General features: G+C 72.2%; 51 protein-coding genes and 1 tRNA gene (2 of these 52 cut by a window edge). 33 read left to right on the top strand and 19 right to left on the bottom strand.

The window, feature by feature from the left end; all coding sequences use genetic code 11:
- Positions 1-846, bottom strand: partial view of a LacI family DNA-binding transcriptional regulator gene (locus tag P8A18_RS12665; protein WP_306054242.1) — the 5' portion only. It extends 177 nt beyond the left edge of the window; the window shows 846 of its 1,023 coding nt (coding positions 1-846); it begins with the start codon at positions 844-846; its stop codon lies beyond the left edge, outside the window.
- A gap of 221 nt (positions 847-1,067) precedes the next feature.
- Between P8A18_RS12665 and P8A18_RS12660 the strand changes: the two genes are divergently transcribed.
- The 7 genes from P8A18_RS12660 (at position 1,068) to P8A18_RS12630 (ending at position 9,530) form a co-directional block, all read left to right on the top strand.
- Positions 1,068-2,795, top strand: a complete 1,728-nt coding sequence (locus P8A18_RS12660; RefSeq protein WP_306054240.1) for an ABC transporter substrate-binding protein — start codon at positions 1,068-1,070, stop codon at positions 2,793-2,795.
- A 202-nt stretch (positions 2,796-2,997) separates the two neighbouring features.
- Positions 2,998-3,993, top strand: a complete 996-nt coding sequence (locus P8A18_RS12655) for an ABC transporter permease (protein WP_306054238.1) — start codon at positions 2,998-3,000, stop codon at positions 3,991-3,993.
- Entirely contained in the window at positions 3,990-4,904 is a 915-nt protein-coding gene (locus P8A18_RS12650; protein WP_306054236.1) for an ABC transporter permease, read from the top strand. Before P8A18_RS12655 ends, P8A18_RS12650 begins: the two co-directional genes overlap by 4 nt.
- 38 nt (positions 4,905-4,942) lie before the next feature.
- Positions 4,943-5,884: an ABC transporter ATP-binding protein gene (locus tag P8A18_RS12645; RefSeq protein ID WP_306054234.1), complete on the top strand. Its 942-nt coding sequence runs from the start codon at positions 4,943-4,945 to the stop codon at positions 5,882-5,884.
- Positions 5,869-6,777, top strand: coding sequence for an ATP-binding cassette domain-containing protein (locus tag P8A18_RS12640; RefSeq protein ID WP_018553020.1), 909 nt, complete (start codon positions 5,869-5,871; stop codon positions 6,775-6,777). The genes P8A18_RS12645 and P8A18_RS12640 overlap by 16 nt, the downstream gene beginning before the upstream one ends.
- On the top strand, positions 6,774-9,185 hold the full coding sequence (locus P8A18_RS12635; RefSeq protein WP_306054232.1) for a beta-mannosidase: 2,412 nt from the start codon (positions 6,774-6,776) through the stop codon (positions 9,183-9,185). The genes P8A18_RS12640 and P8A18_RS12635 overlap by 4 nt, the downstream gene beginning before the upstream one ends.
- Before the next feature lie 259 nt (positions 9,186-9,444).
- Positions 9,445-9,530 (top strand) — tRNA-Leu (locus P8A18_RS12630).
- Between the two features lie 180 nt (positions 9,531-9,710).
- On the opposite strand, the gene P8A18_RS12625 is transcribed toward P8A18_RS12630, so the two are convergent.
- From P8A18_RS12625 to P8A18_RS12615, 3 genes are all read right to left on the bottom strand, one after another.
- Positions 9,711-10,112 (bottom strand): hypothetical protein, encoded by a 402-nt coding sequence (locus tag P8A18_RS12625; RefSeq protein ID WP_306054230.1) that lies wholly within the window; start codon positions 10,110-10,112, stop codon positions 9,711-9,713.
- Positions 10,113-10,126: 14 nt separating this feature from the next.
- Positions 10,127-11,005, bottom strand: coding sequence for a JmjC domain-containing protein (locus tag P8A18_RS12620; protein ID WP_306054228.1), 879 nt, complete (start codon positions 11,003-11,005; stop codon positions 10,127-10,129).
- Between the two features lie 93 nt (positions 11,006-11,098).
- Positions 11,099-11,353 (bottom strand): DUF397 domain-containing protein, encoded by a 255-nt coding sequence (locus P8A18_RS12615; RefSeq protein ID WP_306054226.1) that lies wholly within the window; start codon positions 11,351-11,353, stop codon positions 11,099-11,101.
- 469 nt (positions 11,354-11,822) lie between these two features.
- Here P8A18_RS12615 and P8A18_RS12610 point away from each other — a divergent pair, with 469 nt between their 5' ends.
- Entirely contained in the window at positions 11,823-13,151 is a 1,329-nt protein-coding gene (locus P8A18_RS12610) for an NsdA family TPR-like regulatory protein (RefSeq protein WP_306054224.1), read from the top strand.
- Here P8A18_RS12610 and P8A18_RS12605 read toward each other — a convergent pair.
- The 3 genes from P8A18_RS12605 to P8A18_RS12595 all read right to left on the bottom strand — a co-directional run bounded on the left by P8A18_RS12605 (position 13,148) and on the right by P8A18_RS12595 (position 15,576).
- A complete protein-coding gene (locus P8A18_RS12605) occupies positions 13,148-14,155 on the bottom strand; it encodes an NAD-dependent epimerase/dehydratase family protein (protein ID WP_306054222.1) in 1,008 nt (335 codons plus the stop codon). The genes P8A18_RS12610 and P8A18_RS12605 overlap by 4 nt on opposite strands.
- A 294-nt stretch (positions 14,156-14,449) precedes the next feature.
- Positions 14,450-14,878 carry a hypothetical protein gene (locus P8A18_RS12600; RefSeq protein WP_306054220.1) on the bottom strand — a complete coding sequence of 143 codons (429 nt, stop codon included), beginning with the start codon at positions 14,876-14,878 and terminating at the stop codon, positions 14,450-14,452.
- On the bottom strand, positions 14,875-15,576 hold the full coding sequence (locus P8A18_RS12595) for a helix-turn-helix transcriptional regulator (RefSeq protein WP_306054218.1): 702 nt from the start codon (positions 15,574-15,576) through the stop codon (positions 14,875-14,877). The genes P8A18_RS12600 and P8A18_RS12595 overlap by 4 nt, the downstream gene beginning before the upstream one ends.
- Before the next feature lie 118 nt (positions 15,577-15,694).
- On the opposite strand from P8A18_RS12595, the gene P8A18_RS12590 reads away from it, so the two are divergent.
- From P8A18_RS12590 to P8A18_RS12580, 3 genes are all read left to right on the top strand, one after another.
- Positions 15,695-16,435 carry a DUF2249 domain-containing protein gene (locus P8A18_RS12590; protein WP_306054216.1) on the top strand — a complete coding sequence of 247 codons (741 nt, stop codon included), beginning with the start codon at positions 15,695-15,697 and terminating at the stop codon, positions 16,433-16,435.
- A gap of 138 nt (positions 16,436-16,573) precedes the next feature.
- Positions 16,574-17,452, top strand: coding sequence for a Bax inhibitor-1/YccA family protein (locus tag P8A18_RS12585; protein ID WP_306054213.1), 879 nt, complete (start codon positions 16,574-16,576; stop codon positions 17,450-17,452).
- An 82-nt stretch (positions 17,453-17,534) separates the two neighbouring features.
- The gene (locus tag P8A18_RS12580; protein ID WP_306054212.1) at positions 17,535-17,852 is read left to right on the top strand and encodes a hypothetical protein; all 318 of its coding nucleotides are present in this window, start codon (positions 17,535-17,537) and stop codon (positions 17,850-17,852) included.
- A gap of 84 nt (positions 17,853-17,936) precedes the next feature.
- Here the strand turns inward: P8A18_RS12580 and P8A18_RS12575 are convergent, their stop codons facing one another.
- From P8A18_RS12575 to P8A18_RS12565, 3 genes are all read right to left on the bottom strand, one after another.
- Positions 17,937-18,776, bottom strand: a complete 840-nt coding sequence (locus P8A18_RS12575; RefSeq protein ID WP_306060863.1) for a hypothetical protein — start codon at positions 18,774-18,776, stop codon at positions 17,937-17,939.
- A 272-nt stretch (positions 18,777-19,048) separates the two neighbouring features.
- On the bottom strand, positions 19,049-20,269 hold the full coding sequence (locus tag P8A18_RS12570) for an acetyl-CoA C-acetyltransferase (protein WP_306054210.1): 1,221 nt from the start codon (positions 20,267-20,269) through the stop codon (positions 19,049-19,051).
- A gap of 132 nt (positions 20,270-20,401) precedes the next feature.
- Complete coding sequence (locus P8A18_RS12565; protein WP_306060861.1) at positions 20,402-21,445, bottom strand: SGNH/GDSL hydrolase family protein; 1,044 nt, start codon at positions 21,443-21,445, stop codon at positions 20,402-20,404.
- 164 nt (positions 21,446-21,609) lie between these two features.
- Here P8A18_RS12565 and P8A18_RS12560 point away from each other — a divergent pair, with 164 nt between their 5' ends.
- Positions 21,610-23,019, top strand: coding sequence for a cystathionine beta-synthase (locus tag P8A18_RS12560; protein WP_306054208.1), 1,410 nt, complete (start codon positions 21,610-21,612; stop codon positions 23,017-23,019).
- A gap of 317 nt (positions 23,020-23,336) precedes the next feature.
- Here the strand turns inward: P8A18_RS12560 and P8A18_RS12555 are convergent, their stop codons facing one another.
- Positions 23,337-23,762 carry a hypothetical protein gene (locus tag P8A18_RS12555; RefSeq protein WP_018553009.1) on the bottom strand — a complete coding sequence of 142 codons (426 nt, stop codon included), beginning with the start codon at positions 23,760-23,762 and terminating at the stop codon, positions 23,337-23,339.
- A gap of 308 nt (positions 23,763-24,070) precedes the next feature.
- On the opposite strand from P8A18_RS12555, the gene P8A18_RS12550 reads away from it, so the two are divergent.
- From P8A18_RS12550 to P8A18_RS12520, 7 genes are all read left to right on the top strand, one after another.
- A complete protein-coding gene (locus P8A18_RS12550) occupies positions 24,071-24,262 on the top strand; it encodes a plantaricin C family lantibiotic (protein ID WP_306054206.1) in 192 nt (63 codons plus the stop codon).
- 22 nt (positions 24,263-24,284) lie between these two features.
- The gene (locus P8A18_RS12545) at positions 24,285-24,455 is read left to right on the top strand and encodes a class II lanthipeptide, LchA2/BrtA2 family (protein WP_306054204.1); all 171 of its coding nucleotides are present in this window, start codon (positions 24,285-24,287) and stop codon (positions 24,453-24,455) included.
- 236 nt (positions 24,456-24,691) lie between these two features.
- Positions 24,692-27,823 carry a type 2 lanthipeptide synthetase LanM family protein gene (locus P8A18_RS12540; protein WP_306054202.1) on the top strand — a complete coding sequence of 1,044 codons (3,132 nt, stop codon included), beginning with the start codon at positions 24,692-24,694 and terminating at the stop codon, positions 27,821-27,823.
- Entirely contained in the window at positions 27,820-29,985 is a 2,166-nt protein-coding gene (locus P8A18_RS12535) for a peptidase domain-containing ABC transporter (RefSeq protein ID WP_306054200.1), read from the top strand. Before P8A18_RS12540 ends, P8A18_RS12535 begins: the two co-directional genes overlap by 4 nt.
- A complete protein-coding gene (locus P8A18_RS12530) occupies positions 29,982-32,777 on the top strand; it encodes a DUF4135 domain-containing protein (RefSeq protein WP_306054198.1) in 2,796 nt (931 codons plus the stop codon). The genes P8A18_RS12535 and P8A18_RS12530 overlap by 4 nt, the downstream gene beginning before the upstream one ends.
- Positions 32,774-32,947, top strand: a complete 174-nt coding sequence (locus P8A18_RS12525; RefSeq protein WP_306054196.1) for a hypothetical protein — start codon at positions 32,774-32,776, stop codon at positions 32,945-32,947. Before P8A18_RS12530 ends, P8A18_RS12525 begins: the two co-directional genes overlap by 4 nt.
- Positions 32,944-33,927 (top strand): LLM class flavin-dependent oxidoreductase, encoded by a 984-nt coding sequence (locus P8A18_RS12520; RefSeq protein ID WP_306054194.1) that lies wholly within the window; start codon positions 32,944-32,946, stop codon positions 33,925-33,927. Before P8A18_RS12525 ends, P8A18_RS12520 begins: the two co-directional genes overlap by 4 nt.
- Here P8A18_RS12520 and P8A18_RS12515 read toward each other — a convergent pair.
- Positions 33,904-34,818, bottom strand: a complete 915-nt coding sequence (locus tag P8A18_RS12515; protein WP_306054192.1) for an AfsR/SARP family transcriptional regulator — start codon at positions 34,816-34,818, stop codon at positions 33,904-33,906. The genes P8A18_RS12520 and P8A18_RS12515 overlap by 24 nt on opposite strands.
- A 558-nt stretch (positions 34,819-35,376) precedes the next feature.
- Between P8A18_RS12515 and P8A18_RS12510 the strand changes: the two genes are divergently transcribed.
- Positions 35,377-36,216, top strand: a complete 840-nt coding sequence (locus tag P8A18_RS12510; protein ID WP_037710337.1) for a MurR/RpiR family transcriptional regulator — start codon at positions 35,377-35,379, stop codon at positions 36,214-36,216.
- A 468-nt stretch (positions 36,217-36,684) separates the two neighbouring features.
- On the opposite strand, the gene P8A18_RS12505 is transcribed toward P8A18_RS12510, so the two are convergent.
- The 4 genes from P8A18_RS12505 to P8A18_RS12490 all read right to left on the bottom strand — a co-directional run bounded on the left by P8A18_RS12505 (position 36,685) and on the right by P8A18_RS12490 (position 38,810).
- Positions 36,685-37,059 carry a hypothetical protein gene (locus tag P8A18_RS12505; RefSeq protein WP_018553007.1) on the bottom strand — a complete coding sequence of 125 codons (375 nt, stop codon included), beginning with the start codon at positions 37,057-37,059 and terminating at the stop codon, positions 36,685-36,687.
- A gap of 61 nt (positions 37,060-37,120) precedes the next feature.
- On the bottom strand, positions 37,121-37,576 hold the full coding sequence (locus P8A18_RS12500; RefSeq protein WP_018553006.1) for a roadblock/LC7 domain-containing protein: 456 nt from the start codon (positions 37,574-37,576) through the stop codon (positions 37,121-37,123).
- A 38-nt stretch (positions 37,577-37,614) separates the two neighbouring features.
- On the bottom strand, positions 37,615-38,406 hold the full coding sequence (locus P8A18_RS12495) for a transcriptional regulator (protein WP_306054187.1): 792 nt from the start codon (positions 38,404-38,406) through the stop codon (positions 37,615-37,617).
- Positions 38,403-38,810: a hypothetical protein gene (locus tag P8A18_RS12490; RefSeq protein WP_306054185.1), complete on the bottom strand. Its 408-nt coding sequence runs from the start codon at positions 38,808-38,810 to the stop codon at positions 38,403-38,405. The genes P8A18_RS12495 and P8A18_RS12490 overlap by 4 nt, the downstream gene beginning before the upstream one ends.
- Before the next feature lie 245 nt (positions 38,811-39,055).
- Here P8A18_RS12490 and hutU point away from each other — a divergent pair, with 245 nt between their 5' ends.
- The 4 genes from hutU to hutI are packed head-to-tail and all read left to right on the top strand — an operon-like array spanning position 39,056 to position 44,587.
- Positions 39,056-40,717, top strand: coding sequence for a urocanate hydratase (hutU, locus tag P8A18_RS12485; RefSeq protein ID WP_306054183.1), 1,662 nt, complete (start codon positions 39,056-39,058; stop codon positions 40,715-40,717).
- A gap of 38 nt (positions 40,718-40,755) precedes the next feature.
- Positions 40,756-41,967 carry an allantoate amidohydrolase gene (locus P8A18_RS12480; protein WP_306060859.1) on the top strand — a complete coding sequence of 404 codons (1,212 nt, stop codon included), beginning with the start codon at positions 40,756-40,758 and terminating at the stop codon, positions 41,965-41,967.
- Complete coding sequence (locus P8A18_RS12475; protein ID WP_306054181.1) at positions 41,958-43,343, top strand: formimidoylglutamate deiminase; 1,386 nt, start codon at positions 41,958-41,960, stop codon at positions 43,341-43,343. Before P8A18_RS12480 ends, P8A18_RS12475 begins: the two co-directional genes overlap by 10 nt.
- Before the next feature lie 56 nt (positions 43,344-43,399).
- Positions 43,400-44,587, top strand: coding sequence for an imidazolonepropionase (gene hutI / locus P8A18_RS12470; RefSeq protein WP_306054179.1), 1,188 nt, complete (start codon positions 43,400-43,402; stop codon positions 44,585-44,587).
- Positions 44,588-44,689: 102 nt separating this feature from the next.
- Here hutI and P8A18_RS12465 read toward each other — a convergent pair whose 3' ends face one another.
- Positions 44,690-45,724: an RNA polymerase sigma factor SigF gene (locus P8A18_RS12465; protein ID WP_306060857.1), complete on the bottom strand. Its 1,035-nt coding sequence runs from the start codon at positions 45,722-45,724 to the stop codon at positions 44,690-44,692.
- Positions 45,725-46,006: 282 nt separating this feature from the next.
- On the opposite strand from P8A18_RS12465, the gene P8A18_RS12460 reads away from it, so the two are divergent.
- From P8A18_RS12460 to P8A18_RS12435, 6 genes are all read left to right on the top strand, one after another.
- Entirely contained in the window at positions 46,007-46,375 is a 369-nt protein-coding gene (locus tag P8A18_RS12460) for an STAS domain-containing protein (protein WP_018552998.1), read from the top strand.
- A 244-nt stretch (positions 46,376-46,619) separates the two neighbouring features.
- Positions 46,620-47,129, top strand: a complete 510-nt coding sequence (locus P8A18_RS12455; RefSeq protein ID WP_306054176.1) for an ATP-binding protein — start codon at positions 46,620-46,622, stop codon at positions 47,127-47,129.
- 167 nt (positions 47,130-47,296) lie between these two features.
- The gene (locus tag P8A18_RS12450) at positions 47,297-47,968 is read left to right on the top strand and encodes an LPXTG cell wall anchor domain-containing protein (protein ID WP_306054174.1); all 672 of its coding nucleotides are present in this window, start codon (positions 47,297-47,299) and stop codon (positions 47,966-47,968) included.
- 48 nt (positions 47,969-48,016) lie between these two features.
- Entirely contained in the window at positions 48,017-49,009 is a 993-nt protein-coding gene (locus P8A18_RS12445) for a COG1470 family protein (protein ID WP_306054172.1), read from the top strand.
- A complete protein-coding gene (locus tag P8A18_RS12440; protein WP_371933667.1) occupies positions 49,006-50,145 on the top strand; it encodes a hypothetical protein in 1,140 nt (379 codons plus the stop codon). Before P8A18_RS12445 ends, P8A18_RS12440 begins: the two co-directional genes overlap by 4 nt.
- Before the next feature lie 35 nt (positions 50,146-50,180).
- Positions 50,181-51,560 (top strand): hypothetical protein, encoded by a 1,380-nt coding sequence (locus P8A18_RS12435; protein WP_306060853.1) that lies wholly within the window; start codon positions 50,181-50,183, stop codon positions 51,558-51,560.
- Between the two features lie 97 nt (positions 51,561-51,657).
- Here P8A18_RS12435 and P8A18_RS12430 read toward each other — a convergent pair whose 3' ends face one another.
- The gene (locus P8A18_RS12430; RefSeq protein ID WP_306054170.1) at positions 51,658-53,154 is read right to left on the bottom strand and encodes a peptide MFS transporter; all 1,497 of its coding nucleotides are present in this window, start codon (positions 53,152-53,154) and stop codon (positions 51,658-51,660) included.
- 422 nt (positions 53,155-53,576) lie between these two features.
- Here P8A18_RS12430 and P8A18_RS12425 point away from each other — a divergent pair, with 422 nt between their 5' ends.
- The gene (locus P8A18_RS12425) at positions 53,577-54,254 is read left to right on the top strand and encodes a response regulator transcription factor (protein WP_018552991.1); all 678 of its coding nucleotides are present in this window, start codon (positions 53,577-53,579) and stop codon (positions 54,252-54,254) included.
- A gap of 82 nt (positions 54,255-54,336) precedes the next feature.
- Complete coding sequence (locus tag P8A18_RS12420) at positions 54,337-55,602, top strand: sensor histidine kinase (RefSeq protein ID WP_306054168.1); 1,266 nt, start codon at positions 54,337-54,339, stop codon at positions 55,600-55,602.
- Between the two features lie 30 nt (positions 55,603-55,632).
- Here the strand turns inward: P8A18_RS12420 and P8A18_RS12415 are convergent, their stop codons facing one another.
- Positions 55,633-56,169 (bottom strand): GtrA family protein, encoded by a 537-nt coding sequence (locus P8A18_RS12415; RefSeq protein ID WP_306054167.1) that lies wholly within the window; start codon positions 56,167-56,169, stop codon positions 55,633-55,635.
- Between the two features lie 157 nt (positions 56,170-56,326).
- Here P8A18_RS12415 and P8A18_RS12410 point away from each other — a divergent pair, with 157 nt between their 5' ends.
- Positions 56,327-56,462, top strand: partial view of a 5-(carboxyamino)imidazole ribonucleotide synthase gene (locus P8A18_RS12410; RefSeq protein ID WP_306054165.1) — the 5' portion only. Its footprint extends 1,004 nt past the window's final position; the window shows 136 of its 1,140 coding nt (coding positions 1-136); the start codon lies at positions 56,327-56,329; its stop codon lies off the right edge, out of view.

The following is a 56,462-nucleotide window of genomic DNA, read 5'->3' as shown; positions in this document are numbered from 1 at the left end:
GGAGTCGTCCCAGGCGACGAGGGAGAGGTCGCCGGGCACGTCGAGGCCCATCTCCTGGGCGACCGAGAGTCCGGCGACGGCCATGATGTCGTTGTCGTAGACGACTGCGGTGGGCCGCCGGGGCGAGCTGATCAGCCGGCGGGTGGCGTGCGCGCCGTCCTCGCCGGAGTAGCCGGTGTGCACGATGACCGGATCGCCGAGCCCGAGTTCGGCGCAGACCTCGCGCTGGGCCCGGTCGCGCAGCGCGGTGTGGCTGAGCTCCGGCATCCCGGCGACCCGGGCGACCGAGCGGTGGCCGAGCGCGGTGAGGTACGCGAAGGTGTCGCGGACGGCCGCCGCGTCGTCGGACCAGACGGCGGGCAGCGGTCCGGCCGCCGAGGGGTGGCCGATGACCACGGCGGGCAGGCCGAGTTCGGCGACGCCCTCGATGCGGGGGTCGGGGCCGCGCAGGTCGGTGAGGAAGACGCCGTCCACCCGGCCCTCGCCCCACCAGCGGCGGTAGACCTCCAGCTCCTGCGCCGGGTCGGTGACGACCTGGAGGAGCAGGGCGCAGCCGCGCGGCGAGAGCTCGGACTCGATGCCGCTGATCAGCTCCATGAAGAAGGGTTCGACGCCGAGCAGCCGGGCGGGCCGGCACAGCGCGAGGCCGACCGCGTCGGCTCGGGCGCGGGTGAGGGCGCGGGCCGCGCTGTTGGGCCGCCAGCCGATCTCCCGCGCGATGGCCTTGATGGCGGACCGGGTCGCGGGGGAGACGCCCGGCCGGTCGTTGAGCGCGTAGGACACCGCGACCTTGGACACCCCGGCGCGGGCCGCGATGTCGGCGATCGTGGGGCGGTGTTTGGGCATGCGACCTCGCTTAACCGGTTCGTGTACCAAGCACATCCTAGACGTCGGCCTTGACGAGCACAGCCGCCGGGTCCGAGGAAAGATCATTCAACTCCCCTGAGAAATAAAGAAATGGGAGCGCTCCCGCACCCTTGACAGGGGTTTCGCGCGGCCTTAACTTCACGGCACTTACCCGGTTCAGTAACTCCGCTCGGCAGGGACGGCGGGGAGAAGGAGGGACGATGGGCACGGGATTCCGGGGACGGATCGCGGCCACGCTCGCCGTGATCGCACTCGCCGCCACCGCGTGCACGGGGGGCGGCTCCTCGTCGGGCGGTTCGGGCGGTTCCGGGGGCGGCGCGCTTCCCCGTAACGAGACGCTCTACACCACTGGCACGCAGTGGGGGCCGCCGGCCAACTACAACCCGCTGCACAACTGGGACCACGCCACCGGCACCAAGGGCCTGGTCTACGAGACCCTGTTCCACTTCGACCCCAACGAGGGCAAGCTGACGCCCTGGCTCGCCGAATCGGGCGGCTGGACGGACGACAGGACCTACGAGGTGAAGCTGCGCCCCGGCATCACCTGGTCCGACGGCAAGCCGCTCACCGCGAAGGACGTCGCCTACTCCTACGAGATCGGCAAGATCGAGGCATCCTCCTTCCACACCCTGTGGAGCTGGCTGTCCGGCGCGGAGGCGGTGGACGCCACCACGGTCCGCTTCACCTTCAAGGAGGCCCGCTACCAGGAGTGGGACTTCACCCTCTACGGGCAGCCCGTCGTTCCCGAGCACATCTGGAGCAAACGCCCGGAGAAGGAGATCCTGGACGGCGTCAACGACAAGCCCGTCGGCACCGGCGCGTACACGCTCAAGAGCCACACCCAGGACCGGGTCGTCTGGCAGCGCCGCGACGACTGGTGGGGCGTGAAGGCCCTGTCCATGAAGCCCGCGCCCCGCTACATCGTGGACGTCTCCAACCCCAGCAACGAGGTCGTCATCGGCCAGCTCGGCCAGGGCCAGCTGGACCTGAGCAACAACTTCCTGCCCGGCGCCGCCTCCCTGGTCAAGAGCAAGAAGGTCGTCTCGTACTACGACGAGCCGCCCTACATGCTCTCCGCCAACACCGCCTGGCTGGTGCCCAACACCACCAGGAAGCCGATGGACGACGCCGCCTTCCGCAAGGCGCTCGCCGCCTCCGTCGACGTCGGGAAGATCGTCAAGGGCGTGTACGGGGGCCTGGTCAGGGCCGCCGACCCGACCGGGCTGCTCCCGCAGTGGGACACGTACATCGACAAGGACCTCGTTGCGAGCGAAGGCTTCACCTTCGACACCGCCAGGGCCAGGCAGCTCCTCGCGGACGCCGGCTACAAGGACACCGACGGCGACGGCCTGGTGGAGAACAAGGACGGCTCGAAGATCAGCCTGAAGCTGGCCGTGCCCACCGGCTGGACCGACTGGATGGAGGCCGCCAAGGTCATCGCCTCGTCCGCCAAGGCCGCGGGCATCAGGATCACCACCGAGTTCCCCGACGCCAACGCCCTCAACGAACAGCGCGGCAAGGGCGACTTCGACCTCGTCGTCAACAACGAGCGCCAGCTCTCCAGCACCCCGTGGACGTACTACGAGTACATGTTCCAGCTTCCCGTCCAGAAGCAGCAGAACACGGTCAACTTCGGCCGCTACGAGAACAAGGACGCCTGGAAGCTCGTCCAGCAGCTCGGCGCGGTGAAGACCGACGACACCGAGGGCATGAAGAAGGTCATCTCGAAGATCCAGGACATCCAGCTGAAGGAGATGCCCGTCATCCCCCTCTGGTACAACGGCCTGTGGGCCCAGTCCACCACCGGCACCTGGACCAACTGGCCCTCGGACGCCGAAGGCGCGCCCAAGTACGCCCCCGCGATGTGGCGCAACTGGCTGGAGATGGGCGGCTTCGAAGCGCTCACCCAGCTCAAGCCCGCCAAGTGACACGGCAGTTCCAAGCCCTGTCCTAGGGTCTGTCGTCGCATTCCCGCCTGCCGGCCCGCCCTCCGGGCGAACGACGGGAAGGTGACGACAGGCCCCAGGAGCGGCCGGCCCCGCGCCGGTCACTCCCATCCATGACCGCCCCGCCGTGCGCGTGCCGCCCTGACCGCCGCCCGCACGGCGGGGCTCTCTCCGGGGAGCCTCCTTGCGCCGCTACTTCGCCCGCAAACTTCTCATCTACGCGCTGACCTTCGTCGTCGCCGTCACCGTCAACTGGATGATCCCGCGCTTCATGCCGGGCGACCCGGTCGCCGCCATGGTGGCCCGCGCCCGCGTCTCGCAGCCCGAGGCCGTCGAGGCCATGCGCGCCTACTACAACAACCTCTTCGGCTTCGACGAGCCCGTCTGGCAGCAGTACCTGCACTTCTGGGGCGCGCTGCTCCAGGGCGACTTCGGTCTCTCCATCTGGGTGTTCCCCAAACCCGTCGCCGACGTGCTGCTCGACGCCCTCCCGTACACCCTCGGGCTGATGATCCCGGCCGTCCTGCTCAGCTGGTTCGTCGGCAACTGGGCCGGGGCGCTGGCCGCCCGCCGCAAGGTGCTCGACAACACCGTCCTCCCGGCCGGCTACCTGCTCACCGCCATGCCCTACATGTGGATCGCCGTCATCCTCGCCTGGGCGCTCGGCTCCAAGGCGGGCTGGTTCCCGATCTCCGGCGGCTACAGCCTCGACATCCAGCCGAACTGGTCCGTCGACTTCGCCGTGGACCTGTTCCAGCACTGGGTGCTGCCGTTCCTCTCGCTCTTCCTGGTCGCGCTCGGCGGCTGGGCCATCGGCATGCGCAACATGATCATCTACGAGCTGGAGTCCGACTACGCGTCCTATCTGTCGGCCCTCGGCGCACCCCAGCGCCTCATCCGCCGCTACGCCTTCCGCAACGCCGTCCTGCCCCAGATCACCGGACTCGCCCTCCAGCTGGGCGTCCTGGTGGCCGGAGCGCTCGTCACCGAGATCGTCTTCGCGTACCCCGGTCTCGGCTCGCTCATTCTCGCCGCGATCCAGAACCAGGACTTCTTCCTGCTCCAGGGCGCGTTCCTGTTCATCGTCATCGGCGTCCTGATCGCCAACTTCCTCATCGACGTCGTGTACGTCGTCGTGGACCCCCGTACCCGCACCGGCATGGCAGGAGGCCAGTCATGAGCACCGCGCCCGAACCGGCCGCCGAACCCGCCGAACCCGCCGCGCCCTCCGCTCCCGCGGCCCGCCCCGGCCGCGAGACGCTGCACTACGCCGTGCGCAACCCCAAGCTCCTCATCGGGTTCACCGTCGTCGTGCTGCTCCTGCTCGTCGGCCTCGTCGGGCCGCCGCTGCTCGACAACGCCGACCCCAACGAATACGTCGGCCCGCAGGCCGCCCCGCCCGACGGCACGTACTGGATGGGCACCACCACCTTCGGGCAGGACGTCTACGCCCAGTTCGTGCACGGGCTGCGCGCCACCTTCCTGGTCGGCGTCGTCGGCGGGGCCATCGCCGCCGTCATCGCCATGCTCGTCGGCTTCCTGGCCGGCTACCGGGGCGGAGCCGTGGACGAGATCCTCAACATGCTCACCAACGTGGTCCTCGTGCTGCCCGCCCTGGCCGTCCTGCTGATCATCAACGCCTACCTCGGGGTCCGCTCGGTCCCCGTACAGGGCCTGTTCATCGGGCTGACGTCCTGGCCGTGGGCGGCGCGGGCGATCCGGGCGCAGACGTTCTCGCTGCGCACCCGGGAGTTCGTGGACCTGGCCCGGCTCAGCGGCAGTGGCACCTGGCGGATCATCTTCCGCGAGATCGCGCCCAACATGAGCTCGTACCTCTTCATGATGTTCATCCTGCTGTTCGGCGGCTCCGTCCTGATCGCCTCCTCGCTCGACTTCATCGGGCTCGGCCCCACCGAGGGCGTCTCGCTCGGGCTGATGCTCCAGAGCGCACAGCAGTGGAGCGCGCTCCAGCTCGGCATGTGGTGGTGGTTCGTCCCGCCGGGCGCCGGGATCACCGCGATCGTCGGCGCGCTGTACGTCGCCAACGTCGGCCTCGACGAGGTCTTCAACCCGAAGCTCCGGGAGGCCTGAGCACATGACCACCACAGTTCTCCCGGAGGCCTGAGCACATGACCCTGACCGTGAGCGATCTCCGGGTCCACTACCGCACCCTGCGCGGTGAGGTCCGGGCCCTGGACGGCGTCTCCTTCGACCTCGCCGACGGGGAGATCCTGGGCCTGGCCGGCGAGTCCGGGTGCGGCAAGAGCACGCTCGGCAAGTCGCTGATCCGCCTCGACGGCCGGATGCGGCACGCGGGCGGCACCGTCACCCTCGACGGCGACGACGTGCCGGTGGCCGACGACCGGGCGATGAACGCCTTCCGCTTCCACCGCGTCTCGCTCGTCCCGCAGTACTCCATGAGCGCCCTCAACCCGACCCGGCGCATCGGCCGCATGATCCGCGAACTGCTCGCCTCGCGGGGCGTCGGCGTCGACACCGCCGAACTCCACCGCAGGCTCGACCTGGTGGGCCTGGACCACGACGTCCTGGACCGCTACCCGATCGAGCTGTCCGGCGGCATGAAACAGCGCACCGTGATGGTGATCTCCACCCTGCTCGACCCGTCCGTCCTCATCGCCGACGAGGTGACCTCCGCGCTCGACGTCTCCACCCAGCGGGCCGTCGTCGGCGCGCTCACCGGGCTGCGCGACAAGGGCCTGGTCACCAGCATGATCTTCGTGACCCACGACCTCGGCCTCACCTCGCACATCGCCGACTCCATCATGGTCATGTACGCGGGCAAGCTCGCCGAGAAGGCCCCCACGAAGGTCCTGACGACCGCGCCCCGCCACCCGTACACCAAGCTGCTGCTCGGCTCGCTCCCCGCAGTCGGCGCCCGGTACGCCGACCAGCCCCTCAAGGGCATCGCCGGCGCCCCGCCCTCCCTCCTGAACCCCCCGGCCGGCTGCCGCTTCCGCGACCGCTGCCCGGTCGCCGACGAGCGGTGCGCCGATGAACCGCCCGTCGTGGAGATCGCCCCCCGCCACTCCGTCGCATGCTGGAAGGCCTGATGCTGACCCTCGACCACGTCACCAAGACCTACCGCGCCGGAGCGTTCGGCGGCGGCTCCGTCACCGCCGTCGACCGGGTCTCCTTCACCGCCGCGCCCGGCGAGGTCGTCTCCCTCATCGGTGAGAGCGGCAGCGGCAAGTCCACCATCGGCCGGATGATCCTCGGCCTCACCGGGGTCAGCTCCGGCACCCTCACCCTGGACGGGCGGCGGGTGCGTCCCGGCAAGGACTTCTACCGCCGCGTCCAGGGCGTCTTCCAGGACCCCTTCTCCTGCTACAACCCCGTCTTCCGCGCCGACCGCGTCTTCGACCTGGTCCGCCGCGCCTACCACCCGGGCGTCGGCGACAAGGAGTGGGGCGACCGCGTCGAGAAGGCGGTACGGGACGTACGCCTGGACCCCGCCCAGGTCCTCGGCCGCTACCCGCACCAGCTCAGCGGCGGCCAGCTGCAACGTCTCCTCATCGCCCGCGCCCTCCTGCTCGACCTGAGCTTCCTGGTCGCCGACGAGATCACCAGCATGCTCGACGCCTCCACCCGCATCGACGTCCTCAACCTCCTGGCCGGACTCAAGGAACGCGGCCTCGGCGTCCTCTACATCACCCACGACCTCGCGCTGGGCACCTACCTCGCGGAGAAGACCGTCGTACTGCGGCGCGGACGCGTCGTGGAGCGCGGCGACACCCAGAAGGTCTTCGGCAACCCCCTCCACCCCTACACCCGCACCCTGCTGGCCGCCGTGCCCCGCCTCAACCAGCCGTGGGACCCGCCGGAGCCGGTCACGTCCTGCGCCTTCCACGAGGCGGGCGCCGCCACCACCGACCTGTACGAGACCGAGCCGGACCACTTCGTCGCCTGTGCCCAGCTCCCCGACTGCGGAAGGACCCCCGCGTGACCCTTCGCCACCTCCCCCTGCACGACGGCTGGACGCTGCGCCCCGCCGGACCCGTGCCCCTGGGGCTCCCCACAGGAGGCGTCCCCGCCACCGTCCCCGGCTGCGTCCACACCGACCTGCTCGCCGCCGGGCTCATCGACGACCCGTACCTGGACGACAACGAGAACCGGCTGACCTGGATCGGCCGCACCGACTGGACGTACCGCACCACCTTCGACTGGACCCCCGACGGACACGACCACGCCGCCCTGTGCTTCGACGGCCTCGACACCGTCGCCACGGTCCTGCTCAACGGCACCGAGGTGGGCCGCACCGCCAACCAGCACCGCTCCTACCGCTTCCCCGTCCGCCCGCTGCTCCGCGAGGGCGCCAACACGCTCGACGTACGCTTCACCGCCCCGTACACCTACGCCGAGGAGCTGCGCGACCGGCTCGGCGACCGCCCCGGCGCGTACGCGGAGCCGTACGCCTTCATCCGGAAGATGGCCTGCAACTTCGGCTGGGACTGGGGCCCGACGCTCGTCACGTCCGGCATCTGGCGCCCGGTGGCCCTGGAGACGTGGAGCGGCCCGCGCATCGCGTCCGTGAAGCTCCTCCCGGACCTGGACGCCGCCGGGGTGCCGCGCCTGACCGCCGAGCTGGAGATCGAACACGACGGCCTCGCACCGCTGTCCGGCGAGGTCGGGGTGGTCGGCGCGGGCGCCGTCTTCATCGCCACGGAGGACGAGCACCGCGTCTCGGTCACCCTCTCCGTCCCCCAGGCCGAGGTCTGGTGGCCGCACAGCCACGGTGAGCAGCCGCTGTACGAGGTGAAGGTCCGCGTCGGCGACGACGTCCGCCACCTTCGAACGGGCTTCCGTGCCGTCACCCTGGAACGCGAGGCGTTCCGCGTCTCCGTGAACGGCGAGCCGGTCTTCGTACGCGGCGTGAACTGGATCCCCGAGGACTGCTTCCCGGCCCGCCTCACCCGGCAGCGGATCTCCGAACGCCTCGACCAGGCGGTCGCCGCCCACGTCAACCTCGTCCGCGTCTGGGGCGGCGGTCTCTACGAGAGCGACGACTTCTACGAACTCTGCGACGAGAAGGGGCTGCTGGTCTGGCAGGACTTCCCGTTCGCCTGCGCCGCCTACCCGCAGGAGCAGCCGCTGTGGGACGAGGTGGCGGCCGAGGCCCGCGAGAACGTCACCCGGCTCGCCCCGCACCCTTCACTGATCCTGTGGTGCGGAAACAACGAGAACCTGGAGGGCCACGCCGACTGGGGCTGGCAGGAGGAGCTGGGCGACCGCACCTGGGGCCACGGCTACTACCACGACCTGCTGCCCTCGATCGTCGCCGCGACCGACCCGACCCGCCCGTACTGGCCGGGCTCCCCGTACTCCGGCACCCCCGACGCCCACCCGCAGGACCCCGAGCGGGGCACGATCCACATCTGGGACGTGTGGAACCGCGCCGACTACCTCGCCTACGCGGACCGGGTGCCGCGCTTCGTCGCCGAGTTCGGCTTCCAGGGCCCGCCCGCGTACGCCACCCTGCGCCGCGCGGTCAGCGGCCCGCTCACCCCCGACGCCCCGCTCCTGGCCCACCACCAGAAGGCGGACGACGGCAACGCCAAGCTGCTGCGCGGCCTGGGCGACCATCTGCCGCGGCCCGGCGACGACTTCGACGACTGGCACTGGCTCACCCAGCTCAACCAGGCCCGCGCCCTCGCCTTCGGCATCCGCCACTTCCGCTCGCACGCCCCGTACTGCATGGGCACGATCGTCTGGCAGCTCAACGACTGCTGGCCGGTCGTCTCCTGGTCGGCGGTCGACGGCGACGGCCGCCGCAAACCCCTGTGGCACGCGCTGCGTTCGGTCTACGCCGACCGCCTCATCGCCGTACGCGACGGCTCCGCCCACCTCGTCAACGACACCGCGACCCCGTGGACCGGCACCCTCCGCCTGACCCGGTACGCCCTGGACGGCACGGTCCTGGCCGAGGAGACGCAGCCGGTGACCGCCGCCCCCCGTACGACCACCCGCGTACCCCTGCCCCCGTCGGTGGCCACCCCCGCCGACCCCGCCCGCGAACTCCTGTCCGCCCGCCTGGACGACACCAGGACCCTGCACTTCCACGAGGAGGACACCCGGCTCGCGCTCCCGCCGGCGCGCTACGAGGTGACGGTGACGGAATCCGACGACGACGGCCTCCCGGCCTACCGCGTCGAGGTCACGGCGGGCACCCTGCTCCGCGACCTGTCCCTGTTCCCCGACCGCCTCCACCCGGACGCCGAGGCCGACGACATGCTCGTCACCCTCCTTCCGGGCGAGAGCACCGCATTCCGGGTCACCGGAGCGGCCCTGAAGGACCCGTCCGCCCTCGGCGCGCGCCCCGTCCTGCGGTGCGTGAACGACCGGATCGAGCCCTGAATTCGGCCACGGGGTGGCGCGCCCCTGGCGATCGGTGGCGCGCCCCTGGCGAAACGCCTGTGTCCGTGCGGCGACTTTCCGTCAATTCGGCCGTCGCCCCAGGGGTCCCACCACCTCGTCCGGGCATGAGGCCGCGCCTCCGACGTGCACTGACGGGGTCTCAAGCGATCGATAAATAAGACAACATCGAGCCACCGTCCGGCTGATCGGGGCGAGCCCCCCGGATAGGGTCATGTGCCAACGCGGAGCCGCGCGCCAAGCCCGGATGGTGGAATGCAGACACGGCGAGCTTAAACCTCGCTGCCCCTCGGGGGCGTACCGGTTCGAGTCCGGTTCCGGGCACCATCGCGCAGAGTGCTTGACCTGTATGAATGACCGGTTCTCCGCGTATACCTCGCGCGTGTGCACGGGATCCCTACGGCCGATTCGCGGCATGCGCGGATGCTGGTCCTCGGGAACGGCGCGCGAAGCGGGATGTTCCCGGCGGATCGGGTGGCTGTTGGGCTCGGCTGAACAGGCGTTGCCTCACCGGGCTTCGTCCTGGAAGCCGATGGGACAGGCCTCATGGGGCCGCCGGGGGCAGGCGATGACGGAGAGGGACACATAGACCTGGCTGTTCGTGTAGTAGCCCCAGATGATGTCCGCGCCCCTTTCCAGGCCGAGTGTCCGGTCCGCCCATGCCAGGCGCTCCTCCAGGAGGAACTGTGCGCCATCCACGGGCGGGCTGGACGTGGCGCCTTGCTTCAGCCAGTCGAGGGCGGCGGGAATCCGGTCGACGGTCCCGGCATGCTTGATCGATGTCTCGGAGAGGAAGTCCTTTACGGCGAACGGCGGGAACGTGGAGGGGGCTTCGCCACGTCGGCGCTGCGGATCGGTGTAGGCCTTCCCGGCGTATCGGAAGGTGTGCCAGTGGTTGTGGTGCTTCATGAGGGTGCGCTCCGTCAGGGGGTGAGGGGTAAGCGGCGGCCGAACGTGCCGGCGTCGAGGAGTTCGAGGGCGCCGTGGAGGTAGGTACGCAGGTATGCGACGGACTGCGTCGGGGTCGATGCCGCCTCCCGCAGCGGAACTTGTGCGCGCAGGGCCGGGTCGGCGAAGGCCAGCGCGGTGAGCTGCGCGGCCATGTCCTTGACGAGGTGCGCGAGGGTGCGTTCCTGGACGGCGACTGTCAGGTGGAGGCTCGGCTCGTCGCTCACGGCGTGTGGGGCGTGGATCCAGCCGCGGGGCAGCCAGAACACGTCGCCGGGCCGGAGCGTGTACTCCTGAGCCGGCGGTGTTGTGGCGAGGTACTCGACCTCTTCACGGGTGAAGCCGCGCGGCTCGTACTCGGCGCGGGCCGGGACAGGGTTTTCGACGAACGGCGGGTGGACGGGCCACGTCTTCTCGCCGTGCAGTTGCACGATGAGGGTGACGTACGAGTCGTAGTGGTAGCGAAACCCTTGCCGCCGTCCGGGGGTGAGGTATGCGTTCACGTGGACGTCGGCGCCGGTGTCGATGGCGATCGCTTCGCGCAGGGCGGCGATGGGCGGGCGGACGGTGTGCATGCGGCGCAGGCTCACGGTGCCGCCCTGGCGCAGGTGCCGGCGGATGTACCCCGGTTGGGGCATGTCGCCGTCGGTGTACGTGTAGCGCTGGATGAGGGTGCCGTCGCCGCCCGCGAGTTCGACGTTTCGGGCCGGTACGCAGCCGCTGTCGATCAGCTCGTCCACCTGGGCGAGGGTGAGCAGGCACTCGAAGCGGCTCGGGTCGTGGTGGAAGTGGAGGGGGCGGGTCGGCCACGGGTTCAGCGTGGTCGCCGGGTCCGGGATGAGGTCTGCGAGCACGCGCGGGATCCTTAAAACAAGTTCTGACAGCCGGCCCCGGGCCCGGCATGCGACGGCGAGGGCGCGCACCGGGCCCGGGGTGGTGTCGGTGGGTCAGCTCATGGCTTCGTCGCGCTGGGCGAGCCACCCGACGGCGAACTTCGTGATCTCGTCGGCGCTCATGCGCAGCTCGGGCTGCTCGGCCGTATCGGCGAGTTTGGTGTCGCGGAGCGCGTAGCCGCCGCCTGCGAGCGCGGCGATGGTCACGCACGACTCGACGTCGTTGCCCGAGTTGCCGCCGCAGAGGGCGGAGAACTCGCCGCTGACGGGGCGCTGGTACAACTCGGTCGTGTCCGGGGTGATGGGCATGGTGCCTCCTCGTGTCGGAACGGTTGTGCTGGTTCCCCGCCTCGGCCGCCGAATGGTGTCCGGTGTGTGCTCGTGGCGGGAGCTTGAGACCGCCGTGCGCAGAGCCGCCAGGGGACGTGCCGGCGCACGGCGGAGGTCATGGGGTGTGCCGGATCGCGGCGCTGAACGCGGCCACGGCGACGGCGGTGAGGACCGTCGCGAAGTCGATGGGCCCTCCGCCGCAGGCCTTGTCTCGTGCGGCACCGTGATGCTCACCCCGCCCCCCTCGATCGTGGCTTCCGTTTACCGGTCCACAAGCTTGGCCAGCGGCGATGCCTGATTCCACGACGTCGGGAACTCACGTGCCGATCACTGAAAATGACTGGGACTCACCTGGGAACCACCTTCGCGCCAGGCTGTTCCCGGGCACCCTGGAGAGGCGATAGTCACGGTGCCGAAAGGCGCTCGGTCGCTGACTCGGGAGGGCTCCATGGCGCAGCAGGAAGAGCCCAGAAGTCTGCTTCTTGCCCTCACGCTGGCGCGGAACTGGACCTACCGGGACGCGGCGAAGGAGTACCGCAGGATCGGCCGTCTTCTCGGCGGGGAACTCGACGACAACGATTACCGGACAGCAGACGTGGCCGAGGCGACGTGGCGGCGGTGGACGTGGGGAAGCGTGCGGCGCATCCCGAACTCCCCGACGCCCGCGATCTTGGAACGGATGTTCCCCGGCCACACGGTCCAGCAACTTCTCGCACCGCCTCCCGCGGCGGCGGTCACCTTGCAGCCCGCGCTCAACGAAAGCGATATCGCCATGACCGCACGCGACGCGGCAGCCCACGCCGGGGACGCCGCCTCGGCTCACCTACCGGAAATGACCCTGGACCAGATCGACGACGACGTCCGGGCCCTGGCGGTCGCGTACGAGACGACGGACCCGAGGGCGGCGTTCTTCGACTGTCGGACGCTCCTCACCGACGTACAGCACAAGCTGGAGCGCACGCGGCGGCCGCGTCAGAAGGAACGCCTCTATCTGGTGGCCGGCATGCTGTCGTCGCTGATGAGCGTGGCCGCCTTCGACCTGGCGACGCTCGGCGCGGCGGTCCAGTTCGCGCGGACGTCGGCGATGTATGGCGAGACGATCGAGCACGGGCCGTTGCAGGCGTACGCGAACGGGGTCCTTGCGTTCCTCTCGTACTGGAGCGGGCAGCCGACGACGGCGCTGCGTAACATCCGGACGGCGCACGGCTTCAGCGGTGTCGGCGACATGGGGCAGGTGCGGCTGCACGCGATCGAGGCGCGGGCCCATGCGCACCTCGGCCGTCCGCGTGAGGCGGAGAGGGCCATACAGGCTGCTCTCGAACCCGGCACGGGCCTGCACGACGACCTGCACGACGTCGGCGGCGAGTTCTCATTCGGGCCCGCCCGCGCGGCGATGAGCCACGCCACCACCTATCTGGTTCTCGGGGACTCCGAACGGGCGGAGGCGTCGGCCGAGCAAGCCCTCACGCTGCTTCAGGCAGAGGCGAGCCCCGACCGGCCGGTGCAGATGCAGGTCACGGTCGACCTTGCGCGGGCGCGGCTGCTGCGCGGAGAACTCGACGGTGTCAACGAGGCGCTCGGTCCGGTGTTCGGCACTGCTGCCGAGTGGCGCACGATCGGTCTCGTCGACCGACTCGCTCGGTTCCGCGTCCAACTCGTCGGCTCGCCGGCCGGGAAGGCGCACATGGGGCTGGAACTGGGTGAGCAGATCGAGGACTTCGTGTCCCTCGCCGCTGCCCGGCCGCTCTCCGGCCGCCGGGCAGTGATCGAGTCCTAGACCTGGGCGGCGGCCAGGATCTCGGCCTCCTTCTCAGGGGCGATGCCGTGCTGGTCCCACCGCGGGTGCTTCACGGGGCCGGGCCCGTCCTGCATCCACGACCACGTGTCGGTCACGGTGTCGGCGAGCGGCCGGCACACGAGCCCGGCCGTCTGCGCGCTGGTGGTGTCGACTGCCCATGCGCCGCCGGCGGTGCGCCACAGCGGCAGTTCAGTCCATTCCCGCACACCGTGCTGGGTGAGGACGGCGTCGGGGACCGGGACCGGGCGGCCGCTGCTGCCGGTGGCCGTCAGGCACGCGGTGAGGAAGCCGTCCATGGTGTCGCGGCTCTTCGGGGCGGCGAGGTTGAACGCGCCGGTGGGGGCTGTGAGGGCGAATGCGGCGACGTCGCGGACGTCGATGGGCTGGACGGTCCGCTCGGGCGGGCCGGGCAGCAGGATGTCGCCGCCGCGCTCGCAGCGGCTCAGCCACCACGGGAGGCGGCCGACGTACTCGCCGGGCCCGAGGATCACCCCGGGCCGCAGCAACGTCGTCCGGTCGTACCGGTAAGCGGCACGGACGGCGTGCTCGCTGCCGGCCTTCTGCTGACCGTAGTGAGCGGTGGGCCCGTCGCCTCGGCCGTAGTCGCGGCCGGCGTCGGCGGGGACGTCGTAGGTCGGGCTCGACTCGGTCAGGGGGGTGTTCGGCCAGCCCGTATACGCGTTGACGGTCGACACATACACGTAGTGGGCGGTGACCGGCTCCAGCGCGCGGGCCCCGGCGAGGACCTGAGCCGGAGCAAGTTCGGACGAGGAGGTGTCGATGACGAGGTCCCACGGGCCGTGTTCGGCGAGTCGGGCCAGGTCCTGGGCGCTGGTGCGGTCGCCGTGCACCGGGACGGTGCCGGGAAGGTCGGGGGCGCTGCGGCCGCGGTTGAACGCGGTCACCTCGTGGCCGGCTTCGAGGGCCTGCTTGGCGACGGCCCGGCCGAGGAACCAGGTGCCACCGAGGAGAAGGGTTCGCATGGCCACGATCCTGCCTGCCCGTCGCCCGGCCGGTCCGACCACCTCAAGATTCACACCACATCCCCCGACATCCGGACGAGAGGACAGAAACACCATGCCGATGGAAATCGCACGGGCGTGCGGGACGAGCCTCGCCGGCCCCGTCCCGCCGCCGGTGGTGCGTCCGGTGACCCCATGCCGTCGGGCCCTCGAATACGTCCTGCCAGTGGGCGGGTTCTACGCCGGCACCCGAGGCCGGCGCTCGACCACCGGTTGTCCACACAACATCCGATGATCCACGGCTGCCGGCCGCGCTCAGGCCGTCAGCGCCGTCACGCCGAGGGCGATCAGGGCCAGGACCTTGGCGGACTCCAGGGCGACGTAGTACAGGTGCGCGGTCGAGCGCGGCAGGTCCTCGCCGGCGAGTACGCGGTCCGAACGGCGGTTCAGGCGGGGGCGTACGAACGCGAGCTGGGCGGCCAGGAGGCAGGCGGAGACCGCGGTGAGGACGATGACGGCCGTTGTGGGCGAGCCGGTCGCGACCGCGACGATCAGGACGAGCGCGAGGGCGGCCTCGGTGAGGTTCAGGGCCCGGAAGACCAGCCGGCCGATGCCGAGGCCGATGGGGATCGTGACGCCGGGGGCCCGGAATTTCAGCGGTGCCTCGATGAAGGAGATCGCCAGCACCATCCCCAGCCAGACGAAGGTCACGGCTCCCGCCGTGGCCGCTGCTCCTGCGTTCATCGCGGCGATTCCTCTCTCTCGGGTGCGGCGCCGGCCGGGGCGAGGTGGGCCAGGCAGACGTCGGGTTCGGCGAATGGTTCGAGCCGGGTGGCCCGGACCGGGGCCCGCATCTCCGCCAACGCGCCCTGCATCAGACCGAGATGGAGCGGGCAGACGACCTGCCCGTGCTCCTCGGCCAGTTCGAGGAAGGGGCAGTGGCGCAGCCGGATCGCTCCGGGCACGGCCCCGGCGCCGCCCGGGGGTTCGGGGGCGAAACCCAGCTCGGTGAGCATGGCGGTCAGCCGGTCGACCGACTCCGCCGGGGCCGGGCGGTGGAACGGCGGGACCCGGCCGATCAGGTGCTTCCCCCAGGCACGCCCGGTCCGGGTGGCCTTCGCCCCGGCGTCCGCCCCGGCGGAGGCGAGCTCGCTGACGAGCATCCGGGCGAGCAGCTGGTAGCCCCGGACGCCGCCGCGGTCCATCCCGGGCCTGGGCGCGTAGAGCGTACGGGGCCGGCCGGGGCCGGAGGACTCCTCCTGGACGCCCTCGACGGCGCCCTGCGTCACGAGGGCGTCCAGATGGAACCGCACCGTGTTGGGGTGCACGCCGAGCCGCCCGGCCACCTCGGTGACGCCCAGCGGGACGGCTGAGGCGCGCAGCGCTTCCAGGACCGCTCGGCGTCGCGGACTCTGCGCCGCGTCCCTGCCGTCATGGGCCATGCCGGTCACCCTCCCTGGCTCCGGAGGCGGTCGGAAACCGCCGAGTGAAGAATTTTTCCAAATTCTACATGTAATAATCGCGTTCCCAGTTCCGGAAGGTGAACAGGAGCACTCCGCCATGGCGCCGTCAGCCGACATCCACATCGAGGCCACCGAGACCGACCCCGTAGTCCGTGCCCGGACCGCGATCAGCCGCGGGCACCGTGAACTGCTCGCCGGCCTCGCCGCGTTCACCGGCCCCGAACCGGCCGCCGGTCACGGGGAATCCGTGCACGCGGACCTGACCGGTTTCTGCACCGGCGAGCTGCGCAGCCACCTGTCCGCCGCCGACGCGACGCTCTACGCCGCAGCCTCCGGAGCCGCCGGCACGCGCCTGCTCGTACGGGCCCTGCGCACCGGCCGCGCCGCGCTCGACACCCGTATCGACGCGCTCGCCGCCACCGGGGACGCCGCTGCCGCGGTGCCGCTCGCGCGGGCGGTCGAGGCCGTGCTCGCCGTCCATCTGGAGGTCGAGGAGGCGGTCCTGGTGCCCGCGCTCGCCGCGCTGCCCGGCGCGGACCTGCCCGCCCTCGTCGAGGACATGGGCACCCTGCTCGCCGGCGGCCGGCTGGAGACCCCGGCGGTCATCGACGTCCGCGAGATCCCGCACGGACGCAGGCACCCGCGGATCTTCGCCCGGTTCGACCGGCTCGGCGCCGGAGAGTCCTTCACCCTGGTCAACAACCACGACCCCAAGCCACTGCGCCGCGAGTTCGAGGCCGCCCACCCCGGCGCCCACACCTGGGACTACGTCGAGTCCGGCCCCGAGATCTGGCAGGTCCGCATCGGAAGGCCGGGGCGGGCCGCGGCGGCGCGGTAGGCGTCAGGGGAGCGGGAAAAGGTGAGGGAAGAGCGCCCGGTGCGGGTGGGAAAGATCCTCCCCTGGCACTAGGCTCATTGCTTTGCCTACCCATTACTCTTATGGGAAGGCCACGCTGGGTGGCCATGGAGGAGTGAGATGAGGAGCAGCAACCCGGTCTTCTCGCGACGGGGCTTCAGCCGCGACAACGGTCACGCCGGTTTCAACGCGTCACCGCAGGCCGGGGCCCCCGCAGCGGGCGCCAACCCGTACGCGCAGGGCACCGCCCCGAACCCGTACGCCACGAACCCCTACGCACCCGCGGGCGGCGTCCCACAGGCGCCGGCGCGCTCCGGCGTGATGACGATCGACGACGTCGTCACCCGTACCGCGATGACGCTGGGCACGGTCGTCGTCGGTGCCGCGCTCGCCTGGGCGCTGCTGCCGGTCGACGAGGCGAACCTCAACAAGTCGTACGGCATCGCGATCGGCGCCGCGATCATCGCGTTCGTGCTGTCGCTCGTCCAGTCCTTCAAGCGCAAGCCCGTACCCGCGCTGATCATCTCGTACGCCGCCTTCGAGGGTGTGTTCCTCGGGGTCATCTCCAGCGCGGTCAGCACCTACATCGGACCGGGCGTCGTGATGCAGGCGGTGATGGGCACCATGTGTGTCTTCGCCGGTGTGCTCCTCGCGTACAAGATGCGCTGGATTCGCGTGACCCGCCGGTTCTACGGCTTCGTGATGGCCGCCGCCATGGGCTTCATGCTCCTGATGGTGGTCAACCTGCTCTTCGCCGCCTTCGGTGGCGGTGACGGCCTCGGCTTCCGCAGCGGCGGCCTCGGCATCCTCTTCGGTGTCATCGGCATCATCCTCGGCGCCTGCTTCCTGGCCCTCGACTTCAAGCAGGTCGAGGACGGCATCGCGTACGGCGCCCCGCGCGAGGAGTCCTGGCTGGCCGCCTTCGGCCTCACCATGACCCTGGTGTGGATCTACCTGGAGATGCTGCGCCTGCTCTCCATCCTCAGCGGCGACGACTGACCACCCCGGGACCGTCGAAGCGGCCCGCGGACTCCGGACGGAGCCTGCGGGCCGCTTCGCGTGTGCGGGGTAGGGTCGGCGGGTGCTCGATACGACTGCCCTGATCACCGCCGTGGACCGATTCGCCGACCGGCTGCGCGCCGCCCCGCAGAGCAGGCTGCGGCGGGGAGCGGCGGCCGAGGGACTGGCCGCGGCGCGGGAGCTGGCGGCGCGGGCGCAGCGCGCCGAGGCGCCGGACCGGGAGCCGAGGGTCATGCCGGACGCCGGGATGTTCGCGGTCGGCGACCAGCTCGCCGTCGCGGGGCGCGATCTGGCGGTGGCACTGGAAACGGCCCCGTCCGTCGAGCTGGACGAGGCCGTGCGATGCGTCGAGGAGGCCGCCGCGCGGGCCTTCGCGTAGGGGGCGGCACGCGCGGGGTCCGAGGGCGGCCGGCGAGTGCCGCTCCCGGTGGGGTGGGGGTGGAGCCGGAGACCGGTCGGAGCGCTAGAAGCTCGCTATGACGCGGTCGGCCAGTATGTAGACGTTCTCCCGGCCGCACGAGAACGTCAGCGCGTACGCGCCGGAGACACCGGAACCGCCCAGCAGCACCGGGTGCTCACCCGCGCGCAGCGACTCGGCCAGACGCTCGGCCGTCTCGCGGTGGCCGGGGGTCATGCAGAGCGTGGTGCCGTCGGCGAACACGTAGACGTCGAGCGTGCCGAGCGGGCCGGGGCGCACGTCGGAGAGCTCGGTGCGGCTGTCGGCCAGCTCCTCCAGGCGGTTCACCGTGCGCTCGTGGTCGGTGACGACGGGTGTCTGCACCGGCACGAAGTCGGGGTGCGAGGGGTGGCGGCGGCGGGCCGCGGCCAGCTCGGGGGAGTCCTCGGCGAACTCCGCGGTCTCCGGCAGCTCGGCCATGTCCGTCAGCTCCGTCACCCCGGCGAGCTCGGTCAGCTCGTCCAGCGCCTCGGTGGCGTCGAGGTCCATCGATTCGAGACCGGCGAAGTCGCTCTGGCGGGGCATGAAGAACGGCGCGTCCTCGCCCAGACCGGCCAGACCGCCCAGCAGCGAGGGGGCGTCGGCGGCGTCCCGCGCCTCCTGGGAGGCCCAGAACGCACGGGCCTCGGCGAGCTCCCGCTCCCGCTCCTCGGCCAGCGCGTCGGCGACCGCCGCGCGTATTTCTTCGGCGGAGGTGGTGTCATGGCGACTCTGAGCGGGTACCGCCGTTGTACGGGCGTGGCCGTCGGCCAGCTCCTTCCGCAGGGCCGAAACCTGCTTGCGCAGCCCGTGAGCGGCGTGCAGAGCGGCGGCGCCCACGGCCGTGGCGGCGGCGGTGGTCAGCAACAGGGCAAGAGGCATGGCGCTCACTGACTTACTCCCGGTTTCAATCGATCCTCCGACTTCCTACATCAGCTTGTGCCCCAACGGCACCCTGTGTCAGTGCATTACGTCACGAATTGGACAGGTCTTTGTGCCCGGGGTACCCCCCTGGTGTGGGTGTGACCTGCGGAAATGGCTCTCCCCCAGGAGATAGATCACATCCTGGGGGAGATTCGGTCACGGTCGGGGCTCGGAACCGGCCACCGCGTCGCGCGGGGCCGGAAGGCCGGGTCCGCTCAGCTCAGGCGCTCGATGACCATCGCCATGCCCTGGCCGCCGCCGACGCACATGGTCTCCAGGCCGAACTGCTTGTCGTGGAACTGGAGGCTGTTGATCAGCGTGCCGGTGATCCGCGCGCCGGTCATGCCGAAGGGGTGGCCGACGGCGATGGCGCCGCCGTTGACGTTGACCTTCTCCAGCGGCAGGCCGAGGTCCCGGTAGGAGGGGATGACCTGCGCGGCGAACGCCTCGTTGATCTCGGCCAGGTCGATGTCACCGATGGTCAGCCCGGCCCGCTTCAGCGCCTGCTTGCTCGCCTCGACGGGGCCGTAGCCCATGATCTCGGGGGAGAGGCCGGAGACCCCGGTGGAGACGATCCGGGCCAGCGGGGTCAGGCCCAGCTCGCGGGCCTTGGTGTCGGACATGATCACGAGCGCGGCGGCGCCGTCGTTGAGCGGGCAGCAGTTGGCGGCCGTGACCAGGCCGTCGGGGCGGAAGACGGGCTTGAGGCCCTGGACGCCCTCCAGCGTGACGCCCGCGCGCGGCCCGTCGTCCTTCGCGACGACCGTGCCGTCCGGCGTCGTCACCGGGGTGATCTCGCGCTCCCAGAAGCCGTTCTTCAGGGCCTCCTCGGCGAGGTTCTGCGACCGTACGCCGAACTCGTCCATGTCCTGGCGGGTGATGCCCTTGAGCCGGGCGAGGTTCTCCGCGGTCTGGCCCATCGCGATGTACGCGTCCGGGACCAGGCCGTCCTCGCGCGGGTCGTGCCAGCTCGCGCCGGACTCCTCGGCGCGGGCCGCGGTGCGGGCCTCGGCCTCGGCGAAGAGCGGGTTGTGCGTGTCCGGCAGGCTGTCGGAGTTGCCCTTGGTGAAGCGGGACACCATCTCGACACCGGCCGAGAGGAACACGTCGCCCTCGCCGGCCTTGATGGCGTGCAGGGCCATGCGGCTGGTCTGGAGCGAGGAGGAGCAGTAGCGGGTGACCGTACAGCCGGGAAGGTGGTCCATTCCCATCTGTACGGCGACGACGCGGCCCAGGTTGTTGCCCTGCTCGCCGCCGGGCAGGCCGCAGCCGAGCATCAGGTCGTCGATGTCCTTCGGGTCCAGCTCGGGGACCTTGGCCAGTGCGGTCCGGATGATCGTGGCGGTCAGGTCGTCCGCACGCAGGTCCTTCAGCGACCCCTTGAAGGCCCGGCCGATGGGCGAGCGGGCGGCAGAGACGATCACGGCTTCGGGCATCACGCGGCTCCATGAGGGCTGGAAGGCTGTCTGGCACGACTGCTCTGGAAGTTACCCGGACGTACCTCCGAGGTCACCCGACGCGGCATGTGATGCGGACCTCTTTTCTAAGCAACCGCTCAGTCAGCTCTCTCACGCGTGGCGCGGCGAGGTGCCCGTGTCGGTGCCGGAATGGCGTTCGAGCCGCGTGGAGCCACCGGCCTCCGGGTCCGGACGCGGTTCCGTGGGCGCGGGCAGGCGCCGTCGCCTGCGGTGCTTGAGCAGCGCCCAGGGCGCGCGGGCCCCGGTGACCTCCGTACCGGCCTCCTTGGCCGCCTGGGAGGCCGCCTTGGCCACCGGCAGCATGCCCTCGCTGCGGGCGCCGTCCAGCCGGTCCGTCTCCGGCCACAGGCCCAGCACCGCGCAGAGCGTCGGCAGGACCGCCATGGACGCCGTCGCGTACCCCTCGGCGGAGGGGTGGTAGTTGTCCGGGCCGAACAGCTCCCTCGGGTTCGCCTCGAACTCCGGCCCCAGCAGGTCGCCCAGCGACACCGTGCGCCCGCCCTGCTCCACCGCGCCGATCGTCTGGGCCGCGGCGAGCTGTCGGCTCACCCGCCGGGCCAGCCAGCGCAGCGGCTGGTAGACCGGCTCGATCGTGCCCAGGTCCGGACAGGTCCCGACGACGACCTCGGCACCGGCCGTCCGCAGCCTGCGCACCGCCGTGGTCAGACAGCGCACCGACTGCGTGGCGGGCATCCGGTGCGTCACATCGTTCGCGCCGATCATGATCACGCACACGTCCGGCATCCGGGACGGGTCCGCGAGCAGCAGCGAGACCTGCCGCTCCAGATCGTCCGACCGGGCCCCCGGCAGCGCGACATTGCGCAGATCCACCGGCCGCTCCGACACCGCCGCGAGCCCCGAGGCCAGCAGCGCCCCCGGGGTCTGCCCGGCCCTGCGCACCCCCTGCCCGGCCGCCGTGGAGTCCCCGAGCAGCCCGAAGCGCAACGGCTCCGCCGGCCCCGCGAACGCCACCCCGTACCGCCCGTCCGCGCTCGGCGGGACCGGGGCGACCCCGCCGCCCACCAGCCGCTTCGCCAGCTGGACCTCCGCCAGCAGGACACCCACCGCCGCGGCCCCCAGCAGCCCGATGCTGCCACCGCCGTAGGCCGCGCCCGCCGCGATCCGCCGTGCCACCCTTGCCGTCGACACAGTCCGGTCCACCTCCTCGTCCCACGTACCGCCGTACAGCCGTACACAGAGCTACCTGCCCGCTACCGGCCGTCGTTCAATCGCTTCACCCAATCCCGGGCTCGTACGCATACGCTTGCCGGACCATCTCGGAGACCCCGGAGTACACGGTGCAATTCCACGATTCGATGATCAGTCTCGTAGGCAACACCCCGCTGGTGAGGCTGCGCAGCGTCACGGCCGGCATCCAGGCGACAGTCCTGGCCAAGGTCGAATACTTCAACCCCGGCGGGTCGGTGAAGGACCGGATCGCCCTGCGCATGATCGAGGCCGCCGAGCAGAGCGGCGAGCTGAAACCCGGCGGCACGATCGTCGAGCCGACGAGCGGGAACACGGGCGTCGGCCTGGCGATCGTCGCGCAGCAGAAGGGGTACAAGTGCGTCTTCGTCTGCCCGGACAAGGTGTCCACGGACAAGATCAACGTGCTGCGCGCCTACGGTGCCGAGGTCGTCGTCTGCCCCACGGCGGTCGACCCCGAGCACCCCGACTCGTACTACAACGTTTCCGACCGCCTGGTCCGTGAGACGCCGGGAGCCTGGAAGCCCGACCAGTACTCCAACCCGAACAACCCCCGTTCCCACTACGAGACCACCGGTCCCGAGCTGTGGGAGCAGACGGAGGGGAAGATCACCCACTTCGTGGCCGGGGTCGGCACCGGCGGCACGATCAGCGGCACCGGCCGCTATCTGAAGGAGGTCAGCGGAGGCGCGGTCCAGGTCGTCGGCGCGGACCCGGAGGGCTCGGTCTACTCCGGCGGCTCCGGCCGGCCGTACCTGGTCGAGGGCGTCGGCGAGGACTTCTGGCCGACGGCGTACGACCGGACGGTCACCGACGAGATCGTCGCCGTGTCCGACAAGGACTCCTTCCAGATGACCCGGCGCCTCGCCAAGGAGGAGGGGCTGCTCGTCGGCGGTTCCTGCGGCATGGCCGTCGTCGGCGCGCTGGAGGTCGCGAAGCGGCTCGGACCCGATGACGTGGTCGTCGTGCTCCTCCCGGACAGCGGCCGCGGCTACCTGAGCAAGATCTTCAACGACGAGTGGATGGCCGACTACGGCTTCCTGGAGGACTCCGGTCCCTCCGCCCGGGTCGCGGACGTCCTGAACCACAAGGAGGGGCCGATCCCGACCCTCGTCCACATGCACCCGGAGGAGACGGTCGGGGAGGCGATCGACGTGCTGCGCGAGTACGGCGTCTCGCAGATGCCGATCGTGAAGCCGGGCGCGGGCCACCCGGACGTGATGGCCGCCGAGGTCATCGGCTCGGTGGTCGAGCGGGAGCTGCTGAACGCGCTGTTCGCGCAGCGCGCCTCGCTCCTGGACCCGCTGGAGAAGCACATGTCGCCGCCGCTGCCGCAGGTCGGCTCCGGCGAGCCGGTCGAGGACCTGATGGCGGTGCTCGGCGGTACGGGAGCCGCGGACGCGGCGATCGTGCTGGTGGAGGGCAAGCCGAAGGGCGTGGTCAGCCGCCAGGACCTGCTGGCGTACCTGGCGAAGGACACGGCCGCCGCCACGAAGCCGTAGGACGGTGCACACGCGCTTCGCGAAAACGGTACGTGTGCGACACGCGGGCGCAGCACCGGCTTAACACGGCTCCGGCACATTGGTGGGTGTCGGCGGGGAAGCCCGCCGGCACCGAGTACGGCGACACGGACTACGGAGCGGCTCCCGGACCTCCACCGTCGCCCGGACGCGCAGACCGGCCCTGACCCGGACCGCGTCGTCCTTCGCGGGGACCGCCGTCGTCCCGCCCCCCGGGCAACCGGGGGTGTGGCGGTCCCCGCGACACTCCTTTGCGCGACGCGCCCACGCCTCCGCCCCCGGACACGTGAGCCGTGCGCTCACTCCTCCCAGTCGGAGGCCGCCCGCCGCTCCTCGCGCCCGCGGAACAGGCGCCTGCCGTGGCCCGCCTGGAAGACGTTGACGCCGACGATCCCGAGCCAGGCCACGATGAGCCCGCCGATGCCGGCGTTCGCGGCGCCGATGGCGGACAGCGGGACGGCCAGGACCAGCGAGATGATCCCGAACCCGAAGCGCTCGCCGAAGTGACCCATGGGCTGCCCCGGCGCACGCGCGCCCCGGGCGACGGCGGTCTGCTGCTCCGCGAGGTGCCGCCGGACCCTGCGGTCGAGCGTGACGTCGAGTCGCTGTTCCACCTTCTCCAGGAACGACTCGACGAGCGCGGAGTCGTAGTCGGTCCCCAGCTCGCTGCGGGCCTGCAAGGTGGCCTTGAGCTCCTTGTCGAGCTCGGTGTCGGGTGCGTCCATGGTGTCCACGGTACGAAGAGGAGCCGCCCGGGACAGTGGGGCTAGCCCCCGTGTTCGGGAGCCGCCGCCGAAGACGAGACGTGACATGCCCTCTGCATGTCTGTTGTGCCCGGCTGCCCGGCTTCCCGCCCGGCTGCCCGGCTTCCCGCCCGGCCCCGCGAGCCGGGCCGGATGCCCGTACTGCCCTTTGTGCCCCTCCTATGCACCGCACATGCGGCGGCCGTGCGCAGCGGGATGCGGGGGTGCAACAGAGGGGCCCGAGGATCGGGGCGGGTTATGAGGTCCGGATGGTCCGGCCGGAGCCCGGAGTGAAGCGAAGGAAGGGGTTCCTCATGTACGAGGGCGACATTTCCCTGCTGGAGGAGATCCAGGAGCAGGAGTTCGACGCGGTCGGCGCGCGGCTTGCGTGCAGCACCAACACGTTCTCCCTCTCGGACTACCTCGGGAACAAGGGTGGCTGGTGCACCCTCACCGTCGAGTGCCAGCCGAACTGCAACTGACACGTCCCGGAGGGAACGCATCATGCGAGACAACAACGACGACCTTCTCGGCGGCTACGACGAGCTGGAGCTCGTGGAGCTGAGTGAGACGGAGTCCCACGGTGGTGTGCTGTCGGGTCCGTGGTGCATAGCCACGGTCACCCTGGTGTCGGCTGCGGCCTGTCCGACCACCAAGTGCACCAGCCAGTGCTGACGGGAGTCCGCCGCCACAGACGGTGAAGCGTCGGGCCGCGTTGTGCGGCGGGCCGGCGGGCCGGGTCGGGGCCTCACCGCCCGTTCCGTTCCGGCTCACCGGTCCCCGCCCACGGCCGCTCCACCGACCGGCCCCCGGCCCCGTCCCGTCGGCCGGCCCGTGCCGGCGTCCCCCGGCAACGGCCGTCCGCCGCCCCCTTCCTGTTCCTCCCGCCAGCGCTCCAGGAGAACCCGAACGTGACATCTCCGGCCGACTACTACCCGGAACTCGACGGCGCCGAGATCGCGGAGAGCATCACGCCCCTCGCGCGCTTCGACGGCCCGATCCTGACGATGCTCGGGGACGGCTCCGGTGATCTGCGGTCCGTGCGGGCCGACGGCGCGACCGCGCCGGAGGGCACCGGGGACTGGATCGACGAGGCCGAGGAGTACCCCTTCCAGCGCGTCGTGCGGTCCCTGGCCGCCCACGTGGCCGCGACCGGTCCGCTCGCCGGGCACGAGGACCTGCTCCACGACCCCCGGGCCCTCCTGCGCGAGGTGCTCACCCGTACCGAGGTCCGGCTGCGCGAGGTCTGTACCCGGCCGCTGGTGGCCGCCGTGAACAGGGCCCGGGAGCGCGGCGTGCTCACCGGCTCCACGCCCCAGGAGCGCTACCGGTCCTTCGTGCGGCAGGCCGTGGACTCCTCGTTCGAGGAGGCCGGCGGGCTGGCGTTCCCCGTGCTGCGCGGTCTCGTCCCCCTCCTCGTCCGCAATGAGCGCGTCGCCGTGGGGGAGGTGCTGCGGCGGCTCGCGGCCGACCGGGCCGACCTCGCCCGGGTGCTCGGGCTGGACCCCGCCGACCGCCTGGTCTCCCTCGGTGCCGCCGAGGGGGACACCCACCACCACGGCCGCAGCGTCGGCGTGCTGACCTTCCGCTCCGGGCGCCGCGTCGTCCACAAGCCGAGGGACGTGTCCTGCGAGGCCGCCTACGAGCGCCTCGTCCCCGCGCTGAACGCCCGCTACGGCACCCGGCTGGCCGCGGCCCGGGTGCTCCGGTGCGACGGATACGGCTACGTCGAGTACGTGGAGGCCGAGGACGTCGCCGACGTCTCCGCGCGGTTCCTGCGCGAGAGCGGTGAACTGGCCGCCGTGCTCTACCTGCTGAACGCCCGCGACATGCACTTCGAGAACATCCTGCCCACGCGCCGCGGCCCGGTCCCCATTGACCTGGAGACCCTCCTGCACCCCGAGCGGCTGCACCACGGCCCCGTACCGGAGGCCCCCGGCAACGCCTACGCCGCCATCGGCGGGTCCGTCTACGGCATCGGCATCCTGCCGCTGGTCATGCCCGGCAAGGGCCCCGACGCGGGCCACATCGACCTCGGCTTCCTCGGCGGACAGGGGCGCGGCGCGACCCCGTTCAAGAGCCTCCGCTTCGAGAACCCGTACACCGACCGGATCAGCCTGGTGCTGCGGTCTTCCGCCGCGGCCGAGCGCCGGACCGTCGCGGGCGCGGTCACCGAGGCGCGGGTCCGCGAGCTGGGGCGGTGCATGGCCGAGGGGTTCACCCGGCTCTACCGCGCGGTTCTCGCCGACCGGGAGGGCTGGACCGGCCTGCTGCGCCGCACCGCGACCGGTGCGCGCGTGCGCTACGTCCACAACCCGACGGCCCTGTACGGGCAGACGCTGCGGATGACCTCCGGTCCCGCCGCGCTCGACGGCACCGGGACCTACCTGGCGCTGCTCAAGCGCGTCGCCATCGCCAGCAAGTCCGGCGACCGGCCGCTGGTCCGCTCCGAGATACGCCAGCTCGCGGAGCGGGACGTGCCCTATTTCACGGTGGCCGCGGACGGCACCGACCTGTGCGACGGCTCCGGCGCACCCGTCGGCTCGTCCTTCGACAGCTCCCCCCTCCAGCAGGCCCTCGACAAGGCCGGGCGGCTGTCGGAGCCGGACCTGCGCGAGCAACTTCGGCTCATCCACTCCGCGTTCTCCTCCCGCTTCCCCGACAACCACCTCGGTGCCGCGGGCACCACGCCGGCCGGGGGCCCGGCACCGGACGCCGCACTGCGGCGGGAGGAGATGACCGCGCTGGTCCGGCGGCTGTGCGACCGGCTCGTCGAGACGTCCCTGCCCGACCAGTTCGCCCATCTGCCCCGCACCTGGATCGGCCCCATCGCCTCCGCCGACGCCAACCGGCCCTGGCCGCCCGGGGTCCTGGGCTACGACCTGTACACCGGCCGTACAGGCCCGGCCCTGGCGCTGGCCTCGGCGGCCCGGCTGCTCGGCGACGGGGCGTACCGGGAGCTGCCCGTCCAGATCTTCTCCACCACCGCGGAGATCCTCGCCACCCGCGGCTACGAGACCCGCAGCGTCCAGCAGGCCGGTTTCGCCGGATACACCGGCATGGCCGGGGTGCTGTTCGCCCTGGCGTCCGCGGGGCGGCTGCTGGACGAGAAGGACTGGGTGGCGGCGGCCCAGGGTGCCCTGCCCCTCGTCATGGACCAGATACGGGCGGCCCCCGCCGACCGGCTGCCGATGGACGTCATCGGCGGGCTCGCGGGCGTGATCCCCTGTGTCGCCGCGGTCGGCGGCCCGCACGCCCCGGAGGCGCTGGCCGCGCTGGCGGGGCTGCTCACCCGCCTCCTGCGGGACCCCGCCCGCACGGCCGATCCGCTGTTCGCCCAGTCGGGCTTCGCCCACGGCGTCAGTGGCGCGCTGCACGCCCTGTGCCGGACGCACCCCGTCCTGTCCGGCGCGGAGGCCGCATCGGTGCGGGAGACGGCGGCCGGACTGCTGGAGCGGCTGCGGCACTTCCACGACCCGGCCGAGGACAACTGGTTCTCCAGCACGGCCGGGGACCGTACGTACTCCACCGGCTGGTGCCACGGCGCCACCGGTATCGCCCTGTCCCTCGCCGCCTGCGCGGAGACCTTCGGCGAGCACTTCGGTGAGCGCCCCGGCCACGAGGGCTGCGGGCGGCTGCGGGACCGGGCGGCCCGCAATCTGGTCGCCCACGGCTTCGGACGCAACCTCACGTGGTGCCACGGCGACCTGGGCAACCACGACGTCCTGCGCGCTCTCGCGGAGGCGGAGGCGGAGCCGGGGGCAGAGGCGCAGGCCGGGACGGCCGGTACGGGCGCCCGACGGGCCGGTACCGGGACCGGCGGTGCCGGTGTGCCCGCCCTGCGGGACTCCCTCGCCGAGGTCGAGGACCGGTGGCTGCACCCCGACGCCTTCGCCCGCAAGATCGACGACAGCACCAGCCGCTACGCGCACACCAGCAGCCTCATGGTCGGCACCGCGGGCATCGTGGTCCACCTCGTGGGCCGGCTCGATCCGGCCGTACGGCTGTCGCCCGTGACACTCACCCTGGAGGACCGGCGATGAGCGGACGACGGGTGCCGACCGTCACCCAGGTCACCCAGACCGAGTGCGGTCTGTGCTGCTGCGTGGCCGTGCTGCGCCACCACGGTCGGGCGGAGGACATGACCGAGGCCCGGGACGCGCTGGACGCGGGACGGGACGGACTTTCGGCCCGGGACCTCGTCCGGTTCCTGACCCAACGCGGCATGCGGGTCAAGTCGTACCGGGTGCGCGGGATCGGCGCGCTGGAGAAGTTCACCTCCCCGGTGATCCTCTTCTGGGAGGACCAGCACTTCCTGGTGCTGGAGCGGTTCGACGGCCGGACCGCCGTCGTGATGGACCCCGCGGTGGGGCGTCGCCGGATCAGCCGGAAGGAACTGGAGGACGGGTTCAGCTCCATCGCCATCAGCGCGGAGCCGGGACCGGAGTTCGAGCGCAGACGCGCCCGGCCGTTCGCGGAGTGGCGGTCCGTGCCGCTCTTCGCGGAGGGGGCGCCCCGGCGCATCGCTCTGGTCGCCCTGCTCTCCCTCAGCGGCTACGGCGCCGTGCTCGGCATCCCGATGCTGACCGAGTGGGCCGTCGACCGGGCGGGCGACTGGCACCGGCCCGTCGATCTCGCTCCGGTCATGGCCGCCGTCCTCGCCGTCGCCGCGGGCTTCTTCGCGATCCACCTCATCAGGGTGCTGGTGCTCTCCTCGGTGGTCACCCTGATGGGGCGGCACCTGATGACCCACACCTTCAGCCGGATGCTCGCCCTGCCCTACCGGTACTTCACCGTGCGACAGCCCGGCGAACTCCTGTTCCGGCTGAACAGCGTCAACTCCATCCGCGATCTGCTGTCCTCCCGGATCGCCCAGGGCGTCCTGGACATCGGCACCCTGCTCTGCGTCACCGTCTACCTGTACGTCACGGAATGGCGGCTCGGGGCCGTCGCCTCGGTGCTGCTCCTGCTGAACGCCTGCTACCTGGCGGTGACCCGGGTACGGGTGCTGGAGTCGGCGGAGACCGAGATCTCGCACCTCTCCAAGAGCCAGTCGGCGCAACTGGACGCCATCGTGTCCATCTCCTCGATCAAGATGGGCGGTTACGCGCGAGAGTTCGTGGACCGGTGGAGCACCACGTACGACGCCTCCCTCGACGCCATGCGCACCCGGATGCGACTCCAGCAGGGCCGCATCGCCGGCGTCACCACGACGACCCAGATGTTCGGGCCGATCGTGGTGCTGCTGGCGAGCCTCTACTTCGTCAGCAACGGCCGGATCTCGCTCGGCGCGGCCATCGCCGTGCAGACGGTGTCCGGTACCTACTTCGCCCTGGCGACCTCGGTGTTCCAGACGTACACCGAGTTCACCGAGGCATCCCGCTACATGGCCCGGCTCAACGACATCGCGGAGGCCGAGCCCGAGTCGCGCGGCGGCAGCCTCACCCGGCTCCCCGACACCTCGATCTCGCTGGAGAACGTCGTCTTCCGCTACACCCGGCACAGCGAACCGGTACTGCGCGGGGTCTCGCTGGCCATCGAGCCGGGTTCGCGCATCGCCCTGGTCGGGCCCTCCGGGTCCGGGAAGAGCACCCTGGGGCGGCTCATCTGCGGTCTGTACGAACCGGGTTCGGGCACCGTGAGGTTCGGCGGTCAGCCCGCGTCCCGGTACGACCGGGACGCCCTGCGCCGCGCCATCGGCTACATCCCGCAGGAGGTGCACCTGCACAACCGCACCGTCCTGGACAACCTGACGCTCGGTCAGGACCTGCCGCTGGATCGCGTACGGGAGTACTGCGCCGAGGTCGGCATCCTCGACTTCCTCGACGACCTGCCCATGGGGCTGCACACCCTGGTCTCCGAGATGGGCGCCAACTTCTCCGGCGGTCAGCGCCAGCGGCTGGCCATCGTCCGGGCCCTGTTGCAGAAGCCGAAGCTGCTGGTCATGGACGAGGCCACGGCGTCCCTGGACACCGTCAACGAGCGCCGGGTCAACCGGATCATCGAGGACCTGGGCGCCACCCAGGTCATCATCGCCCACCGGCTGGCGACCATCCGCTCGGCCGACCGCATCCACGTCCTCGACCGCGGCCGTGTGGTCGAACAGGGCACCCACCACGAACTGCTGAGCGGGGATTCGCTCTACGCCGAGCTGTACGCGGAGCGCACCGAGGACCCCACCCTTGTCCCTGGAGAGCGGTCATGAGCGACACCACTGCGGCCATCGAGGCGTTCCAGCCCTTCTACGCGCACATGGTCCCCGAGGACACCGTCGCCGCCCGGGTCGGCCCGGCGCTCGCGCGCGCGGCAGGACCCGGACGGGCGGAGCCACTGCTGCTCCAGGTGCGTGCCGGACTCGTCCGCGCCGTCGAGACACATGCCTTCCGGACGCTGATCAAGGAGTTCCACGCCTTCCGCGAGGAGACCGGGCTGCCGGCGTCCACCACCGCCGACACCGCGCTGCGGCGCTTCCGGCTCCGGCTGGAGGACGCGGCCTTCTGCCGGAGCATCGCCGAGCGGCACCCCGTCCTGCGGGACCGGCTGCGCACCGTCACCGCCAACGGGCTGGACGCGCACGCCGAGGTCTTCGCCGCCTTCGACGCCGACCGCGCGGCCCTGCGGGAGGCCGGCCTGCTGTCCGGCGACCGGACCGGCGTCGCGGACATCTCCGGCACCGGCTCCGACCTGCACAACGACAACCGCCAAGTGGTGCGCGTCCACCTCACCGACGGAACACGGCTGGTGTTCAAGCCCCGGCCCCTGAACACCGACGCGTTCGTCCGCGACCTGTTCGCCGCCGCGGAGCCCCGGCTGCGGCACTCACTGGCGGGCTGTGTGCCGCTCTCCGTCACGGTGAGGGAGCACGGCTGGCAGCGGTACGTGGTCCCGTCGGCGATGGACGGTGCGGACCAGCCCGAGCGCTACTTCTACCGGTTCGGGGCGCTGTGCGCACTCCTCGGCGCGATCGGGGCCTCCGACCTGCACGACGAGAACCTGCTGGCGGCCGGCGAGCACCCGTGCCTGATCGACACGGAGACCGTGGTGCGGCCGGACCCCGGCGAAGCCCCCGTCTCCTTGCCGAAGACCCTCATCGACCACCTGAAACTGTCCGTGGCCTCCACGGTGCTCATCCCGATGGTCGACCCCAACGGCGCCATGGACATGATCGTGGCGGGTGTGGGGGTCGAGGGCGACCAGGCGTCGCGGCTGCGGCGGCCGGTCCTCCAGGACACCGGGACCGACAACCTCCACGTCCGCTGGGAGAACGTCGTCTACCGGCACCGCGACAACGTGCCCAGGCTCGGCGCGGACGCGCTGTCCCCCGTGGACCACTTCCCGGCCCTGCTGGCCGGATACCGGGACGCGCTGGGGTCCGTGCGCGGCGACGGGCTCGGGGCCGTACTCAAGGGCCACCGGGACATGCCGGTGCGCTGCCTCATCCGTTCGACGATGGTCTACTCCCGTTTCCTGGACGCGGCCACCCATCCCGACTACCTCGCCCGGCCCGAGGAGGCCGACCGGCTCCTCCGGCTCCTCGGGAGCTACCCGGAGTACCTGAGCCCTCCGGCGGCACGGTTCGTCGGCGAGGGGGAGCGGGCGGCCCTGGACACCGGCAACGTCCCCTACTTCGTCACACGGGCGGACTCCACCGGACTGGCCACCTCCGCCGGGACCCTGCCGGACGTCTACTCCTCCTCCCCGCTGGACTTCGCCCGCCGGGGCCTCGCCGTCAACGGCCGCCGGAGCGACGCCTACCACCACTTCCTCCTGGAGGAGTGCTTCGGCGAACTCTGCGCCGGCCGGCCCGGCGGCCTGTCGCGGCACAGCGTCTTCGCCGATGCCTGCCGGGCTGCCCTGCCGGGCCGGTGGTGGCCCTCCATCGCCCGTACGGTGGACGCGGTCGCCGTCCGCCACGACGGTCCCGACGGCCCCGAGACCGGCTGGGTCTCCGGCATCGGCCCGGACCGCAACGCACCGACCCTCACCCCGGGGAACTTCATCTCCTTCCACGACGCCGGCGGCATCGTTGCCTTCCTGCGCAACGCGGCCCTCCGGGACCCTTCCCTCGCCCCCGCGGGACAGGCCGCCGAACGGGGCCTGGACGCCCTGGTCGCGGAGTACGGCGACATCCTGCTCCAGGTCCCGGAGGGCGTCTTCACCGGCGGTGCCTCGCTGGCCCTGACCCGCCCGGACCGGTACGACCCCGACTGGACGGCGCGGGTACTGGCCCGGATCACGGAGGGGGCGGAGGCCGGAACCCTGGACGCGGACCTGGCCAACGGCCCCGCGGGCACCCTGATGGTGCTGCTGTCGCGGGCCGCGGCCGGACAGGAACCGCCGGGGACCAGGGACCTGGCCCGCCTCGTCCTCGCCGGGACCGGCCCCCTCGCGGCGGCGCCCTGGTACGACCTGGCCCACGGTGAACTCGGCCTGCGCTGGGCCGCCGCCCGCGCCGGAAGGGTGCTGGGCGACCCGGCGGTGAGCGCCGCGTCCGCCGACTGGCTGGAGGAACGGCTGCGCTCCGGCGCCCGCCCGGAGTTCGCCGGATGGTGCAAGGGCGCCGCCGGCCTGCTGCTGGCCTCGTCGGAGATCCTTGTCTCGGCCGGCCGGCGCGAACGGCTGAGCGGCGGCACGCTCGCCGCACTCGCGGACCGGGCGGCGGTACTGCCCGACGGCCCGGTCGACCTGTCGGTGTGCCACGGCACCAGTGGCGCCGTCCAGTCCCTCGTCGCCGCCGCCGGTCTGCTCGGCGAACCGGCGCTGCTGGAACGGGCGGTGGACCTCCAGGAGCGGGCGATTACCGCCGCCGTCCGGCACGGCTTCCATCTGGGAGCACCCGGACGGACCTCCCTGCTCGGCTACATGTTCGGCTGGGCGGGGGTCGGCGACACGGATCTGCTGCTCGCGACGGCGCTGGAGGACGGGCCGGACGTGCCGGTGCCCGCAGCCCTGTGCGTCCCGGCGGCGGACGTGGCCGCGACGGCGGTCGCCCGGTGAGCGGGCGCACCGACGCGGGCGCGGCCTTCCCCCTGGTCGTCGCGACGGTGATCGCCGCGGTGGCCGTCACCCAGCGGAACTGGACCGGGGCGGTGGTGGCCGTCGTGATCGGCGCCGCCGCGGCCCTGGTGGCGCGGCGGAGGTCCGGCCGCGGAAAGGAACGGCGATGAAGTACTCCCTCCTGCTGCCCATCGGCCCCACCCGGCCCGAGCAGGTCGTCCCCTTCGCCAATCTGGTGCAGTGGACGGCGGCCGACCGCCTCTGGCTGGGGCAGGGCATGGTGCTGGAGTCGCAGCACCTGGTGAGCTGGCTCGCCGGGCTCGGCATCCGGGTGCCCACCGGGTTCGGCGTCTCGCTGATGCCGTTCCGCTCGCCCTACCACGCCGCGGTCGAGGCACGTTCGGTGGCGATCGCCACCGGCCGTCCGGTGGTCGCCGGGTTCGGTCCCGGCGCGGTCGCGCTCCAGCGGGGCCTGCTCGGACGGCCCTACACGAGCCAGATCGGCGCCGCCAAGGAGTACGTCCGGATCGTGCGGGACCTGGTGGCGGGCCGTACCGCGGAGACGGAGGGCGGGCACTTCACCGTCTCGGCGGCCCTCATCCCGGCCCTGGCACCGCCGGTCTCGGTCGGCCTCGGGGCGCTGCGCGAGCGGATGGCGGTTGCGGCGGGCGAGGTCGCCGACGCCGCCGTCACCTGGATGGCGGGCGCGCGGTACCTCGCGGACACCCTGGTTCCGGCGATGCGGGGCGCCGACCGCGAACTCGCCGCCCCGCTGCGGGTGAGCGCCATCGTGCCCTTCGCCCTGGCGGCCCCCGGCCGCGACCCGGTCGCCCTGGCGTCGGCGGCGTGCGGGTCCCACATCCAGTTGCCGCACTACCAGGACACACTGCGCCGGGCCGGTGTGGTCGTCCGGGGCCAGGCGGACGAGGACGCGCGGGCCCTGGTCGACGCCGGGGTGTTCCTGTACGGGAGCGCCGACGAGATCCACGGCGCGCTCAAGGAGTTCGCGGCGGCCGGCGTGGACGAGGTGGTGCTGAACGCCACGGGCGTGGGCCTGACGCACGGTCCCAAGGCGGCGGCCGACGACCTGCTGGCGTTGCTGCGGGGCGTCGCGCGCGACGCGGAGTCAGGGGACGGCGGGCTGCGGTGACGGGACACGGTTCCCGCCGGGCGCGGTCGACGGCGCGCCGGCGGCACCCAGGGGGAGCACGGTGAGGTCCGCAGGACGGGCGGACGCGCTCGTGGGCCGGGCGGACGCGTGCGCGGGATACGCGGCGACGATCCGCAGGGCGGCGTCCCGGTCCCAAGTGAGGGCCGCCGTCCGCACCGCCTCGACCTCGGGCGGCACCGCCAGCCCCAGATCCTCCGCGAACACCGACGCGCACCGCTCGACGGCGGCCAGCGCCCCGGCCGCGTCACCGGTGACACAGTGGGCCGCCGCCAGCAGCGCCCACAGCCGCTGCCGGTAGGGGGCCTCGGCGATGACGCTCTCGATGCGGTAGGCCAGCAGCTCCGTGTGCCCGGCCAGCACACAGGCGGTGAAGAGGTCCTGGTGGGCGTCGAGCCGGGCGCAGTCCAGACCGGCGGCGTGCGCGCCGAACCAGCGGGTGGGCGGCAGGTCGTGGCCCAACGGCCCCCGCCACAGTGCCGTTCCGGCCTCCAGTTCGGCCACTGCCGCTTCCGACTCGCCCCGCAGCAGCAGCCTCCGGCCGCGCCGCGCGTGACCGGTGAAGGCGGTCAGGTCCACCTCGTGCGCCTCGGCGCGCAGCACGTAGCCGCTGGCGGGCCCGCGGTAGGTGCGCAGCCGGTCGCTGAGCCCCGGGACGGCCCGGTCGAGGTCGCGGCGGAGCCCGGTCAGATGGCTGCGGATGTTGGCGGTGGCCGAACCGGGCGGCTCGTCCCAGAGGATCTCCATGAGGTCGGCGGCGGCCAGGGGCTGCCCCCGCCGCAGCAGCAGCGCGGTGAGCAGCGCGCGCCGGACGCTTGAGCCGGCCTCGGCGCTTCGGCCCACCTGGACCGGTCCCAGAATCCTGAACAGCATGCCCCGATCCCCCCTCGCCCGGCCTGGGTAGGGCGCCGGGCAGCACTGAGAACAATGGTTCCTGATACGCGCCGGACGGGTCGGAGAACCGGGTGTCCGGCGATGGGGCCCGGCGTGGAGAAGCAGGGAGCGGGGCGGCCCGGCGTTCGGGGGTGGTGACCCGGCCCGGCCGATCCGCGGAGGGGCGTCCGTACCGTCGCCCCCGGTCTCCCCGTCCAGGGGCTTCGTGTGCCGCCCTCCTCGCTCGCGCGGCCCTCACCATGTCACCGGGCCACGAGGGGGTCAAGGGCGTTGCAGCATCCTGCAACGCCCTTGACCAGGAAGGGTATTGGGTGCCGGGGCCGCTCACCGGGGTTCGCCGGCCGGGCGGATTTCCCGTGGCGCTCCCCGTAGGGCCGACCCGATCCGCACCAGCACCGGGCCCCCGCTCGGGCGGCTCCGCGACGGCCCGGTCCCGGGCTGCCGCAGGCGGCTGCATATGGACATGCAGGGGCTGTGCTGGCTGAATGGATTCGTCGGCGCCGGACCTCGGCACGGCGGATCTACCGAGGGGACAGGATGAGCGGGAGCAGCCCGGCCGCGCGGTTGCAGGAGCTGTTCGAGGGGCGCAGGCTCACGCCCACGCAGCGGCGCATCGCGCACTCGATGGTGCGCAGGGCCGGTGACGCCCCGTTCCTCTCCAGCGTCGAACTCGCCGAACTGGCCGGCGTCAGCCAGCCCTCCGTCACCCGGTTCGCCGTCGCTCTCGGCTTCGACGGCTACCCCGCCCTGCGCAAGCACCTGCGCGAGGTCGCCCCGGCGGGCCCGGAGACGGGGGAGGAGACGTACAACGAGTACCAGCAGGCGGTGCTCGGCGAGATCGAGAACCTGCGCCACCTCGCCGAACTCCTCGCCGACCCGGGCCCCGTCGAACGGGCCGGCCGCCTGCTCGCGGCCTCCCGCCCGCTGCCGGTGCTGGGCCTGCGCGCCGCGTCCTCGCAGGCGCGGGGGTTCGGGTACTTCGCCGCGAAGGTGCACCCGGACGTCCGGGTGCTCGACGAGGGCGGCAGCATGCTGCACGACCGGATCGACGCCGCGCGCCGGGCCGGGGCGACGGCGCTGATCTGCTTCGCGCTGCCGCGCCACCCGCGCGAGGTGGTGGACGCCCTCGCGTACGCGCGTGACCGGGGGCTCACCGTGGTGTCCGTCGCGGACTCCGCGTTCGCGCCCGTCGCCCGCCACAGCGACCTGCTGATCCCGGCCGCCGTGGGCACCGGCCTCGCCTTCGACACGGCCTGCGCGCCGATGCTGCTGGGGCGCGTCCTGCTGGAGGCCATGTGCGACGCCCTGCCCGACGCCCAGGCCCGCCTGGAGGAGTTCGACGCGGGGGCGGTGGCCAGGGGCCTGTTCGTGGAGTAGGTGTCGGTTGCCCCGTCCCGGGGCGGAGGGTTCCGTCTTCAAGCGCCGGACGGGCTGAAGAGCACGCCTGCGCGTCCCGGGTGGGGTCCGGGGTCCCTCCGGGGCGTCTCCTCGGACGACGAACGTTCCGCCGGTACGCAGCCGTACCCGGGTATCTGTTCGTCGTCCTGCGGGGACTCCCCTGCACGCCCCCGGACCGGCCGCCACGCGTCTGCACGCCGGTGGGACGACTGTCGCAGACGCATACGCGTCCGGGTGGGGGCGTGCAGGGGAGTCCCCGCAGAAAATGGCGTACGACCCGGGTCCTCCGCGTCGTTGGGTGAACACGCCATTTTTGAGGAGTCTGCCCGGAGGGACCCCGCCCCCACCCACCGGACGGTGGGCGACCCGCACCCCACGGACGACGACGCCCCCAAGCCCGTCCGGCGATTGAGGACGGAACCCTCCGCCCCGGACCGGGGCAGACGCTCAGACCTCCAGGTCCGCCTCGATCTTCTTCAGCTGGTGCCGCGCCATCGCCAGGTTCGCCCGCCCGGCGTCCAGCACCAGGTAGAGGAAGAGGCCCGTGTTGCCCCGGGACTTGAGGAGCCGGATCAGGTGGTACTGGGTGCCGAGAGTGATGAGGATGTCCTCGATCTCGTCCTGGATGCCGAGGTGCTCCATCGTGCGGAGCTTGGCACGTACGACGTCGGTGTTGCCGGCGGCCGCGACCTCCAGGTTGAATTCCTTGCCGCCGCCGAGGGTGCCCAGCGCCATGCCGCTCGTGTAGTCGACGAGGGCGACACCGGTGGTGCCCTCGATGGACGACATCGCTTCCTTCAGTGACGCTTCGGTGTTCGCCATGAGTAGGTGTTTCCTTTCCCTGGCCGGCCGTTGCGGCCGGTCACGTTGTGGTTGGGGGTCATCAGGTCGGACGGTGCGGGAGCGCACCGGGCTGTTGCTGGGGGCGCGGTACGGGCGCGGCCTGCGGGGCGCGGTCCAGGGCGCCGTCGACCAGCGCGCCGATGCGGGAGCCGGCCCGGCGGCCCTCCAGATGGAGCCGCCCCACGTTGATCCGGTCCTCGGCCAGCAGCGTCAGGACGGCCTGGGAGCCCGCGGCGTACGTCGCGATGTAGCCCGTCTCGCCGCGCACGAGGAGTTCACGGAAGCCGCCCCGGCCGGTCGCGTCCGTCATTCGGATGGCGACGCCGAGCGCGGCGGCGGTCAGCGCGGCGACCCCCTCGGCCTCCACCCCCGGTGTGTCGTGGGCCAGGACCAGGCCGTCGGTGCTGGCCGCCAGGGCGCCGGAGAGGAGCGGGACCCGGGCCCGTAACCGCTGGAGCTCGGCCAGGAGGTCCTGCGCTTCGGCTTCGGGCACCATCAGCTGTCTCCTTCCGGCACGCTGTCTGAGCGCGCGTATCACAGGGCCTCCAATGCGTTTCGGAGCCGGCGCAACAGGGCGACGTCGGGGTCGGCCGTGACCTCGGGGAGGGCGATCCGGTCCGCCGAGGAGGCGGCGAGCGCGGCCTGCGGGACCGCCTCGACCAGCCCGGCGGCGGTGAGGCGCCGCAGGTCGACCAGGGTGTGGAACGCGGATCTGCCGAGCTCCTGCGCGATGTCGGTGGCCGTACGCGCCCCGTCCACCCGCTCCAGCACCCGGCGCTGGCGCGGCGGTACGGGCGCGTCGGCGGGACGGCCGGTCCGCGTCAGCGGGGCCGTGTCCCCGGCCGCGTCCGGCCAGATCCGGTCCAGCAGCTCCCGGCGCCGGAGCGTCTCGCGCTGCACGGCGGCCGCGGGGACGGGGCGCACGGGGCCGATCCAGTGCGCGACGCCGTAACGGAAACGGGCGGGCGTCCGGGTCGGCGCGAGGGCGAAGAACGCCGCGTCGTACAGCGCGCCCAGGTGGCACAGCTCCAGCGCCCCGCCGGGCACCCGGCCGCTGTCCACGAGGTACCGCCCGACCCGCCGGCCGACCCCCGCCTCGGCGACCGCGTCCCACCAGCCCTCGCGCCGCAGCGCGCCGCCCCGGGTGAGCAGGACGTCGATGCCGGGCGTCGCCGGCGATTCGGCGTGCACCACCTCGCCGTCGGCGAGGTACAGCGTGCCCCGGTCGCGCATGAGTGCGCCGGTGGCCCGCTCGGCGGCGAGGCGCTGGAGCATGGGCGAGAGGACCGGCGCGCCGGCGGACTCCCCCGCTAGGGCGGCTGTCATGCGAGGACCAGCCGCTCGGCCATTTCTCCCAGCCGTATCCGGGCGAGCGCGAGATTGCCCTCAGCGCGGTCCAGCCACAGGTGGAGGAAGACGCTGCTGTCGAAGTCCGTCTCCACGAACCGCAGGATGTGGTAGCCGGCGCGGGTGGTGACGATGACGTCCTCGACCGGCGGCACGGCCGGCTCCCCGGCGGCCGGCGGGTCCGGTAACCCGATGGCGAAGGCGGGCTGTTCGGCCGCCATCCGGGCCACCTCGGCGGTCTCCGCGGCGGTGGCCTCGTGGTCGCCGTTGGGCGATTCACCGATGGTGCCGAGGGCGAGACCGCTCGTCCAGTCGACGACGGCGGCACCCCGGGCACCGGGCAGTCTCATGACGTCGAGCAGGCACTCGTCAATTCCGGGCACGCGGATTTCCCCTCCGACACGCTGTTCGGCTGTGACCCTGAGGTTACGCAACGTGCTCTGTCCAGGTGGGGGTTCTGGCATTTTCCATCGGTACATGCAGGTGGCTGCCGGAGAATGCCCCGCAGCGAAGCGGAGTGGACCGCTCCTGAGGGCTTGCGGGGGCCTTCCGGCCGGGACTGTTGACTGGAGCTATTCACCCACCCAAGATGTGAATAGAAAGTTCACAGTCGCGAGGAGGCACCGCCATGTCAGGACCCCGCCCCGTACGGGCGCCGCGCGGTACGGAACTGAGTGCCCTGGGATGGCAGCAGGAAGCCGCCCTGCGCATGCTGCAGAACAATCTCGATCCCGAGGTCGCCGAGCACCCCGACAAGCTCGTCGTCTACGGCGGCACGGGCAAGGCGGCCCGCGACTGGCGCTCGTTCGACGCGATGGTCCGTACGCTGCGCACGCTCAAGCAGGACGAGACGATGCTCGTCCAGTCCGGGCGGCCGGTCGGGGTCATGCAGACGCACGAGTGGGCGCCGAGGGTCCTGATCGCCAACTCCAACCTGGTCGGCGACTGGGCGAACTGGGAGGAGTTCCGCCGCCTGGAGGCGCTCGGGCTCACCATGTACGGCCAGATGACCGCCGGGTCGTGGATCTACATCGGCACGCAGGGCATCCTCCAGGGCACCTACGAGACGTTCGCCGCGGTCGCCGCGAAGCGGTTCGGCGGCACGCTGGCCGGGACGATCACCCTGACCGCCGGACTCGGCGGGATGGGCGGCGCCCAGCCGCTCGCCGTCACCATGAACGACGGCGTCGCGATCTGTATCGACTGCGACCCGCGCGCCATCGAACGCCGCATCGAGCACCGCTTCCTCGACGTGCGCGCCGACTCCCTGGAGCACGCCCTCCAGCTCGCCGTCGAGGCGCGGGACGCCCGCCGCCCGCTCTCCATCGGCCTCCTCGGCAACGCGGCGGAGCTGCTGCCCCGGATGCTCGCCGAGGGCGCCCCCGTCGACATCGTCACCGACCAGACCAGCGCCCACGACCCGCTGGCCTACCTCCCGGCCGGCGTCGACTTCGACGACATGGCCTCGTACGCGGCCGAGAAGCCCGCCGACTTCACCCAGCGGGCCCGCGAGTCCATGGCCCGGCACGTCGAGGCGATGGTCGGCTTCATGGACGCCGGCGCCGAGGTCTTCGACTACGGCAACTCGATCCGCGGCGAGGCGCGGCTCGCCGGGTACGAGCGGGCCTTCGACTTCCCCGGCTTCGTCCCGGCCTACATCCGGCCGCTGTTCTGCGAGGGCAAGGGCCCGTTCCGCTGGGCGGCGCTCTCCGGTGAGGCGTCCGACATCCACAAGACGGACAAGGCGCTGCTCGAACTCTTCCCGGAGAACGAGTCCCTGCACCGCTGGATCAGGATGGCCGGCGAGCGCGTCCACTTCCAGGGGCTGCCCGCCCGTATCTGCTGGCTCGGCTACGGCGAACGGGACCGGGCCGGCGAGCGGTTCAACGACATGGTGGCGAGCGGCGAACTCGCGGCGCCGCTGGCGATCGGGCGCGACCACCTGGACTGCGGTTCCGTGGCCTCCCCGTACCGCGAGACCGAGGCCATGCTCGACGGCTCCGACGCGATCGCCGACTGGCCGCTGCTGAACGCCATGGTCAACGTGGCGTCGGGCGCCTCCTGGGTCTCCCTCCACCACGGCGGCGGCGTCGGCATGGGCCGCTCCATCCACGCCGGCCAGGTCACGGTCGCCGACGGCACGCCGCTGGCCGGCGAGAAGATCCGGCGGGTGCTCACCAACGACCCGGGCATGGGGGTGATCCGGCACGTGGACGCGGGATACGACATCGCGGAGTCCGTGGCGTCGGACAAGGGTGTGCGGGTGCCGATGAGGGAGGACGAGGCGTGACGGCCGTGCGGCCGGGCGAGGGGTCCTCCTTCCAGGAGATGTGGCGGGAGCTCGCGCCCATCGGGCGGGACGCCGGCAGCGGGGGATACCGGCGGTACGCCTGGACGGCCGCCGACGCCGACTGCCGGGCGTGGTTCCGGGCGCAGGCCGAGGCGCGGGGGCTGGTGCCGGAGGTCGACCGGAACGGCAACCAGTGGGCCTGGCTCGGTGACCCCCTCGCGGGGGACGCCGTCGTTACCGGCTCGCACCTCGACTCCGTGCCCGACGGCGGGGCCTTCGACGGGCCGCTCGGTGTCGTGTCCTCGTTCGCCGCGCTCGATGAACTCCGCCGCAGGGGAGCGGAGTTCACCCGGCCGCTGGCGATCACCAACTTCGGTGACGAGGAGGGGGCCCGCTTCGGCCTCGCCTGCGTCGGCTCCCGGCTCGCCGCCGGGCAGCTGACCGTCGAGGCCGCGCACCGGCTGCGCGACGGGGACGGGGTCACGCTCCCGCAGGCCATGGCCGCCGCCGGACACGACCCGGACGCCATCGGGCCCGACCCCGAACGGCTCGCCCGGATCGGCGCGTTCGTCGAACTCCACGTCGAGCAGGGCCGCGCCCTCGACCTCAGCGGCGACCCCGTCGGCATCGCCTCCGCGATCTGGCCGCACGGGCGCTGGCGGTTCGACTTCCGGGGCGAGGCCAACCACGCGGGCACCACGCGGCTCGCCGACCGGCGCGACCCGATGCTCACGTACGCCGAGACCGTGCTCGCCGCACGCCGGGGAGCGGAAATCGCGGGCGCCCTCGCCACCTTCGGCAAGGTCGCCGTCGAGCCCAACGGCGTCAACGCCATCCCCTCCCTCGTGCGCGGCTGGCTGGACTCCCGCGCCGCCGACCAGGACACCCTGGACACCGTCGTCGCCGCCGTGGAGCGGGCCGCCCGGGACCACGCCGAACGGGCCGGCATCGACCTCGACGTCGTCCGCGAGTCGTTCACGCCCGTCGTGGAGTTCCAGCACGCCCTGCGCGACGAGCTGGGCACCCTGCTCAAGGGGTCCGCCCGGGGCACCGGCCGCGCCGTCCCCGTGCTCGGCACCGGGGCAGGACACGACGCGGGCATCCTGTCCGCCTCGGTCCCGACCGCCATGCTGTTCGTACGGAACCCGACCGGGATCTCGCACTCGCCGGCCGAACACGCCGACGAGGACGACTGCGCGGCCGGGGTGACCGCACTCGCCGACGTACTGGAAGGTCTCGCGTGCCGCTGACGACGGAGGGGACGGGCACGCCCGTCACCCAGACGTACTGGCTGTCCCACGCCTGGCTCGGCACCCATGTCGAGCCGGGCGTCCTCCTGGAGGTGTCCGACGGGCGGATCAACGGCGTACGGACCGGCGCCGACGCGCCCCCGCCCGGCGCGGCCGTACTGCGCGGGCTCACCCTTCCGGGCCTGGCCAACACCCACTCGCACGCCTTCCACCGCGCCCTGCGCTCCGCCGTGCAGGTCGGCTCCGGGACCTTCTGGACCTGGCGCGAGACCATGTACCAGGTCGCGTCCCGGCTCACGCCCGACACGTACCACGCGCTGGCCCGCGCGGTGTACGCGGAGATGGCGCTCGCCGGCATCACCGCGGTCGGCGAATTCCACTATCTGCACCACGGGCCGGGCGGCACCCCCTACGACAACCCGAACGCCATGGGCGAGGCCCTGATCGCGGCCGCCCGCGACGCCGGCATCCGGATCACCCTGCTGGACACCGCCTATCTCTCCGCCGGATTCGGATCCGGACCCGACCGGTACCGCGAGCCCGACCGGCACCAGCTGCGCTTCAGCGACACGACCGCCGACGCCTGGGCCGAGCGCGCCGCCCTCCTCAAGGGCGACGACCACACGGTCATCGGCGCCGCCGTCCACTCCGTACGGGCCGTCCCGGCCGGTCAGCTCGCCACCGTCGCCCGGTGGGCCGACGAGCGGCGGGCACCGCTCCACGTCCACCTCTCCGAGCAGACCGCCGAGAACGACGCCTGCCTCGCCGCCCACGGCCGCACCCCCGCGCGGCTCCTCGCCGACCACGGCGTCCTCGGACCCCGCACCACCGGCATCCACAACACCCACCTCACCGACGAGGACATCGCGCTCCTCGGCTCCACGGCCACCGGCACCTGCATGTGCCCGACCACCGAACGCGACCTCGCCGACGGCATCGGCCCCGCCGCCGCCCTCCAGCACGCCGGCTCCCCGCTCTCGCTCGGCAGCGACAGCCACGCCGTGATCGACCTCTTCGAGGAGGCGCGCGCGATGGAACTCAACGAGCGCCTGCGCACCCGGCGCCGCGGCCACTGGACCGCCGCCGCCCTGCTGCGCGCCGCCTCCGCCACCGGCCACGCCGCACTCGGCCGGCCCGACGCGGGCGTCCTCGAACCGGGCGCGCCCGCCGACCTGGTGACCGTGGCCCTGGACTCCGTCAGGACAGCGGGGCCATCGCCGCGGCTGGCGGCCGAGACAGCCGTATTCGCCGCCTCCGCCGCTGATGTCCGCCACACGGTCGTCGCGGGGCGCCACCTCGTACGCGACGGGCGGCACACTCTGATCGACGACGTCCCCGAAGCGCTCGCGAAGGCCATCGCGGCCCTGCACCACTGAGCAGCGGCCCGGGGGAGAACCCCCGGCGGCCCCCACGCAAGGAGAGCAGTCCCCCGATGACGACGACCGCCATCACCCACATCTCGGCCCTGGTCACCAACGACCCCTCCCTCGGTGACGCGTCCCCCCTCGGACTGATCCAGGACGCGGCCGTCGTCATCGAGGGCGACCGCGTCGTCTGGACCGGTGAATCAAGCAAAGCACCCGCCACTGACAACGCCGTCGACGCGGGCGGCCGGGCCGTGATCCCCGGCTTCGTGGACTCCCACTCCCACCTGGTCTTCGCGGGCGACCGCACCCAGGAGTTCAACGCCCGGATGTCCGGCAGGCCCTACAGCGCGGGCGGCATCCGCACCACCGTCGCCGCCACCCGCGCCGCCACCGACGAGGAGCTGTCCGCCAACGTCGCCCGCTACCTCGCCGAGGCGCTGCGCCAGGGCACCACCACGTTCGAGACCAAGTCCGGCTACGGCCTCACCGTCGAGGACGAGGCCCGCGCCCTGCGCGTCGCCGCCCGCCACACCGACGAGGTCACCTTCCTCGGCGCCCACATCGTCTCCCCGGACTATGCCGACGACCCGGCCGGATACGTCGACCTGGTCACCGGCCCCATGCTCGACGCCTGCGCCCCGCACGCCCGCTGGGTCGACGTCTTCTGCGAGCGCGGCGCCTTCGACGGCGACCAGGCGCGGGCGATCCTCACCGCGGGCCGCGCCAGGGGCCTGCACCCCCGGGTCCACGCCAACCAGCTCGGCCACGGCCCCGGCGTCCAGCTCGCCGTGGAGCTCGACGCCGCGTCCGCCGACCACTGCACCCATCTGACCGACGCGGACGTCGACGCCCTGGCCCACTCCGCCACCGTCGCCACGCTGCTCCCGGGCGCCGAGTTCTCCACCCGCGCCCCCTGGCCGGACGCCCGTCGCCTCCTGGACGCGGGCGCCACCGTCGCCCTGTCCACGGACTGCAACCCGGGCTCCTCGTTCACCTCGTCCCTGCCGTTCTGCATCGCCCTCGCCGTGCGCGACATGGGCATGACCCCGGACGAGGCCCTCTGGTCCGCCACGGCGGGCGGCGCCGCGGCCCTGCGCCGCGACGACGTCGGGCGCCTCACCCCGGGCGCCCGCGCCGACCTGGTGGTCCTGGACGCCCCCAGCCACGTCCACCTCGCCTACCGGCCGGGCGTGCCGCTGGTCCACCAGGTCTGGCGCGCGGGCGAGCGCGTCGCGGCCCCGTACGGCGGCTGAGGGCCGGCCCGGGGAACGCGGAAGGACCTGCCCCGGCGGGGCAGGTCCTTACTCCGGCAGGCCTCGCGCACGCGGCCCGGAAGGCGCGCGGCGAGGTGTGCGCTACTCGTCCAGCGTCAGACCCCGGCGCAGCTTCACCAGCGTGCGCGAGAGCAGTCTCGACACGTGCATCTGGGAGATGCCCAGCTCCTCGCCGATCTCCGACTGCGTCATGTTGGCGACGAAGCGGAGCGAGAGGATCTTGCGGTCGCGGTCGGGCAGCACGGCGATCAGCGGCTTCAGGGACTCGACGTACTCGATGCCTTCGAGCCCGTGGTCCTCGTAGCCGATCCGGTCCGCCAGCGCGCCCTCGTGCTCGTCCTCCTCGGGCTTGGCGTCCAGCGAGCTCGCGGTGTACGCGTTGCTCGCGGCCATGCCCTCCACGACCTCGTCGCGGCTGAGGCCCAGGCGGTCGGCGAGCTCGCCCACGGTGGGCGCCCTGTCGAGCTGCTGGGCGAGCTCGTCGCCCGCCTTGGCCAGGTCGAGCCGCAGTTCCTGAAGGCGGCGCGGGACGCGCACGGACCAGCTGGTGTCGCGGAAGAAGCGCTTGATCTCGCCGACGATGGTCGGCATCGCGAAGGTCGGGAACTCGACGCCCCGGCTGAGCTCGAAGCGGTCGATCGCCTTGATCAGGCCGATGGTGCCGACCTGGACGATGTCCTCCATCGGCTCGCTGCGGGAGCGGAACCGGGAGGCGGCGAACTTGACGAGGGCCAGGTTCAGCTCGACGAGCGTGTTGCGTACGTAGGAGTACTCGGGCGTGCCCTCTTCGAGGGATTCGAGCCGTGCGAAGAGCGTCTTCGACAGGGCCCTGGCGTCCACCGCCCCCACTTCGGTGTAGGGCGGGATCTCGGGAAGCCCTTCGAGGCCGTCGGTGTCGAATGCGGCACTGTGCGTGTCCGTGGATATGACACTGTGCATATGTGCGGCGCTGTGCGGGTAGGCGCTACCGCGGGTGAAGCGATCACTGCCACTGCTGGTGCTGTCGGTGCGCGTGCCGTGCGGGACGGTCGCAGCAGGGGAGTCTGATTCGGTCAGTCCCTGAGGACATGCCGACGCCGCGTTCTGGGTACGCGGTTCGTCGAGCCGGGGTGACATGGTCTCCTCCATCGTTCTCGGCATATGGCTGCCGATGCCTATACGTGTTCCTGCGGTGAAGCGGCGCCTCCGAAGCCGGTCGCGTTTGGGTGTCCCTCTACCCTTACCCGCTCGTCATGGGTCGATACAACCGCCAATTGATGCTATATGTCCGGTTTGTTGAGGTCTTCGGCTACCGCGTGGCGCACGGAACGCGTAGGGTTTCAAGAACATCAGTGATAGCTGCCACGCATCTGCAGGCAAGGTGATGCGGACAGTGACGAGCGGTGAAGAGGGACGGGCATGGACCGCGGGACGGTCGGCAGTGCGAACCGGGGTCGGCTTCAGGTCGGGGTCCGGACCGAGGGGCGCAGCGAGGTGGTGACGCCGGTGGGTGAGCTCGACCACCACACGGCGGATCTGCTGCGTGAACCCCTGGAGAGCGCGGTCGAGCAGGGGCGTGCGCGCCTGGTGGTCGACTGCTCGCGACTCGACTTCTGTGATTCCACCGGGCTGAACGTGCTGCTCGGTGCACGCCTCAAGGCGGAGGCAGCCGGGGGAGGGGTTCATTTGGCCGCAATGCAGCCGGTGGTGGCACGGGTCTTCGAGATCACGGGAGCCGAGGCGGTTTTCACCGTCCATGCCTCCCTGGACGAGGCACTGGCCCCCTGATCGGGAGGCGTTTCGGCGCCCCGGGCGTCTCGTCCGGCACGGGAGTTACGCGATCCGCGTAGCCGAAGTGGGTGTCGTCACGATTCGGCCGGGCAGGAGATCTTCCGGCGAGCCCGGGTGGCCAGGCCGCCCGTACCTGTGCGGTTCCTGTATCAGTGTCCGTATCGCTATTTGTTTTCTGTATCTGTTCCATGGGTCGTATCCGTTCCAGGGCGACATGGTGAATCGGTGAGGTGAAGCGCTGATGGGCACCACCCGGCAGCATCCGCCGGGCGGCCTCGGCCGCGAGCCGGAGGGCGCGGGCGTTTCCTCCGCCGAGCCCGTCCGGCCGGCCGAGGGCGCCGAGCGGCAGTGGCGCACGCTGTCGTTGCGGGAGGCCACCGGCATCGTGCCGACGGCCCGTGATTTCGCCCGCCAGGCGCTCCAGGACTGGGGCTGGCTCCCCGCCTCCAGTGCCGACCGCCGCGCGGCCGCGGAGGACGTCCTGCTGGTCGTGTCCGAGCTCGTCACCAACGCGTGCCTGCACGCGGACGGGCCCGACGAGATCCGCATCGCCCGCGGCCCGAAGATGCTGCGCGTGGAGGTCGCCGACGGCGGGGCCGGCCAGCCCTCGCCGCGTACGCCGCACCGGGCGGGGCGGCCCGGCGGGCACGGCATGTTCATCGTGCAGCGGCTCTGCATGGACTGGGGGGTCGTCCGGGTGCCGGGCGAGCCCGGCAAGACCGTCTGGGCGGAGCTGGCCGCCCCGGCATAACCCCCACCACTGCCCGTACCCCCTCGAAGAGCGCGCCGGATCGGCGCGCTCTTTGTCTTCCCTCCACAAGGCCCCGGGCGTACCTTGAGCGCCCGATCTGATGTGTCGTCAGTTATTCGTGCCGCATCGCGGCGGCACGCGGCGACCCGGCCTGAGAGGAATTCGAGGTGCCGAACCAGAAGCGAACAGCTCTCGCGCTGGCGTCCGGTCTTGCGGGCGCGGCGGTGCTGCTGGCCGCACCCGCCGCCCACGCGACGGTCGTCGACGTCGACTACAAGTGCAAGACCCCGATCGGGGACAAGGCGGCCGTCTCGCCGATCGACATCAAGAGCGTCAGGAGCGGCAACGGCTACAAGCTGACGATGTCCTTCCAGAAGGGCGTCTCCTCCAGCCCGGTCGAACTCGGCAAGGGCGCCATGAACCCCAGCGCGGTCATCGAGGTGGGCGGCGCCGACCCCGGGCGGCTCACCGTCACCGGGCCCGCCAACACGGCTGCCATCCCCGCCAACAGCCCCATCAAGATCAGCGACCTGAGCGGGACGTACACCCCGAAGAAGAGCGGCAAGGTCACCTTCACCGCCGGAGTCCTCACCATCAAGGCCCTCGGTACGACGACGACCTGCACCCCCGCCAACAGTCCGGGCCCCTCCCTCACCCTCGACGTCACGGCCGCGGGCGGCGGCGGTGCGCCGGCCGGGCCGTCCACCGAGAACGCGCTGCCCAAGACCGGACCGATGGACTCCGCCATCGCGCTCGGCACCCTCGGCGGCACGGTCCTGCTGACGGGCGCGGCCGGAGTGCTGTGGCTGACCCGGCGCGGACAGCGCACGGCGGGCTGACCTCCCCGCGCGACCCGCCCCCCGCCGCCACGCCCCAGGGAGCCGCCCATGCCGCCGCCCGGTCACACCGCCAGACGCGCCCTGGCCCTTCCGCTGCTCGCCGCCCTGTGCTGCACCGCCGCCCCGGCCGCCGCCACCGAGACGTCCGCCGCGCCCGCGTGGACGGCGACTCCCTCGGCGAGCCCTTCGGCGCACGGCTCCGGGCAGGCCGGGGCCCGGCCGTACTTCTACCTGGAGGGGCTGCCCGGCAGCGTCCTGAAGGACCGGCTCTCGGTCACCAACCCGGGTACGGAGCCGGTCACCGTACGACTGCGCGGCGCCGACGCGTACAACGCCGGCGACGGCTCCTTCGCGGTACGCCGAACGGACGGCTCCACCGGCACCGGGACCTGGCTGCGGGCGGCGCGCACCGAGGTGACCGTGCCCGCCCGCACCCGGGCCGAGGTCCCCGTCACCTTCACCGTGCCCGCCGACGCGTCGCCCGGCGACCACCCCGGCGCGATCGTCGCCGAGAGCGGCGGCCGCTCGGTGGGCGTGCGGGTACGGCTGCGGGTCGGCGGGCCGAGGCTCGCCGCGCTCACCGTGGAGGACGTCGGGGTGCACGGCCGCACCATCCGCTACACGCTGGTCAACCGGGGCAACACCGTCCTCGTACCGCGGCTGGCCGTCAGCGCGGACGGGCTCTTCGCCCAGCTGCGGCGCGGCCCCCGCACCCTGCCCGTGGAACTGCTGCCGGGTCAGCGGGCGCGGCTCACCGAACCCTGGCCCAACGCCCCCGCGCTGGACTCCGCCACCGTACGGCTGCGCGTCAAGGCGGCGGGCGGCGCCCAGGACGAGGCGACGGCGTCGGCGCTCTTCGTCCCCCGGGCCCCCGTGGCGGGCGGCGCCCTGCTGCTCGTGGCCGCCGCGTCCGGGTACGCCCTGCGGCGCAGGCGCCGGCGCAGGCGCGGGCGCCGGGCCGGGCCGCCCGGGGACCCGCCCACGGAACCCCGGAAGCACACCGAAGACAGGCACCTGGTGAAGGCGGGAGCGGACACGTGACTGGAAGGACCGGACCCGGACCCGCGACGCCCCGGCGGCGTACGGCGGGGCTCCGCGGACACAGCATCGCTGCCCTGCTGGCCTTGCTCCTGCCCGCCCTGCTCCTGGCCGCACCCGGCGCCCACGCCGACGGCCGTAGCGCGAGCGCCCCGAAACCGGCCGTCACGCTGTCCGACAAGGAGGCGGGCAAGGGCGGTTCGCTCACCGTCAAGGGCAGCGGCTGGCGGTCCGGCGCGCTGCTCATGCTGCTCGTCTGCGGGCAGTCCAGCCCCGCGCGTGGCGTGATCGGCGGCACCAACTCGTGTGCCAACGCGGACGGCAGGGCGGTCACCACCGACACGAAGGGCGCGTTCAGCACGAAGCTGCCCGTCTCCGAACCGCCCGTACCGTGCCCCTGCGTGGTGCATGTCGCCACGGTCACCGGGGAAGAGGCCCTGGCCGACGCGGTGTTCGTGGTCGCCGGACACCCGGTCGCCGCGCTGCCGAAGCAGACGGGGCAGGGCAAGCTCGCCGTCCTGGCCGCCACCCGCCTGGAGGGCGACAGCTCCGTCCTCACCTGGTTCGGCGCACCGCCCACCCGGCGCCTCGTGTTCACGGTCGGCAACATGGGCTCGGCCCCGGTCGAGAACCCGGTCTTCCGGGTCGGCACCGCGCACGGCGTCTACGCCCCGCAGTGGGAGGAACGGCAGTGGCGCGGGACCGTCGAGCCCGGCCGCAAGGCCCGTATCGAACTGCCCGTCGAGCTGGCGGCCGGCGCGCACGGCGACTACCGGGTCTCCCTGAAGTACGGCACGAAGGTCCTCGCCGAACAGCCGTGGGGGGTCGGCCGCCCGTGGGGCGTCACGCTCTTCTGGATCCTGCTCTGCCTCGTGGTGCCCGCGGCCGTCTTCCGTATCGGCATGGCGGTCGTCGACCGGGTCCGGCCGCGCTCCGCGCAGGCGTCCCGGGGAGGCCGGCGCGCGTCCCCGTTCGCCGGGGCGGCGGCGAGGCTCCCGAGGCTGCGGCGTACGGCCGCCGCGCCCGTACCCACCACGACCGCCGGCGAACCACGGGCCACCGGCACGGCCGCGCTGCCCTGGTTCACCCCCGAATCCGCACCGTCAGAGCACAGCCCGACGACGAAGGGACATTCGTGAGTACGCAACGCAGGACGGTCGCGGCGGGAGTCGCGATGATGATCGGCGGGGCGGGCATGCTGCTGGCCGCGAGCCCGGCCCAGGCCGCCGACATCTCGTACAAGACGGAGTGCATACCCCCGGCCATCTCCGGACTGCCGGCCGTACACGGCACCACGCGGGTCCAGTTGACCGCGCCCGCCGAGGCCGAGGTCGGGGACACCGTCGAGGTCGTGTGGAAGACGGTCCAGGCCGCGTCCGCCAACCCCGACATCCTCGATCTCGACAAGGACACCGTCAAACCGGCCGGCACCATCAAGCTGGGCGGGGCCGCCACCGGGGATCTGAAGCTGGAGGGGCCCCGGCAGAACCCGGCCATCCCCAAGGGCAGTCCGATGATCCTTCCGGACATGAAGGGCTCGCTGAAGCTGGAGAAGGCGGGTGAGCTGACGCTGACACCGGACGCGTACGCCATCAACGTCTCCAAGCCGATCTCCACCGACACCAAGTGCGCTCCCGAGGAGACGGTCCAGCCGGGCGCGACGATCAAGGTCACGGACGGCGGCACAGGCGGAACCACGGGTGGCACCACGGGCGGCGACACGGGCGGCGACACGACGAACGGAGGGACGACGGCAGGGGGGACGACCACGGCCGGCGGCACGACGGGCGGTGACGCGGCCTCGGGCGGTGACAGCGCCGGCACGACCGCCGGGGGCACGACCACCGGGGGTACGTCCTCCGGGGGCTCGACGACCGGCGGCAGTGGCGGCACCACCGACTTCCCCGGCAAGGAGGTCGCCGTCGACTTCGCCTGCAAGTCGCCGGGGCCCGCCTCCATCGCCTCCAAGGTGACGGTCAACGCCAAGAAGAACGGCGGCAGCTACGGGCTGACGGTCAAGACGGCCAAGGGTGTGATGGACAGCCCGGCCGCCCTGCCCGCCGGGGCGCTCAAGCCGTCCATGGAGATCGTCGTCGGCGGCGACGACAAGGGCTCCGTGACCGTCACGGGGCCGGGTAACGCCGAGCCCCTGGAGACGGGCAAGCCGGTCGACCTGCCGGACATGACGGGCACGTACAAGCCCGGCGCCACCGGCTCGTCCACGCTCACCCCCGGCACCCTGACCATCGATGTCACGCTCGGCGGCGCGAAGATCAACATCCCGTGCACGGTCACGGGCACGCCGAAGGCCTCGCTCACCCTCGACACCACCGCCCAGGAGGGCGGCGCCTCCGGCGCGTCCGGCGGCGGCTCCACCGGTTCGGGCGGCGCGGCGGCGGCCGGCGGCACCGCGTCGGGCGGCGGGCTCGCGGACACCGGGGCCGACGACCACGGCACTCTGCGCGCGCTCGGCCTGGTCGCCGGCACGGCGATCCTGCTGGGCGGCGCGGTGTTCACGTTCACCCCGTGGCGGCGGCTGCGCGCCGGACGCTGAGCCGGACCCGTACGGACCACGCGAAAGGGCCGCCGCACCGTGGAAACGGTGCGGCGGCCCCTGCCGTGCGGCTACGCGTGCCCGTGCGGCTGCGCGGTCAGTGCACGTCGCCCATGTGCTGGGAGACCTTCCTGCGGTACATCCAGATGCCGACACCCGCGATGACGGCGAGGATCACCTCGAAGGCGACCGCCCCGGTGTTGTCGAGGTTGACGCCGATCTGCTTGGAGGTGAGCAGGCCGGTCACGGAGTCGCCCGCGGTGACGGCGAGGAACCAGACACCCATCATCTGGGAGCTGTACTTCGCCGGGGCCATCTTCGTGGTGACCGACAGGCCGACCGGGGAGAGGCAGAGTTCGGCGACCGTCTGGATGAAGTAGATCGCCACCAGCCACATCGGGCTGACCTTGCCGCCGTTGGCGGCGGTGTCGAGCAGCGGGATCAGGAAGACGGCGAAGGAGACGCCGATCAGCACCAGGCTGGAGGCGAACTTGACGGCGGTGCTCGGCTCCTTGCCGCGCTTGTTCAGCCACAGCCACGCCGAGGCGAGCACGGGGGCCATCGCCATGACGAAGATCGGGTTCAGCGACTGGTACCAGGACGTCGGGAAGTGGAACCCGAGCAGGGTGTTCGTGGTCGAGTGCTCGCCGAAGATCGACAGGGTCGAGCCGTTCTGGTCGTAGATCATCCAGAAGACGGCGGCGACCACGAAGAACCAGATGTAGCCCGACAGCTTGGACTGCTCGGTGCTCGTCAGCTCCTTGTCGCGCTTCATGCGGACCAGGACGGCGACCGGAATGACCAGCCCGGCGAGGGTGATCGGCAGCACGCCCCAGTCGACGAAGTTGCCGGTGATACCGAGCAGGCCGTAGAAGACGGCCGCGACGATCAGCCAGATCAGACCCTTGCGCAGGGCGGAGCTCTTCTCCTGCTCCGTCGCCGGGGTGGCGACGACGTCGCTCTCCGGGCTCAGGTGGCGGGTGCCGAGCATGAACTGGGCGAGGCCCAGGGCCATGCCGACCGCGGCCAGCGCGAAGCCGAAGTGCCAGTTGACGTTCTCGCCGACGGTGCCGATCGACAGTGGGGCGAGGAAGGCACCCACGTTGATGCCGATGTAGAAGAGCGTGAAGCCACCGTCCCGGCGCGGGTCCTCCGGTCCCTTGTAGAGGTGGCCGACCATCGTGGAGATGTTGGCCTTCAGCAGCCCCGAGCCGAGAGCGACGAGGGCGAGACCGGTGAAGAAGGTCGCCGAGTTGGGCACCGCGAGCGTGATGTGGCCGAGGATGACGACGGCGCCGCCGATGGCGACCGTCTTGCGCGGCCCCCAGAAGCGGTCGGCCATCCAGCCGCCCGGCATGGCGAGCAGGTAGACCATCGCCATGTAGGCGGAGTAGATCGTCGTGGCCGTGGTGGCGTTCATGTGCATGCCGCCGGGCGCGATCAGGTACAGCGGGAGCAGCGCCTTCATGCCGTAGAAGCTGTAGCGCTCCCACATCTCGGTCATGAAGAGCGTGGCCAGGCCCCGGGGGTGGCCGAAGAAGGTCTTCTCACCACCAGCGGCGCTCGACGGGTCCTTCGTCAGGCTGGACGCCATGATCGATCCTTGTGTGCTCGGGACGCGACGCCTCGGTGAGGCGGTACGCGCCCGGTGGGGGGAGGCCGGCACCGACGCGGGTACGCCCACCGCGACGGGATCCACACCCGGAACGCCCTCATCGGCGTCCGGGCCCGGCCCACAGGTCATTCACTGAGAATTCCGGGCCGGCGGGTACCGGCCCCGCACACAAAAGGGACCCTTGGCGCTCAGGGCTGCCCAAAGGTCCTTGAGTAGTGCAATAGGCGTCGAGACACCATACGCCACGACAGAGACCGATATGGAAGGACTTGAGAGATGGATCACAGGTCCAGGTGCAACCACACTCCCATATTCGAAGGTGTCCTCGGTACCGGGGCGCAGACCCGCAGGGCTTCTCGATCGCAGCCCTTCCCGTCCGCCGCGCGGACTACCATCAGTGCATGACCCGTGTACTGCTCGCCGAGGACGACGCATCCATCTCGGAACCGCTGGCCCGCGCCCTGCGGCGGGAGGGTTACGAGGTCGAGGTGCGGGAAGACGGCCCGACCGCTCTCGACGCCGGCCTCCAGGGCGGCATCGACCTGGTCGTGCTCGACCTGGGGCTGCCCGGGATGGACGGCCTCGAAGTCGCCCGCAGGCTGCGTGCCGAGGGCCACACCGTGCCGGTCCTGGTGCTGACCGCCCGCGCCGACGAGGTGGACACCGTCGTCGGGCTCGACGCGGGCGCCGACGACTACGTCACCAAGCCCTTCCGCCTCGCCGAACTGCTCGCCCGGGTCCGGGCGCTGCTGCGGCGCGGCGCCACCGAGCCCGTCCCCCAGCCGGCCACCCACGGCGTCCGCATCGACGTCGAGTCGCACCGCGCCTGGATGGGCGACGAGGAACTCCAGCTCACCGCCAAGGAGTTCGACCTGCTCCGGGTCCTCGTGCGCGACGCGGGCCGGGTCGTCACCCGCGACCAGCTCATGCGCGAGGTCTGGGACACCACGTGGTGGTCGTCGACCAAGACCCTCGACATGCACATCTCCTGGCTCCGCAAGAAGCTCGGCGACGACGCCGCCAACCCGCGCTACATCGCCACGGTCCGGGGCGTCGGCTTCCGCTTCGAGAAGAGCTGAGGCCCCTCCCACCGGGGGACCGCCCTGCGCCGGGGTGACCGCGCTCCACGCCATCCGCACGAGCTGACGTACAGAAGCAGGCATGCGCCGACGACTGATCAACTCCACCCTCGCCGTCGTGCTCGTGGTGATCGCCGTCTTCGGCGTCTCCCTCGTCCTCGTCGAGACCCGCACCATCAGCAGCAGCGCCCAGGAGAGCGTCGACTCCGAGGCGCTGCGGCTGATCAGCGTCATCGAGAGCCGGCTCGTGAGCGCCGAGCGGATCAACGCCGAGGTGCTGGACGAGCAGATCGACGACAACCGGTACGCCCTGGTGAAACTTCCCGGCCGCGCTCCCGTCGAGGTCGGTGACCGCCCCAGCGGCAGTGTGATCACCGCGACGGAGACGGGCGAGCACGGCGAGAAGGTCACCATCGAGGAGTCCCGCTCCGCCGTCACCCGCGAGGTCGGCCGGACCCTGATGATCATCGGTGCGGTGGCGCTGCTCGCCATCGTCTCGGCCGTCCTGCTCGCCGTGCGCCAGGCCGACAAGCTGGCCTCGCCGCTCACCGACCTCGCCGAGACCGCCGAGCGCCTGGGCTCCGGCGACCCCCGCCCCCGCCACCGGCGGTACGGGGTGCCCGAGCTGGACCGTGTCGCGGACGTGCTGGACGCCTCCGCCGAACGGATCGCCCGGATGCTCACCGCGGAACGCCGGCTCGCCGCCGACGCCTCGCACCAGCTCCGCACGCCGCTCACGGCCCTGTCCATGCGGATCGAGGAGATCTCCCTCACCGACGACCCGGAGACCGTGAAGGAGGAGGCGCACATCGCCCTCACCCAGGTCGAGCGGCTCACGGACGTGGTGGAGCGGCTGCTGACCAACGCCCGGGACCCCCGGACGGGCTCCGCGGTGGCCTTCGACCTGGACGAGGTCGTCAAGCAGCAGATCGAGGAGTGGCGCCCCGCCTACCGGGGCGAGGGCCGCGCCATCGTCTGCTCCGGCAAGCAGGGGCTCAGTGCCGTCGGCACCCCCGGCGCGGTCGCCCAGGTGCTGGCCGCGCTGATCGAGAACTCACTCATGCACGGCGGCGGCACGGTCGCCCTGCGCACCAGGGTCACCGGCAACCAGGCGGTGATCGAGGTGACGGACGAGGGCCCCGGGGTCTCCGCCGACCTGGGCGCGCGGATCTTCGAGCGGACCATCAGCGGCCGCAACTCCACGGGCATCGGCCTCGCGGTCGCCCGCGACCTCGCGGAGGCGGACGGCGGCCGTCTGGAACTGCTCCAGCAGCAGCCACCGGTCTTCGCCCTGTTCCTCAGCCGGGTGGCCCTGAACCGGAAGGAACCGGAACGCCCGGTGCGGTGAGTGGGGCGAGCCCGTCCGGACGCCCCGCGCCTAGCGGCGGGCCGGGCCCGCCTCGCCCCGTACGGCGGACACCCGCACGGCCGGGGCCGGCACGGTCAGCACGGCCTCTTTGTCGGACACCGCCTCCGTGGGCGCGGGCAGCGCCTTGAAGACCCACGTCCGGTAGGACCAGAAGCGGAACAGCGTCGCGACACCGATCCCGACGATCTTGAAGACGTTGCTCTGGACCGGGGTGTCCCAGCCGAACCCGTACGTCGCCACGTACAGCACACCGGTCTCGATGACCGCGCCCGCCGCGCTGAACAGCAGGAACAGCGTCAGCTCACGGGTGCGGCCGGACTTGTCGCGGTCGCGGTACGTCCAGTAGCGGAAGCCCACGTAGTTGAAGAGGATGGCGACGAACGTGGCGAGCAGGCCCGCGCGCACCGTCGGGATGTCCGTGTAGCGCCACAGCAGGTTGGACACGGCGATGTTGACCACCAGGCCGACCGCGCCGACCACGCCGAACTTGGCGACCTCACGGGCCAGCAGTTCCAGCCGGGCCCGCAACGGGCCTCGTTCGCTCATGTGATCGCTCAGCCCGTCCGTCGGTTCCGCTCCATGTTCCGTCAACCCGGCCATGCTAACCAGGACACCCGGCGGACGCCTGTGCGTACCGGCGCGCGTATGGCGGGGCCGGGCCCCGCCCGGGGCCGCCCACGGGCGGTGCGGATACCCTGGGAGTGTGACGTTCCCGGTAGTCGGCATGGTCGGTGGCGGTCAGCTCGCCCGTATGACCCACGAGGCGGGCATCCCCCTCGGCATCAAGTTCAAGCTCCTCAGCGACACCGCTCAGGACTCCGCGGCCCAGGTGGTGGGCG

The organism is Streptomyces sp. Mut1 (genome assembly GCF_030719295.1).
GTDB classification, from domain to species: domain Bacteria; phylum Actinomycetota; class Actinomycetes; order Streptomycetales; family Streptomycetaceae; genus Streptomyces; species Streptomyces castrisilvae.
Note: the sequence above shows the minus strand (reverse complement) of the source record. Positions and strands in the feature narration are given on the sequence as shown.

Excerpts from the sequence above, each read along its gene's own strand:
- P8A18_RS12445 (WP_306054172.1), top strand. The coding sequence starts at position 48,017 with ATGCCGCCGCCCGGTCACACCGCCAGACGCGCCCTGGCCCTTCCGCTG.
- P8A18_RS12455 (WP_306054176.1), top strand. The coding sequence starts at position 46,620 with ATGGGCACCACCCGGCAGCATCCGCCGGGCGGCCTCGGCCGCGAGCCG.
- P8A18_RS12590 (WP_306054216.1), top strand. The coding sequence starts at position 15,695 with ATGGCGCCGTCAGCCGACATCCACATCGAGGCCACCGAGACCGACCCC.
- P8A18_RS12500 (WP_018553006.1), bottom strand. The coding sequence starts at position 37,576 with ATGGTGCCCGAAGCCGAAGCGCAGGACCTCCTGGCCGAGCTCCAGCGG.
- P8A18_RS12430 (WP_306054170.1), bottom strand. The coding sequence starts at position 53,154 with ATGGCGTCCAGCCTGACGAAGGACCCGTCGAGCGCCGCTGGTGGTGAG.
- P8A18_RS12535 (WP_306054200.1), top strand. The coding sequence starts at position 27,820 with ATGAGCGGACGACGGGTGCCGACCGTCACCCAGGTCACCCAGACCGAG.
- P8A18_RS12425 (WP_018552991.1), top strand. The coding sequence starts at position 53,577 with ATGACCCGTGTACTGCTCGCCGAGGACGACGCATCCATCTCGGAACCG.
- hutU (WP_306054183.1), top strand. The coding sequence starts at position 39,056 with ATGTCAGGACCCCGCCCCGTACGGGCGCCGCGCGGTACGGAACTGAGT.
- P8A18_RS12640 (WP_018553020.1), top strand. The coding sequence starts at position 5,869 with ATGCTGGAAGGCCTGATGCTGACCCTCGACCACGTCACCAAGACCTAC.
- P8A18_RS12435 (WP_306060853.1), top strand. The coding sequence starts at position 50,181 with ATGATGATCGGCGGGGCGGGCATGCTGCTGGCCGCGAGCCCGGCCCAG.
- P8A18_RS12480 (WP_306060859.1), top strand. The coding sequence starts at position 40,756 with ATGTGGCGGGAGCTCGCGCCCATCGGGCGGGACGCCGGCAGCGGGGGA.
- P8A18_RS12625 (WP_306054230.1), bottom strand. The coding sequence starts at position 10,112 with ATGAAGCACCACAACCACTGGCACACCTTCCGATACGCCGGGAAGGCC.
- P8A18_RS12545 (WP_306054204.1), top strand. The coding sequence starts at position 24,285 with ATGCGAGACAACAACGACGACCTTCTCGGCGGCTACGACGAGCTGGAG.
- P8A18_RS12615 (WP_306054226.1), bottom strand. The coding sequence starts at position 11,353 with ATGCCCATCACCCCGGACACGACCGAGTTGTACCAGCGCCCCGTCAGC.
- hutI (WP_306054179.1), top strand. The coding sequence starts at position 43,400 with ATGACGACGACCGCCATCACCCACATCTCGGCCCTGGTCACCAACGAC.
- P8A18_RS12595 (WP_306054218.1), bottom strand. The coding sequence starts at position 15,576 with ATGGCCCATGACGGCAGGGACGCGGCGCAGAGTCCGCGACGCCGAGCG.
- P8A18_RS12520 (WP_306054194.1), top strand. The coding sequence starts at position 32,944 with ATGAAGTACTCCCTCCTGCTGCCCATCGGCCCCACCCGGCCCGAGCAG.
- P8A18_RS12420 (WP_306054168.1), top strand. The coding sequence starts at position 54,337 with ATGCGCCGACGACTGATCAACTCCACCCTCGCCGTCGTGCTCGTGGTG.
- P8A18_RS12570 (WP_306054210.1), bottom strand. The coding sequence starts at position 20,269 with ATGCCCGAAGCCGTGATCGTCTCTGCCGCCCGCTCGCCCATCGGCCGG.
- P8A18_RS12605 (WP_306054222.1), bottom strand. The coding sequence starts at position 14,155 with ATGCGAACCCTTCTCCTCGGTGGCACCTGGTTCCTCGGCCGGGCCGTC.
- P8A18_RS12585 (WP_306054213.1), top strand. The coding sequence starts at position 16,574 with ATGAGGAGCAGCAACCCGGTCTTCTCGCGACGGGGCTTCAGCCGCGAC.
- P8A18_RS12610 (WP_306054224.1), top strand. The coding sequence starts at position 11,823 with ATGGCGCAGCAGGAAGAGCCCAGAAGTCTGCTTCTTGCCCTCACGCTG.
- P8A18_RS12515 (WP_306054192.1), bottom strand. The coding sequence starts at position 34,818 with ATGCTGTTCAGGATTCTGGGACCGGTCCAGGTGGGCCGAAGCGCCGAG.
- P8A18_RS12460 (WP_018552998.1), top strand. The coding sequence starts at position 46,007 with ATGGACCGCGGGACGGTCGGCAGTGCGAACCGGGGTCGGCTTCAGGTC.
- P8A18_RS12510 (WP_037710337.1), top strand. The coding sequence starts at position 35,377 with ATGAGCGGGAGCAGCCCGGCCGCGCGGTTGCAGGAGCTGTTCGAGGGG.
- P8A18_RS12530 (WP_306054198.1), top strand. The coding sequence starts at position 29,982 with ATGAGCGACACCACTGCGGCCATCGAGGCGTTCCAGCCCTTCTACGCG.
- P8A18_RS12555 (WP_018553009.1), bottom strand. The coding sequence starts at position 23,762 with ATGGACGCACCCGACACCGAGCTCGACAAGGAGCTCAAGGCCACCTTG.
- P8A18_RS12650 (WP_306054236.1), top strand. The coding sequence starts at position 3,990 with ATGAGCACCGCGCCCGAACCGGCCGCCGAACCCGCCGAACCCGCCGCG.
- P8A18_RS12600 (WP_306054220.1), bottom strand. The coding sequence starts at position 14,878 with ATGAACGCAGGAGCAGCGGCCACGGCGGGAGCCGTGACCTTCGTCTGG.
- P8A18_RS12505 (WP_018553007.1), bottom strand. The coding sequence starts at position 37,059 with ATGGCGAACACCGAAGCGTCACTGAAGGAAGCGATGTCGTCCATCGAG.
- P8A18_RS12495 (WP_306054187.1), bottom strand. The coding sequence starts at position 38,406 with ATGACAGCCGCCCTAGCGGGGGAGTCCGCCGGCGCGCCGGTCCTCTCG.
- P8A18_RS12465 (WP_306060857.1), bottom strand. The coding sequence starts at position 45,724 with ATGTCACCCCGGCTCGACGAACCGCGTACCCAGAACGCGGCGTCGGCA.
- P8A18_RS12660 (WP_306054240.1), top strand. The coding sequence starts at position 1,068 with ATGGGCACGGGATTCCGGGGACGGATCGCGGCCACGCTCGCCGTGATC.
- P8A18_RS12645 (WP_306054234.1), top strand. The coding sequence starts at position 4,943 with ATGACCCTGACCGTGAGCGATCTCCGGGTCCACTACCGCACCCTGCGC.
- P8A18_RS12415 (WP_306054167.1), bottom strand. The coding sequence starts at position 56,169 with ATGAGCGAACGAGGCCCGTTGCGGGCCCGGCTGGAACTGCTGGCCCGT.